This window comes from Flavobacterium sp. CG_23.5, assembly GCF_017875765.1.
Taxonomy (GTDB): domain Bacteria; phylum Bacteroidota; class Bacteroidia; order Flavobacteriales; family Flavobacteriaceae; genus Flavobacterium.
The window spans coordinates 625,686-683,356 of record NZ_JAGGNA010000001.1 but is presented as its reverse complement, the minus strand read 5'-3'; the positions used below and the strand labels follow the sequence as shown (position 1 = coordinate 683,356).

General features: G+C 33.2%; 49 protein-coding genes, 1 tRNA gene and 1 pseudogene (2 of these 51 cut by a window edge). 26 read left to right on the top strand and 25 right to left on the bottom strand.

Annotated features, from left to right (window positions below):
• On the bottom strand, window positions 1-307 hold the start of the coding sequence (locus tag H4V97_RS02840; RefSeq protein WP_209548842.1) for a protein adenylyltransferase SelO. It extends 1,259 nt beyond the left edge of the window; the window shows 307 of its 1,566 coding nt (coding positions 1-307); its start codon is at window positions 305-307; its stop codon lies beyond the left edge, outside the window.
• 164 nt (window positions 308-471) lie between these two features.
• Window positions 472-1,341 (bottom strand): lysophospholipid acyltransferase family protein, encoded by an 870-nt coding sequence (locus H4V97_RS02835; protein WP_196851056.1) that lies wholly within the window; start codon window positions 1,339-1,341, stop codon window positions 472-474.
• 116 nt (window positions 1,342-1,457) lie between these two features.
• On the opposite strand from H4V97_RS02835, the gene H4V97_RS02830 reads away from it, so the two are divergent.
• The gene (locus H4V97_RS02830) at window positions 1,458-2,096 is read left to right on the top strand and encodes a rhomboid family intramembrane serine protease (RefSeq protein ID WP_196851057.1); all 639 of its coding nucleotides are present in this window, start codon (window positions 1,458-1,460) and stop codon (window positions 2,094-2,096) included.
• A 51-nt stretch (window positions 2,097-2,147) separates the two neighbouring features.
• On the top strand, window positions 2,148-2,837 hold the full coding sequence (locus H4V97_RS02825) for an SIMPL domain-containing protein (RefSeq protein WP_196851058.1): 690 nt from the start codon (window positions 2,148-2,150) through the stop codon (window positions 2,835-2,837).
• Between the two features lie 239 nt (window positions 2,838-3,076).
• Here H4V97_RS02825 and H4V97_RS02820 read toward each other — a convergent pair.
• The 6 genes and pseudogenes from H4V97_RS02820 to H4V97_RS02795 form a co-directional block, all read right to left on the bottom strand.
• Window positions 3,077-3,157: transfer RNA gene (locus tag H4V97_RS02820), tRNA-Tyr, on the bottom strand.
• Window positions 3,158-3,330: 173 nt separating this feature from the next.
• Window positions 3,331-3,717, bottom strand: a pseudogene (locus H4V97_RS02815) (peroxiredoxin family protein); the annotation flags it as partial.
• Window positions 3,718-3,735: 18 nt separating this feature from the next.
• Window positions 3,736-4,512, bottom strand: coding sequence for a DUF4369 domain-containing protein (locus H4V97_RS02810; RefSeq protein ID WP_196851059.1), 777 nt, complete (start codon window positions 4,510-4,512; stop codon window positions 3,736-3,738).
• A gap of 339 nt (window positions 4,513-4,851) precedes the next feature.
• The gene (locus tag H4V97_RS02805) at window positions 4,852-5,088 is read right to left on the bottom strand and encodes a hypothetical protein (protein WP_196851060.1); all 237 of its coding nucleotides are present in this window, start codon (window positions 5,086-5,088) and stop codon (window positions 4,852-4,854) included.
• A gap of 170 nt (window positions 5,089-5,258) precedes the next feature.
• Window positions 5,259-5,699: a KTSC domain-containing protein gene (locus H4V97_RS02800; protein WP_196851061.1), complete on the bottom strand. Its 441-nt coding sequence runs from the start codon at window positions 5,697-5,699 to the stop codon at window positions 5,259-5,261.
• Between the two features lie 176 nt (window positions 5,700-5,875).
• Entirely contained in the window at window positions 5,876-6,124 is a 249-nt protein-coding gene (locus H4V97_RS02795) for a hypothetical protein (protein ID WP_196851062.1), read from the bottom strand.
• Between the two features lie 91 nt (window positions 6,125-6,215).
• Between H4V97_RS02795 and H4V97_RS02790 the strand changes: the two genes are divergently transcribed.
• Window positions 6,216-6,761: a hypothetical protein gene (locus tag H4V97_RS02790; protein ID WP_209548841.1), complete on the top strand. Its 546-nt coding sequence runs from the start codon at window positions 6,216-6,218 to the stop codon at window positions 6,759-6,761.
• A gap of 9 nt (window positions 6,762-6,770) precedes the next feature.
• On the opposite strand, the gene H4V97_RS02785 is transcribed toward H4V97_RS02790, so the two are convergent.
• Window positions 6,771-7,166 carry a response regulator gene (locus tag H4V97_RS02785; RefSeq protein ID WP_209548840.1) on the bottom strand — a complete coding sequence of 132 codons (396 nt, stop codon included), beginning with the start codon at window positions 7,164-7,166 and terminating at the stop codon, window positions 6,771-6,773.
• Window positions 7,163-10,006, bottom strand: coding sequence for a PAS domain S-box protein (locus tag H4V97_RS02780; RefSeq protein WP_209548839.1), 2,844 nt, complete (start codon window positions 10,004-10,006; stop codon window positions 7,163-7,165). The genes H4V97_RS02785 and H4V97_RS02780 overlap by 4 nt, the downstream gene beginning before the upstream one ends.
• 401 nt (window positions 10,007-10,407) lie before the next feature.
• Here H4V97_RS02780 and H4V97_RS02775 point away from each other — a divergent pair, with 401 nt between their 5' ends.
• Genes H4V97_RS02775 through H4V97_RS02765 form a run of 3 tightly spaced genes read left to right on the top strand, consistent with a single transcriptional unit; the run spans window position 10,408 to window position 11,203 of the window.
• On the top strand, window positions 10,408-10,560 hold the full coding sequence (locus H4V97_RS02775; RefSeq protein ID WP_196851066.1) for a hypothetical protein: 153 nt from the start codon (window positions 10,408-10,410) through the stop codon (window positions 10,558-10,560).
• 11 nt (window positions 10,561-10,571) lie between these two features.
• Complete coding sequence (locus H4V97_RS02770) at window positions 10,572-10,802, top strand: hypothetical protein (RefSeq protein ID WP_196851067.1); 231 nt, start codon at window positions 10,572-10,574, stop codon at window positions 10,800-10,802.
• A gap of 20 nt (window positions 10,803-10,822) precedes the next feature.
• Window positions 10,823-11,203 (top strand): YchJ family protein, encoded by a 381-nt coding sequence (locus tag H4V97_RS02765; RefSeq protein WP_209548838.1) that lies wholly within the window; start codon window positions 10,823-10,825, stop codon window positions 11,201-11,203.
• Window positions 11,204-11,407: 204 nt separating this feature from the next.
• On the opposite strand, the gene H4V97_RS02760 is transcribed toward H4V97_RS02765, so the two are convergent.
• Window positions 11,408-11,887, bottom strand: coding sequence for a hypothetical protein (locus H4V97_RS02760; RefSeq protein ID WP_209548837.1), 480 nt, complete (start codon window positions 11,885-11,887; stop codon window positions 11,408-11,410).
• Window positions 11,888-12,301: 414 nt separating this feature from the next.
• On the opposite strand from H4V97_RS02760, the gene H4V97_RS02755 reads away from it, so the two are divergent.
• The 3 genes from H4V97_RS02755 to H4V97_RS02745 all read left to right on the top strand — a co-directional run bounded on the left by H4V97_RS02755 (window position 12,302) and on the right by H4V97_RS02745 (window position 15,674).
• Entirely contained in the window at window positions 12,302-13,420 is a 1,119-nt protein-coding gene (locus H4V97_RS02755; protein ID WP_209548836.1) for a vWA domain-containing protein, read from the top strand.
• A 33-nt stretch (window positions 13,421-13,453) separates the two neighbouring features.
• Window positions 13,454-14,917, top strand: a complete 1,464-nt coding sequence (locus H4V97_RS02750) for an AAA family ATPase (RefSeq protein WP_209548835.1) — start codon at window positions 13,454-13,456, stop codon at window positions 14,915-14,917.
• 163 nt (window positions 14,918-15,080) lie between these two features.
• On the top strand, window positions 15,081-15,674 hold the full coding sequence (locus H4V97_RS02745; RefSeq protein WP_209548834.1) for a 2OG-Fe(II) oxygenase: 594 nt from the start codon (window positions 15,081-15,083) through the stop codon (window positions 15,672-15,674).
• A gap of 89 nt (window positions 15,675-15,763) precedes the next feature.
• On the opposite strand, the gene H4V97_RS02740 is transcribed toward H4V97_RS02745, so the two are convergent.
• A complete protein-coding gene (locus H4V97_RS02740) occupies window positions 15,764-16,474 on the bottom strand; it encodes a DUF4339 domain-containing protein (protein ID WP_209548833.1) in 711 nt (236 codons plus the stop codon).
• A 143-nt stretch (window positions 16,475-16,617) separates the two neighbouring features.
• On the bottom strand, window positions 16,618-17,760 hold the full coding sequence (locus H4V97_RS02735; RefSeq protein ID WP_209548832.1) for a saccharopine dehydrogenase family protein: 1,143 nt from the start codon (window positions 17,758-17,760) through the stop codon (window positions 16,618-16,620).
• Window positions 17,761-18,431: 671 nt separating this feature from the next.
• On the opposite strand from H4V97_RS02735, the gene H4V97_RS02730 reads away from it, so the two are divergent.
• Window positions 18,432-18,992: a DUF6642 family protein gene (locus H4V97_RS02730; protein WP_209548831.1), complete on the top strand. Its 561-nt coding sequence runs from the start codon at window positions 18,432-18,434 to the stop codon at window positions 18,990-18,992.
• 98 nt (window positions 18,993-19,090) lie between these two features.
• Here H4V97_RS02730 and mnmE read toward each other — a convergent pair whose 3' ends face one another.
• A complete protein-coding gene (gene mnmE, locus H4V97_RS02725) occupies window positions 19,091-20,491 on the bottom strand; it encodes a tRNA uridine-5-carboxymethylaminomethyl(34) synthesis GTPase MnmE (RefSeq protein WP_209548830.1) in 1,401 nt (466 codons plus the stop codon).
• 165 nt (window positions 20,492-20,656) lie between these two features.
• On the opposite strand from mnmE, the gene H4V97_RS02720 reads away from it, so the two are divergent.
• From H4V97_RS02720 to H4V97_RS02710, 3 genes are all read left to right on the top strand, one after another.
• The gene (locus H4V97_RS02720) at window positions 20,657-21,487 is read left to right on the top strand and encodes a universal stress protein (protein ID WP_209548829.1); all 831 of its coding nucleotides are present in this window, start codon (window positions 20,657-20,659) and stop codon (window positions 21,485-21,487) included.
• 172 nt (window positions 21,488-21,659) lie between these two features.
• Complete coding sequence (locus H4V97_RS02715; protein ID WP_209548828.1) at window positions 21,660-22,493, top strand: universal stress protein; 834 nt, start codon at window positions 21,660-21,662, stop codon at window positions 22,491-22,493.
• A 127-nt stretch (window positions 22,494-22,620) separates the two neighbouring features.
• Complete coding sequence (locus tag H4V97_RS02710) at window positions 22,621-24,393, top strand: MutS-related protein (protein ID WP_209548827.1); 1,773 nt, start codon at window positions 22,621-22,623, stop codon at window positions 24,391-24,393.
• Between the two features lie 287 nt (window positions 24,394-24,680).
• Here H4V97_RS02710 and dnaN read toward each other — a convergent pair whose 3' ends face one another.
• The 5 genes from dnaN to H4V97_RS02685 form a co-directional block, all read right to left on the bottom strand.
• The gene (gene dnaN, locus H4V97_RS02705; RefSeq protein ID WP_209548826.1) at window positions 24,681-25,799 is read right to left on the bottom strand and encodes a DNA polymerase III subunit beta; all 1,119 of its coding nucleotides are present in this window, start codon (window positions 25,797-25,799) and stop codon (window positions 24,681-24,683) included.
• A gap of 106 nt (window positions 25,800-25,905) precedes the next feature.
• Window positions 25,906-27,591 (bottom strand): gliding motility-associated ABC transporter substrate-binding protein GldG, encoded by a 1,686-nt coding sequence (gene gldG, locus H4V97_RS02700; RefSeq protein ID WP_209548825.1) that lies wholly within the window; start codon window positions 27,589-27,591, stop codon window positions 25,906-25,908.
• Window positions 27,591-28,316: a gliding motility-associated ABC transporter permease subunit GldF gene (gene gldF, locus H4V97_RS02695; protein ID WP_209548824.1), complete on the bottom strand. Its 726-nt coding sequence runs from the start codon at window positions 28,314-28,316 to the stop codon at window positions 27,591-27,593. Before gldF ends, gldG begins: the two co-directional genes overlap by 1 nt.
• A 60-nt stretch (window positions 28,317-28,376) precedes the next feature.
• Window positions 28,377-28,673 (bottom strand): putative quinol monooxygenase, encoded by a 297-nt coding sequence (locus H4V97_RS02690; protein ID WP_209548823.1) that lies wholly within the window; start codon window positions 28,671-28,673, stop codon window positions 28,377-28,379.
• Window positions 28,674-28,731: 58 nt separating this feature from the next.
• Window positions 28,732-29,559: an S-adenosyl-l-methionine hydroxide adenosyltransferase family protein gene (locus H4V97_RS02685; RefSeq protein WP_196851100.1), complete on the bottom strand. Its 828-nt coding sequence runs from the start codon at window positions 29,557-29,559 to the stop codon at window positions 28,732-28,734.
• A gap of 121 nt (window positions 29,560-29,680) precedes the next feature.
• Between H4V97_RS02685 and H4V97_RS02680 the strand changes: the two genes are divergently transcribed.
• The 5 genes from H4V97_RS02680 (at window position 29,681) to H4V97_RS02660 (ending at window position 35,646) form a co-directional block, all read left to right on the top strand.
• Window positions 29,681-30,226, top strand: coding sequence for a hypothetical protein (locus H4V97_RS02680; RefSeq protein ID WP_196851101.1), 546 nt, complete (start codon window positions 29,681-29,683; stop codon window positions 30,224-30,226).
• Between the two features lie 17 nt (window positions 30,227-30,243).
• A complete protein-coding gene (locus tag H4V97_RS02675; RefSeq protein WP_196851102.1) occupies window positions 30,244-31,194 on the top strand; it encodes a PhoH family protein in 951 nt (316 codons plus the stop codon).
• 190 nt (window positions 31,195-31,384) lie between these two features.
• Window positions 31,385-32,209 carry a Cof-type HAD-IIB family hydrolase gene (locus H4V97_RS02670; protein ID WP_209548822.1) on the top strand — a complete coding sequence of 275 codons (825 nt, stop codon included), beginning with the start codon at window positions 31,385-31,387 and terminating at the stop codon, window positions 32,207-32,209.
• 46 nt (window positions 32,210-32,255) lie between these two features.
• Window positions 32,256-34,613 (top strand): S9 family peptidase, encoded by a 2,358-nt coding sequence (locus H4V97_RS02665; RefSeq protein WP_209548821.1) that lies wholly within the window; start codon window positions 32,256-32,258, stop codon window positions 34,611-34,613.
• Window positions 34,614-34,692: 79 nt separating this feature from the next.
• The gene (locus H4V97_RS02660) at window positions 34,693-35,646 is read left to right on the top strand and encodes a phosphoribosylaminoimidazolesuccinocarboxamide synthase (protein ID WP_196851105.1); all 954 of its coding nucleotides are present in this window, start codon (window positions 34,693-34,695) and stop codon (window positions 35,644-35,646) included.
• A gap of 113 nt (window positions 35,647-35,759) precedes the next feature.
• Here H4V97_RS02660 and H4V97_RS02655 read toward each other — a convergent pair whose 3' ends face one another.
• On the bottom strand, window positions 35,760-35,933 hold the full coding sequence (locus H4V97_RS02655; RefSeq protein WP_196851106.1) for a hypothetical protein: 174 nt from the start codon (window positions 35,931-35,933) through the stop codon (window positions 35,760-35,762).
• 360 nt (window positions 35,934-36,293) lie between these two features.
• Here H4V97_RS02655 and pyrR point away from each other — a divergent pair, with 360 nt between their 5' ends.
• From pyrR to H4V97_RS02615, 8 genes are all read left to right on the top strand, one after another.
• Window positions 36,294-36,833, top strand: coding sequence for a bifunctional pyr operon transcriptional regulator/uracil phosphoribosyltransferase PyrR (gene pyrR / locus H4V97_RS02650; RefSeq protein ID WP_196851107.1), 540 nt, complete (start codon window positions 36,294-36,296; stop codon window positions 36,831-36,833).
• Window positions 36,834-36,887: 54 nt separating this feature from the next.
• Window positions 36,888-37,814, top strand: a complete 927-nt coding sequence (locus tag H4V97_RS02645; protein WP_196851108.1) for an aspartate carbamoyltransferase catalytic subunit — start codon at window positions 36,888-36,890, stop codon at window positions 37,812-37,814.
• Between the two features lie 72 nt (window positions 37,815-37,886).
• Complete coding sequence (locus H4V97_RS02640) at window positions 37,887-38,219, top strand: ribonuclease Z (RefSeq protein WP_196851109.1); 333 nt, start codon at window positions 37,887-37,889, stop codon at window positions 38,217-38,219.
• Between the two features lie 73 nt (window positions 38,220-38,292).
• Window positions 38,293-39,198, top strand: a complete 906-nt coding sequence (locus tag H4V97_RS02635) for a ribonuclease Z (protein ID WP_196851110.1) — start codon at window positions 38,293-38,295, stop codon at window positions 39,196-39,198.
• 72 nt (window positions 39,199-39,270) lie between these two features.
• Window positions 39,271-39,915 carry a pyridoxamine 5'-phosphate oxidase gene (gene pdxH, locus H4V97_RS02630; RefSeq protein WP_196851114.1) on the top strand — a complete coding sequence of 215 codons (645 nt, stop codon included), beginning with the start codon at window positions 39,271-39,273 and terminating at the stop codon, window positions 39,913-39,915.
• Between the two features lie 170 nt (window positions 39,916-40,085).
• The gene (locus H4V97_RS02625) at window positions 40,086-40,589 is read left to right on the top strand and encodes a CAP domain-containing protein (protein WP_196851111.1); all 504 of its coding nucleotides are present in this window, start codon (window positions 40,086-40,088) and stop codon (window positions 40,587-40,589) included.
• Between the two features lie 604 nt (window positions 40,590-41,193).
• Complete coding sequence (locus H4V97_RS02620) at window positions 41,194-41,784, top strand: CAP domain-containing protein (RefSeq protein ID WP_245345177.1); 591 nt, start codon at window positions 41,194-41,196, stop codon at window positions 41,782-41,784.
• 356 nt (window positions 41,785-42,140) lie between these two features.
• On the top strand, window positions 42,141-42,644 hold the full coding sequence (locus H4V97_RS02615) for a CAP domain-containing protein (protein ID WP_209548820.1): 504 nt from the start codon (window positions 42,141-42,143) through the stop codon (window positions 42,642-42,644).
• Between the two features lie 62 nt (window positions 42,645-42,706).
• Here H4V97_RS02615 and H4V97_RS02610 read toward each other — a convergent pair whose 3' ends face one another.
• The 5 genes from H4V97_RS02610 to H4V97_RS02590 all read right to left on the bottom strand — a co-directional run.
• Window positions 42,707-44,650 carry an OmpA family protein gene (locus H4V97_RS02610; RefSeq protein WP_209548819.1) on the bottom strand — a complete coding sequence of 648 codons (1,944 nt, stop codon included), beginning with the start codon at window positions 44,648-44,650 and terminating at the stop codon, window positions 42,707-42,709.
• Window positions 44,651-44,678: 28 nt separating this feature from the next.
• Window positions 44,679-45,089 (bottom strand): flagellar motor protein MotB, encoded by a 411-nt coding sequence (locus H4V97_RS02605; protein ID WP_209548818.1) that lies wholly within the window; start codon window positions 45,087-45,089, stop codon window positions 44,679-44,681.
• Between the two features lie 11 nt (window positions 45,090-45,100).
• The gene (locus H4V97_RS02600; protein WP_209548817.1) at window positions 45,101-46,009 is read right to left on the bottom strand and encodes a type IX secretion system membrane protein PorP/SprF; all 909 of its coding nucleotides are present in this window, start codon (window positions 46,007-46,009) and stop codon (window positions 45,101-45,103) included.
• Between the two features lie 163 nt (window positions 46,010-46,172).
• Window positions 46,173-55,088 (bottom strand): gliding motility-associated C-terminal domain-containing protein, encoded by an 8,916-nt coding sequence (locus tag H4V97_RS02595; protein ID WP_209548816.1) that lies wholly within the window; start codon window positions 55,086-55,088, stop codon window positions 46,173-46,175.
• A gap of 1,952 nt (window positions 55,089-57,040) precedes the next feature.
• Window positions 57,041-57,671 carry the end of an OmpA family protein gene (locus H4V97_RS02590; RefSeq protein ID WP_196851555.1) on the bottom strand. 1,313 nt of this gene lie beyond the right edge of the window, so only the last 631 of its 1,944 coding nucleotides appear in the window; the start codon falls outside the window, past its right edge; it ends in the stop codon at window positions 57,041-57,043.

Genomic DNA, 57,671 nt, shown 5'->3' with positions numbered 1-57,671 from the left:
TGCCGTCACCTAATTGTCCGGCCCAATTTCCAAATTGATGTCCCGCATAACTCATTGCGTACGGACGAGAATTTGGTATGATTTCCTTTCCGGAAAAGAAAGCTGTAAATTCAGGTAATTGTGTATCTTTCTCTGTGATTCCAAGCATTTCAGAAACTTCTTCAGAAAAATGAATTAGTTTAGGATTAGAAGGAACTCTAGGCATTACATAGGAGAAACAAGAATTATGAACCTGACGCGTAACATTGGTCTCGTCAATATCAGCAGGCAATTCCGCACTAAACCTATTATTGATTTTTAATTTCATTTTTCTTTAAGTAGATTTATCAAAATTAGCATACTATTTCTAAAGCTTAAGTTAAATTAATAAAAAAAGCGGTTTTAGTAAAAAGAACGAACCTAATTTTTATTTCACGTTAGTATTATAACAGAAATTGTGCTTAAATCGGACAAGATTTAATCTCCGATTTTTTAGCGACGGTGTTTCCATCTTTTATGAGTCCAAAAATAATATTCGGGAGCTTCATTTATTTGTTTTTCCACCTCTTGAATAAAAGTATGTGTAATTCCAAAATCTGGAACCGATTTAGGATTATCGGTAATAGGAATTAATGTCGCTTGATAATATCCCCTTTTTACTTTTTTTACTTTTAAAAAAACGACATTCAAATCGTATTTTCTGGCTAACATTTCAGCTCCCGTATGCACTGGAACTTCGATTCCCATAAAGGTATCCCAATGAAATATTCTGTCGGCTTTTGGGGATTGATCACTGATTAATGCATATAGAGAAAGGATTCCATGTTTTTGATTATTGACAATCAACGGGATCGATTTGTTTGTAACGACTAATTCAGTATTGTATTTTGATCGAATATCTCTAATAAGTTTATCGAAATATTTATTGCTTATTTTTTTATAAACCCCTACGCCTTTGTACGTTATTTTTTGATTAAGTGTAATCATCCACTCCCAACTTGCATAGTGGGAAGCCAAAAGTATGATGCTCTTACCTTTTTTTTCATAGTCCTTCATAACCTCCAGATTAGTTATGACGAATCTTTTGTTCATTTCCTCAGAGGATATAGTCATGGTTTTTGACATTTCCATAAACATATCACATAAATGGTGGTATGACTTTTTCTCGATGACAAGTCGTTCCGCAGCACTTAGATAAGGTAATGCCAAAGCTAAATTTTCTCTGACCACCTTTTTTCTGTAACCAATGATATAATAGACGATAAAATACACCACATCAGATAACCAATAAAAAATGCGAAAAGGAAGAATTGAAATAATCCAAAGAAACGGATAGGCTATTATAAATATAAGAAATTGCATTCAGTAATTTTTTCTTGCAAATATAACGCAAAAATGAATATCCATTTATATTTTGAACACTTACTGCTGAGGTCTAAGAGAATCACTACATTTACAATTCACAATAAATAGACTTTATGGATGTTATTTTAATAGGAATAATTGTTGCCAATGTTTTAATAAGTTACAAAGGTTTTAATGACCTTTCTTTTTTTAGAAAGTATGAATTTCATGTTGGTAGCATTCGTGCTGGCGAACAAATTAGAATGGTTTCCTCTGGTTTTTTGCATGTGGATATGACCCATTTAATTTTTAACATGATGACTCTTTATTTTTTTGCTCCTGTAGTGATTGGATATTTAGGTGGTTTATCATTTGTTTTGGTCTATGCCGCAAGTTTGGTTTTCGGAAGTCTGTTAACCATGCTTTTGCATAAAAACGATTATAGTTATAGAGCCGTAGGAGCATCGGGTGCGGTTACTGGTGTTTTATATTCGGCAATTTTATTGCAACCGGATATGATGCTGGGTTTGTTTTTTGTAATTCCTATTCCAGCTTATCTTTTTGGAATCCTTTATTTATTGTATTCTATTTACGGCATGAGGGCCAAGAATGACAATATTGGTCACACGGCCCATTTTGGAGGTGCTATTGGAGGTTATGTGATCACACTGATAAAAGAACCGCAATTATTCGTAGATCATACCTTAATGGTAGTTTTATTAGCTATTCCTATTGTTATTCTTTTTGTAATGGAAAAAATGGGAAAATTATAATGGCATAACTTTTGAAAGAATATTACAACAAAACAATCAAATATTATTTAGATGAAAAAAGCAGCACTAATTCTATCGATTCTATTTCTGACGATGTCTTATGGTCAAGAAATTAAACAAATTCCACAAATCACTGTAAACGGAGAAGGAAAAGTTAAAGTAGTGCCAGATCAGGCTACGATTTTAGCTACCATTGAAACTAAGGGAAATAATGCCAAAGATGTTAAAAGGGATAATGACCAAAAAATGGAGGCGGTTTTAAAGTTTATAAAAAGTATGAATTTAAATCCCGCTGATTATAGAACCCAACGCGTGTCTTTGAATCCGCAATACGATTATGAAAAAAAGAAACACAGCTATAATGCAACGCAAACTGTTGAAATTTTATTAAAAGATTTATCAAAATATGATGGGTTGATGGACGGTTTAGTAGAGCAAGGAATAAACAGAATAGACAATGTGACTTTTCAATCTTCAAAATTAGCGCAGTACCAATCAGAAGCCAGAAAGTTAGCCATGAAAGAGGCCAAAATGAAAGCGGAGGACTATGTTTCTGTTTTAGGACAAAAAGTAGGTCGTGCTATGACTATATCGGATAATTCACAACCGTATTACCCACAGCCTGTTTATATGGCCATGAAATCAGCTGAAATGAGCGATATGAAAGCTCCAAGAGAAACTCTTGCACTAGGAGAAATCAACATTACTTCAAATGTTAGTGTGAGTTTTATTTTAGAATAGAAAAATAAAAAAATCAGTAGAAAAGTCCCGTCTCATTTTTTAGAATGAGAAGGGACTTTTTCTTTTTTATTAAACCAGAAGACTGGCTTAATAAAATAGTTGTTTTTATATAAAAAAAACGTTTCAATTTCTTGAAACGTTCTAGTGGGGAGAGCAGTCCCGATACTTCGGGATAACCTGCGATTTTTGCGGATTATTTTTATATAAAAAAAACGTTTCAATTTCTTGAAACGTTTTAGTGGGGAGAGCAGGATTCGAACCTGCGAAGTTTACACAGCAGATTTACAGTCTGCCCTCGTTGGCCGCTTGAGTATCTCCCCAAGACTCAACAAGCATTGCTTATTGTGCTAACCGGGTGCAAATATAAAAACTGTTTTGAAGTTTCCAAACTAAATTTAAACTTAATTTTAGTATTATTTTTAAAGCATTGGTAGTGAATAAAATAAAAAAATCTCCACTAGGGAGATTTTTTAGTTTATTCGAATAATTCAGCTTATTTAGCTAAAAGCTCCATGATTTTCGCTCTTAGTTCATCGCCTCTTAAATCTTTTGCAACCACATTTCCTGACGCATCAAGAATGAAAGTGGCAGGAATTGATTCCACTTTATATTGCTTTGCAATTGGTTCATCCCAAAATTTTAAATTTGAAATATGATTCCAAGTCAATTTATCTTTTGCAATAGCTTCTTTCCAAGCTTTAGCATCTTTATCTAATGACACACCAACAATATTCAGACCTTTGGCATGCAAATCTTTATAGATTGCCACAACATTAGGGTTTTCTTGACGACAAGGACCACACCAAGATGCCCAAAAATCAACAATGGTAACTTTTCCTAAACATTCTTTCAAGGAAATTATTTTCCCTTCAGGATTTGGTCCAGAAAAATCTGCTCTTCATTTAGCTTCAGCTGCAGGAGCAGCAGGCGCCATTGGTGGAGTCGCTCCCATTGCAGGAGATTTCAATTCAGCAAGTCTTGTTTTAATTGCTTTACCTGGTTTAGTACTTTTTAAAGACTCATCTAAACTATTGAATATTTTTTCTGATTTTTTAACATCGGCAGTAGGATCGTTTAACATTCCTTGGATGATTAAAGCAGAAATAAATGATTTTGGGTGAGTTTCAGCATAAGCTACATATTTAGCTTTTGAAGCTTCTCCAACTTCAAGTTGAATCTTAGAAAACTCTTTCATTAATCCATTGATTACAACAGTATCTTTGGATTGTTGAGCAGCGTTCATTGCTTGCATGTTTTTGCTTTGGAAATCCACTAATTTCTTTTGAACTTTAGTAATGTCCTTATTGAAAGTCACATATTCATCATTGTTATATGTTCCTGAAACTTTAGAATTTTGGACACTATCCTTATTTATTGCGATAGTAACTTCTCCATTTTCTAAAATGAATGGCAATGGAGCTTGTGCACCTTCTAATTGAATAGTATAAAAGGATGGTTCTGTAATTTTTCCTTTCATTTCAAATTTGCCATTTTCAACTTTTACAGTATCTTTTGCAATCATTCCTTGACCATTTTCATTTTGAGTTTGTAGAATGATAGTTTTACCATTTTCAATTCCTGTTGCAGTCCCTGAAATTAGGTATTCACCTTTGCCAACTTTGCTACAAGAAATTAAAACAACAGTAGCCGAAAGTAATAAAATTATTTTTTTCATTATTAATTAGTTAATTAAGTTAAGTCAGCAAAAGTATTTAAAAAAATAAATTATAAATAATTTTAGTACATAAATTTTTGTTATAGTTTTTTATTCTTAATAAGGATCTGAAACCTATAAAAAAGGAATAATTTGAGTTTTTATTACGAAGTGATTTTAAAAAAAACTACAGATTTGCAACGTATTGATTATTAAAATTTTAGAATGAAACATAAGTGTTTTTTACTTATGATTATGCAAAATATAGCTACACGAGATGTCCTAAAATAATAAAAACCTTTAGAGAAATTAAAATTAAAGAGTAATTAAAAATTTAAACAACCAACGTTGTTGGGCTTCTTATATCAAGTTAGATTGATTAATTTCACATTTTTCAATACTGTAATTAGCATGTTCTAATTCATTTACAGTAATCTTAATGTCTAAATTAATTTCCCTTAATTGTTTGTTTAAATCAGCAGATATAGGATTCGATTCAAGATTATATTCTATTTCAGATTTCTGTTTTTGCAGAATATCCAGCATTTCTTTTGCTTTTTTATATTGGGATTTAAATAATTGGCAAGGGTCATTCATAATTGTTATTTGTAGGTTTATAATTATTTGGGGAAGCTAAAATATTACAAATAAGTGTATTATGCAAGTTTGTTTTTTTTAAATGGTTGTAAAGAACAGTTTTCAAAACAGTTTTGAAATAAAAAAGCACCCTTTTTGGAGGGTGCTCAGAATATTTTTTCTTAAAAAAATTAATCTTGGTTAATTGTTTTTCTCCAAGTAAAAGAATTAAGAATATGTCTTTTTGCAAATCTTCCAGGAGAATCTGCATTAACCATTTTCACATAAGTTGCTTTTGGAACACTAATATATTCGTATACACTACCATTAGAAAAGTTTATAATTAATCTACCTTCAACAAACTTATAATCTGAAATTGTTGCGGTAGCAATTGTTTCTGTATATTCTGGTAAGTTTTGTTTTAGCGTTTCTGGATTGATGCTTACCAAGAAATGATACGCTTCAATAATTTTTTTACTATTTTCTTCCGCCGCTTTTAATCCAGCTTCGTCGCCCTGAAATTTGTCAGGATGCGCCTCTTTCATAGCGTTACGGTAAATTGTTTTCAAATCTTTAAGCTCTGCAGTTTTGTCTACATTTAGCAGTTTGCGGTATTCAACTATTTTTTTCATAAATATTGTAACTACTTGTCTTTTAATATAAAATCAATATAATTTGATTTCAAAATCGACAAATTTTTTGCAAAGGTACACTTTTTTTTAACTTTTTAGTTTATGACGAAAAAATATTCAAAAAAAAGTGGGTGTTATTTATGGTTATTGAAAGAAAAAAGAGGGCTGCAAACTTTTTATTGTTGTGGTTTATTATTTGCTTTATCAAAGTTTTTTGACTTTTTCTGATATTTATTATAGCTAATATCACTTGGATTCTCTATTATGGATTTGATTGTAATCATATCGCCAACAGCGTGTTTAGCCATAACCATTTTGTAATCTAAAAGATATTCACCACAAAAAAAATTGTTGTTTTCATCTTTTTCAATTATTCCGGTATATATTCCTTTTTGTAACATTTTTTCTTCTGAAGCTTTGGTCATAATCTATTTTTTTATTGAAATTCAAGTTGGCAAAGTTAATCAAATATTTTTTGTCTTGTTCTATTTTAGACTTTCTGATTACCTTTGTTTTATGGAAAAAATTTTTCGTCCCAATCCTAATTCATTTAAAAACACCTTTTGTGTGTTCCATGAAGTGTCGTCAAGCAGTTTAAAAGGATTGGTAGTGCAATACCAAAGTAAATCGGGGAGTAGTTATTATTATTCTAAATCTGGAATGTATCGTTTGTCAAATCATTGGGGTCGATTGGCCAATAGTAAATGGCGTTTAGAACCTTTAGAACCGGAATCCGAATCAAAAATTAAATTGGGTTTTGCATCTTGGTCGAATTTCTATTCTGATAATGACGTGGATGAATTATATTATTTGGAAGCGGATTATATCAAAAAAACGGTCAACTATCAACATAAAAACAATCCTAATTATGATAAGAAGGCCATTCTTAGAACAAGTTTTGAAACGGCCAAAAAAATTAAACAAATCAGGAATCTTTTTACTTTGACTTCTTGGGCTAAATATTTTGAATACGATGATTTGGATGTTTTACGAAAACAAATTATTGACGAATTAATCTTTACCAATAGAACTTTGGAGGAAATAAAAAGAGAAATGGTTTAACTCCTCTCATTAATCATTTGAGGCAATTAATACTAAATCATTTATGTTTATAGGTTTTGATAAATATCCCAATATATCGGGGTACGTTTTTGATTTGTTTTTATCTTCTATTGCAATTGAGGAGCTTACAATATAAACAATAATTTGTTTAGTAATTGATGATTTTAAAGTCTCTAATTCTTCCATAAATTCCCACCCATCCATAATAGGCATGTTAATATCGAGCAATATTATATCAGGAAGTGATTCACAGTTATTTAATGAATTTGTTACAACATCTATTGCTTCTTTGCCATTTTTGAAAGATGAAATAGCGGAGAACATCTCAGATTTTTGTATAATTTTATTGACGATGATTTGGTAAATAGCATCATCATCTATAACCCAGATAGTTTTTTTTCTCATTGTATGTAGATTTTGAATGTAGTCCCGATATTTGGCTCACTTTCTACGGTTATATTTCCTCCCATTGCGTCAATTTGGTTTTTGGTAATAAAGAGCCCAATTCCTTTTGAATCTGCGTTATTGCTAAAAGTTTTATACATCCCGAAAATTTTATCAGCATTCTTTACAAGGTCAATTCCCACACCATTATCTGAAATTTGAAGTACATTCATATCATTTTCCTTAATCCATTTTATTAAAATAACGGGTTTGCGCTCCGGATGTCTATACCGAATGGAATTAGAAATGATATTGTACAAAATACTTTCGAGATAGGCTGGATTGTAATTTACCATTACATCATTTGGCACAACCGTGTTAATCGAAACATTGTTTAGGGCTATTTGTTCGGTAAGGACATTTTGCGCTGTATCAATATATTGTTTTAGATTTAGTGATTCAGATACTAAACCAATATTTGTTCTGATATTTATCACTTCGTTTAAATGAAGCATAGTTTCATTCAATGAATTAGAGATAGATTTCAATAATTGTATCATCTCGTTTCTTTCTTCCTCTGATTCTGACATTTCGATTAATGCCATAATTGACGAAATATTACTGGTATGCGATCGTAGATTATGGGACACAATATAAGAGAAATTTAGTAGTCTTTTATTTTGCTCCGTGACCATATTGAAGGAATTATTCAAATCTTCATCTGCTTTTTTAGTCTTAGTAATATCAATCATAATACCACGTAAACCTATGGCAATACCATTTTCAAAAACAACAGTCACAATATCTCTCAGCCACACAACTGCTCCGTTTTTGGCAATCATTCGATACTCAAAATCATGATTTAAATTTTCATTGGTTTTTAAAACACAGTAATTAATGGTCCATTCTCTATCTTCCGAATAGATGTGGTCTGCCCAAAAAGTTTTACTCGCTAACCATTCCTCGGAGGTGTAGCCCAATATTTCTTCTACTTTTTTACTGATGAATGTAAATGAAAAGGTTGCAATTTTGCATTCCCAAACAATCCCATCAATAGTATTGATTAGCGATTCAGTCCTTTGTTGTGAATCGAGAATAATTTTTTCTGAAGTTTTTCGTTCTGTAATATCTTCGGTAGAAACAATTATTCGTCCTAATGTTTTTTCATATCCTCGAATTATATTCCATCTTAAATTTACGTCGATATTTTCACCTATTGAATTTTGTATCACAGAATCAATAAAAACCTGTTTTTGACCTTGCGTAATCGCTATTAATATTTTTACAAAAGCTTTTGAATAGTCGGTATTTATTAATGTAGGAAATCTTGTTGCTATTTCCTCTTTGGTTTCAACCTGATAAAGCGTAAGACATGCATCATTGACATCAATGATTTGAACTAAAGAAATACATTTTACTGTTACTTCAGGGTTCTTGTGGAAATACGTAGAAATTGTTTCTGGGTCATTATTGATGAAATTTAGTTCCTGTAAATACTTTTTTACCTCAGAGAAATCTTTTTCCCATAAAGGGATTGGTGAATCTTCAAATAGACTTTTGAATCGGGCTTCACTTTTTTTGATTGATTTCTCAGCTTCTTTTTTTAATGAAATATCTTCAACAATAGCGATATGGGTTGTCACTTTTTTGTCTTTTTTAAAGAGTGGTGATACTGTAAGATTTATCCAAACAACGGCACCCGCTTTTGTGCAATACCGTTTTTCCATAGAATACGCTGCGATTTTTCCATCCCGGAGTTTTTCAAAATTCATTAAATCTTCTTCTAAATCTTCAGGGTGGGTTACGGATTGAAAATTCCGCTCTTTCATTTCTTGCTCTGAGTATCCTAATAATTTACAATATTGATTATTTATCTCAATAAAATTGCCTGTAAATGAATCTATATGAGCTATTCCTACTGCTGCCTGATCAAAAATTGCCTCAAATTTTATTTCAGAATTAAGAAGTTTTGTTGCTTGAATAGTTACCAAAGACTGCAGTTCTTCGCGGATTTTTAATAAAGTGTAAATCAAAAATCCAAAAAGTGCGGCTACAATCAGACCTATAATTCCAGGAATTAAAATTTGAGAATACAAATAATTCTGATGTTTAGATATTAGGTATAATTTCCAGTTGCCATCAGGAATCGATACCGAAATATTATATTTTTTAGAAAAATCGCTTTTATTTGGTAAGTAATAAATTTCCTTTTGTGTCACCGGATTTTTCTTTGATAACTGAAAATAATATTTTGAATTATTAATATTATTACTACCTGAAAATTCCAATAAGTCTTTAAATTTCATAATTACGGCAGAAAATCCCCAAAATTTATTATTCTGAAATACGGGAAACCGACCAACAATTCCAACCCCACCTTGTTTTAATTTTAGGGGGCCTGCAAAATACATTTTTTGCGTTTTAATTGATTTTAAAGCTTCGTCCCTAAGATAAGGTGTAGTTAAAATATTTAAATTTAATGCGGATTCATTTTCCTTTTTGGGATAGGTGTACTTGATCACTCCATTAGGAACTAATTGAACTGCGCTGATGCTATGGTTTGATTCCAATAGTTTTTTACCAATGTTGTCAAAGTTTTCAGGGATACCCTTATTATTAATGGTTAGCGCCAAAGTCAAGGTAGTGGTATAACAGTTTTTGAGGGATTGTTCGATATTTTGATAAACAATTTGTAAGGTGTTATCCATCTCCCTACGCTCATCTTCTTTTATAATTCGGTATTGTTGATAAACGATATAACCAACAATACAGCTCATAAAAATAAATATTATTAGACCTGTAGTTTTGGGCTTATTTAAAAACCAAGTGATAAATTTTGACCGTTTAATTGCTGACTTCATTTATAAAATTTGAAACTCCCTTAGAAGCTGTTTTCTTTAAAACTTATAAATATATATATAAAAGTTAAAAAAGCAAAAGATTAATGTTGAGAAACTATATTATTTACGTGAAGATGTTACATAAATACTTTTTAAGATAAAATTTAAAAGTTAAATTTTCAATGAAGCGATTTGATTTATTTTTAAATTATAAATAACGCAGATACAATTATTAAAATAAAAGACAAGGAATATTCAATATCGATAACCAAACTAATAGTATAGAAAAATAAAATAATCTGAAATTCAATAATAAACCCGAACTTTGCAATCCTGTTTGGATTCAAAATAGAAGGCGATACGATTAAAATAAAAACGAATCTTATGAATTAATTATTTCATAAGAATAAAATAGAATGAATATGAGCAGAAATAACGAAGGAAATATTAAGAAACACAACGATAAACTGCATAAAGCGCAAGACAAAGCAAAGCAAGCTGAGAGAGATCGCAAAGAAAAATTAAAGCACATAGTAAAAAAATTCAACGATAGTAATTCTGCTGACAATAGTTAAATAACTGAAATATGGAAAAAGATAAATTCGATGCAATTAAAAATAACGTTCAGGAAATCATTGATTTAATCGCTAACAAAAACCGAATAGAAGCTAACAATAAATTAGTTGAAGTGAGTGATGAATTAGACGAATTACTAGATTTTTCTGACGATGATGAAGATCTTAAAGAAATCAGTCATTATCAAGTATTGTTGAATAAATTGCACAAAAGGATCGTTGCACTAGATGGACAACTTTAATCTAAATAGTAGAATATAAAATGACATTAACAAGATGCTTTTGTGGTTCTTTAAATACGTTTAAAGAATGTTGTGAACCGTATATTTACGGAACTCATAACGTTCCAACTGCTTTAGCCTTAATGCAATCCCGTTACTCAGCTTACGCCACACTTCAAGCGGCATATTTAATGGAAACTACCCATATTTCTGAAAGGAAACACTATTCCAAATCTGATATTCTTCAATGGGCCGCAAGTAATAAATGGCAAAAACTGGAAATTATTACTGCCACAGAAAATACAGTAGAGTTCAAAGCATACTTTTTGGACAGCAAACTACAAAACCAAATTCATCACGAACTTTCCACTTTCAAACTCGAAAATGGGAGTTGGTTTTATGTGGATGGAAAATTCTTTTGATTTTTAATTCAGTGAAAGAAATAATAGTTCGTTTTACTTTGTTCCGCTAGCGCAAATGTTACGCTTGCGCGTATAATCTATTTCATATAAATTATCTAAACAGCGTTTTGGTATAACTATTATGTCATGTGCCAAATTTTTAAAAAAAAAAAATTAGCACTTTACCTCTTTATTTCAGTGTATTTGCGGGCACAAGCGAAGATATTATATTTCGTTTTGTATTATACTTATCAATTTTTCAAGATTTTTTTTTGGTATTTTTACTGCCGATTCAATTTCTGATTTTCCATTTGAGATTACAAGAATACCATTATTCTCTTCTTCATATCCAACAGGTTTTATTGAATAAGTAACTCCATTTTTCTCAATAGTTTTTTTCCCATCTTTAAACCAACGGTAATCCGCAATGTAAATTATTTTATTCTCATTAATTTGAATTGTCTCTTCTCCATAACTATTCCATAAACTAATACGCAATAAATAAAATCCTAACAAATAAAATATTCCGAATGCTAAAATTCCACCAAACTTTATTCCGTTTCCTTCAACTATGTTAAATATTATTCCAAATAATGGGAATGCAAAACATAGAAATGTAATTATAAATAGAACTAAACGAACTAAGAATGGTGTTTTTGAAACTTTAAATTTCAATTGATTATTCTCGAATGAATATTGATTCATAATTTGTTTTTTGATGAATTTTCTGAAAATAGCATTTAAATTGTGTGTAGACGTATCAAACTTCTTATATTCATCCTAACATGAGTAGATTGGCGAAAGTCTGTTTTACTTTCAAATATATTAAAATTTTCTTACAAATCATTAATCGGTTTTTTATGCGTAGTTTGTTTTTTGGATTATGATGCGTAGTTATTTCTACGTTTTTGCGTGAGTGATGGCAGTGGAAATCCTTTTTTTGGCGTTTTTCAGCCAAAAAAGATTGAGAACGTACAGCACGACCGCGCTGCAACGCAAGTGGAAGCGGGGGCACGCCCAAATTATTTTGAAAATATATATCCTGAGTTTACTGTTTTAACTAAAAATTAATAGATGTTTGATTGAAGTACATTTTAAAATGATGTAATTTTAACAACTATGAAAAATGACAATAAAAAAGGTTTTTATTTCAAGCAATATGCAGCGCCAGATCAGTCTCCATTTGAAAAACTCTTTGGAATTTTCAAGGAATTAATCACACATACTTCGGGGGATTTTGATGAAGCAATCGATTGGTTGCGGGAATTAGACAAAGAATATAAATTGACCGATGAACATTATACAATTGATGATTTTATCGAAGATTTAAAGAAAAAGGGATACATCCGTGATGAACTTAAGGAAGACGGAAGTTCAGGAATTGGAATTACTTCAAAAACCGAGCGGGCCATTCGGCAGCAGGCATTAGATAATATTTTTGGAAATTTAAAGCGCAGCGGAAGCGGGAATCACAAGACCAAACACGCTGGAAATGGTGATGAACATACCGGTGAATTTCGAGAATTTCATTTTGGAGATGGACTGGAACGGATTTCATTGACTGAAAGTTTACGAAATGCCCAAATCAACAATGGAGTTGACAGTTTTATGTTGACCGAAAATGATTTGGTTGTCGAAGAAACCCAATTCAAATCGCAAATGAGTACCGTTTTGATGATTGATATTAGCCACAGTATGATTTTGTATGGTGAAGATCGAATTACCCCAGCCAAAAAAGTAGCAATGGCTCTAGCAGAGCTAATTACGACACGTTATCCAAAAGATACTTTAGATATATTAGTTTTTGGAAATGATGCTTGGACAATTGCAATCAAAGATTTACCTTATCTAAAAGTAGGACCTTTTCATACCAATACGGTTGCCGGTTTGCAGTTAGCTATGGATTTACTTCGCCGAAAACGCAACACCAACAAACAAATTTTCATGATTACGGATGGGAAACCAAGTTGTGTTCGTGAAAAAGATGGTACTTATTATATGAACAGCAACGGTCTGGACGAATACATTGTAGATAAATGCTACAGTCAGGCGCAGCAAGCCCGTAAATTGCACATTCCAATAACTACTTTTATGATTGCCAATGATCCTTATTTGCAACAGTTTGTGAATAAGTTTACGGAGGCCAATCAAGGGAAAGCATTTTATACCGGATTGAAAGGTTTAGGTGAAATGATTTTTGAAGATTATGAAACGAATAGGAAGAAGAGAATTAAATAAAGGTCAATTACAATGACAATAGCAATAAAAAAAATGAAAATAGAAAATATAAAAACATTAGGAGAATTAAAAAAATCAGGATACGAAACTAAAAGTATTAAAGATGAATTGCGCTCGAATCTAAGAGAAAAAATCAAATCAGGAAAGCCAACGTTTGAAGGCGTTCACGGATTTGAGAATACTGTTATTCCCGAATTGGAGCGAGCGATTTTATCTCGTCATAACATTAATTTATTGGGTCTTCGTGGTCAAGCCAAAACGAGATTGGCTCGCAAAATGATCGAATTGTTGGACGAATATATTCCGTTTGTGACTGGTTCAGAAATTAATGACGATCCATTAAAACCGATTTCGCGTTTTGCCAAAGACATAATTGCCGAAAAAGGAGATGAAACTCCCATTTCATGGTTGCACAGAAGCGATCGTTTTTTTGAAAAATTAGCCACGCCAGATGTTACCGTTGCGGATTTAATAGGTGATGTTGACCCTATTAAAGCAGCAAATTTGAAACTTTCTTATGCTGATGATCGGGTGATCCATTTTGGGATGATTCCACGAGCGAATCGTTGTATTTTTGTCATCAACGAATTGCCTGATTTACAAGCGAGAATTCAAGTGGCTTTATTCAATATTTTGCAGGAAGGAGATATACAAATTCGTGGTTTCAAGTTGAGAATGCCACTGGATATGCAATTTGTTTTCACTGCCAATCCAGAGGATTATACCAATCGCGGTAGTATTGTAACGCCATTGAAAGACAGAATTGGTTCCCAGATCTTAACGCATTATCCCGATACGATAAAAATTGCCAGAACAATTACAGAACAGGAAGCCAAATTAGACAGCGCACAAAGCGATATGGTTTATGTTCCTTCCTTGGCAAGAGATTTATTGGAACAAATAAGTTTTGAAGCTCGTGAGAGTGAGTATATTGACAATAAAAGTGGTGTAAGTGCCAGATTGAGTATTACGGCTTTAGAGAATTTATTAAGTACTGCGGAACGTCGTGCTTTACGATCTGGCCAAGATAAAACTACATTGCGTCTGTCTGATTTCATGGGAATTATTCCTGCGATTACTGGAAAAGTCGAATTAGTTTACGAAGGAGAGCAGGAGGGAGCCGCTGTTGTAGCTCAACATTTATTAGGTGATGCGATTCACACTTTCTTTCCGGCTTATTTTCCAAAGATTGAAAAACTGGAAAAACAAGGCGATAAAACAGCTTATTCAGATATTATTGATTGGTTTTTTGCCGAAAGTGGTTTCGAGTTATTAGATGATTGTTCCGATGAAGATTATGAAAGAATCTTGGGAAGTATTGTGCCTCTCGAAATATTAATCAAGAAATACCAACCACAACTCGAAAAAGAAGATAAATTCTTCATGAAAGAATTTATATTATGGGGATTGGTAGAATATAAAAAACTGAGTAAAGACCGTTTTTCCGAAGGGTATCAGTTCAAAGATATTTATGGAAGTTATATCAGTAAATTATAAAATAATAAAAAGGGTTTGGATTCATTTCTAAACCCTTTTTCATTTTTAGCAATTGTATTGAAAAGCTAAAGAAATAATTTTATTTATTTCATAATGAGGTATTACCGGTTTTATTTAGTTTACCTTGTCCCGTTGACCGTATTTGCAGTCGTCAAAAAATAAAATGGAAAATAATTTTGAGGATTTAATTGCCTCTTATATTGAAAATAAAGTTGGTATATCTGAACATTTTTTGAGTGATGCTTTGGCCAATAGCTTAAAGCAAAATTTACTTGATCTAAAACAACAAAGTTTGTTAGTAGATGCTGGAACCGGCAATTCAGAAGCTGTTTCTTATGATAGTGCGGTGAGAAGTGATTCTATATATTGGTTGGATAAAAAGCATAATAATGCCTTCGAGAACGAGTTCTTTGCTCAAATAGAAGACTTTATTGACTATTTAAATCTAAGTTGTTATACTGGAATTACAGGCTATGAGTTTCATTACTCTTTATACGAAAAAGGTGATTTTTATCTAAAACATTTAGACCAGTTCAAAAATAATCCGAGCCGAAAATACTCGATGATTAGTTATTTGAATAGCAATTGGCAAGAAAGTGACGGAGGTGAGTTGTTAATTCATCAGGAAAACAATAACCAGAAAATTTCACCAACTCAAGGCAAAACGATATTTTTCAAAAGTGACGAATTAGTTCATGAAGTTTTGGTAACTCAAAACACTAGAATGAGCATTACGGGATGGTTGAAGTGTGATTAATGACCTATTTTATTGACTAAATTTCACTAGCTTAATTGTAAAAATGGTAAAATTAAAGAATGAAGTGAAAAGCAAATATCAAATTTATCTTACTTTATTTTTTCCAGTTCTAAATATATCTGATCCATTTCTGTTTTTAGATTTCCTATATCAATTTTTAAATTTTCAATTTCAGTTTGAACGGAATTTATATCTTCATCCCTTTCATCAGTAGTTCTTAAGAACTGAAAGTCATTTGCCTCACTCATTTTATTTTTTGCTTGAGCCAAATTACTGAAATCAATAGCCAGTTTTCTTTTTATTTCCAATAATCTGTTGCTCAGATTTTCTTTTCTTTCTTTTGTAAGCCTATCGAATTCTATGCGCTCTTGTTCTGCTATGAGATTTTTTTGCTCCTCAATTTTTTTTTCTTGCAGTTGAAATTGTTGATTATTTTTTTCAGTTATACTATTTTTCTGTTCTAAATCGGAACTTCTGTTTTCATCAAAAATTTTAAAGCTAACAGTTCCAATAATTAACACTAAAAGCCCACAAAGGATAAAAAAAAGCATCTTATCCACCCCTAAAATTTTAGGATTATCGTCAGTTTCTTCTAATTCAGGTGCTGGTTGAAAAGATTTTATAGGCGGAGGAACTACTCTTAAAATAGATTGTAATTCCATGACTTCTCCAGCATTTTTCCAATTCTCCATGCCTTCACACCAAACAGGTGTCGTCTTTTTAATTGATTTGGCTTTCAGTTCGTTTAAATCAAAAGGACCACTACTTTCAACGCCGTTATGTAGGTAATAGGAATTCATTTATTATTGATGCTTAATTATTTATGAATTTACAATATTTTTAATTTTCAAAAGTACAAAACAAATCGCTTTTTTTTTAATTATTTTTTAGGGCTATGTTTTCTTTTGATGCTAGAAATAATTTTCGATCGCAGCTGGAAAGTTCACCTCTTTCCATAAACTCGTACCATATAATTTCCGTTTAAGAACTTGGCAGGCTCAATTTGGCTTTGTAAAATCACTCCAATGATATCGTTTTCCAGTAATAATTGAGCCGCTTGGGCTAATGGAGCTGCTGTTGTTGTTTGTATGGCTCGCAATTGGTGTTTACCCACTTTTTGCGAGAGTATGCATTTAGCAATTTCTCGTCTGCGTAAAATTCCTTCGGCGTCTTTTCCTTCTACCGCAGCGTACAAAATAATCTGGTCATCTTCTATATGAGGGACGGCAAGTTCCATTTTTTGTTGCAATTTAGTTATCGCATCCTCTGAATTATCCAAATTAGAAAGTTGCTCTTGTACCCAAGCGTAATGACCTGAATGTCGCAAAGTTTTGTAGTCAAGCGAATGCACTTTTCCTAGGAGTGCCTCAGGCAAATCGGCTGCTCCACCCGAAGTAAGAGCCTCTTCATAAGCAATGCCGTCAATTATTATGATAGCTCTTTCTGATAGCGATGGAAGACTTGTTTTTGTAAAGTTTCTAAGCGCAATAGTGTCTTTAATATATTCCGTGGCAACACCTACTGGACTCCAAGTAAAACCATAATAATGCGGGGCTACAGCATGTTTCGTGAGAGCGCCAACTTTTAATTCGAGCTTGTCTACCGTATCCACTTTATAGTCTATGCAAAACTGTTGAAAAAGTCCGTTTGCCAGTATATCAATATAACCGGGAGCAAGACCGGTTTGAAGAATAAAACCTGTTTTTACATCCTTTGCTAACGCCATTATTGTTGAAGTTTCGGCAACATATTCCGTAAGATTAGCGTAATGGAGATGGAAATCTTTAGCAAATTGAGCGATTCTTGGTGCTTGACTTCCGGGAAGACAGTCCAGAATGATATCCCCTTGACGCAAAATTGCAGCCATTTCATCAGTCAGGCCTTCTTCTGCTAGGTGAAAATCAGTAACTGAGCAGGATTTCGTCGTTCCCATTTTAATCCAATTCACAACTTTATTTGCTTTTGAATGGGTTCTGTCTCCAATGAAAAGGCTGGGCGTGACTTCACTCCATTCTAGTAATATCATAGCAACTGCTTCGGCGATGCCGCCAGCTCCGGCAATTATAATATTGAAATGCTTTTTCATATTATAAAGTTACCCTTTTTTCTTGCAATACTATTTATGATAATTTAAGAATTTGCACTTTTGGAATCGAATTTTCCTGTCAAGGATAGTAACGGAAAGCACGTAAAGGAAGTGGGCATAAAAAACAAGCCTTAAAACAGCGACCGGAGGAAGCTCGTTTTTGGGGCTATGTTTTATGAGCAACTTCCTGCGGACTTGTAGAGTATAGCCTGCTCGGACAGCCAAAAAAACACACTGTTAATTTGAGATTAAAGGCCTCATCCAAAGTAATAATAGTTTCCGGATTACTGTTTACTATAAATACCGATTTTGCATGGTGCTAAAATAGTTATAATTAATGAGCAAAAAATCAGGGAAATTTTTTTCGATATACTTATTTGAGATTAGGGTTTTACTGTTTTCCGAACTATTTTCTATCCGAACTATTTTTATTTTGAAATAAGAAATAGCAGGCTTTGTTTAATAATTATGGACTGTTAAATGTTGATAAATGAATTTCATTCTTAGTAGTTTTGTAATCGAGAAGGAATAACTTTGTCTAAGAGAGGGCAGGACCTCACAGCAAGTGATAATTGAGCGGACGATTTTTTCTACCTTTTCAAGTGTTGTTAATTCGGAGTCTTTGCCTCAATAAAAAAGTTGTTTGTAAAGCAATTACAAAATATAATTTTATGGATTACGATAAATTTATCTTCTGCCTCGAAGCCGTTCCCGATGTAGAAACGTACACCAATACTGAAGTGTTCAATAACTTGGGACAAATCGCCTTTGAACAGGATATTACAAGTATTTACAGAACTTGTGATACGATTGAAGGTTTAGAAGAGGGCTTAAATGCTTTACGCTACGATGACCATAATTTTAAGGATTATGAAATAATCTATCTAGTAATGCCCGGCGAAGGGAACAGTATTTGTGTAAATGATTATTACTACAGTCTAACAGAAATGGCCGAGCTTTTTGAAGGGAAACTAACAGGAAAAATTTTGCATTTTGCCAATAAAAAAGTACTGGACTTAGACCAAGAAGAAGCACAATATTTTTTAGATGTCACGGGAGCACGCGCGCTTTCGGGTTATGGAGCAGCAGCCCATAGTTTAAGCAGCATTCACTTGGATAAAGTTTTTTTTAGTTTATGCCAAGACCAAGATAACCTGGTTGAAATTGTAGAGGAATTACATGAAAAACAATATGGCCTATGTAAACTGCTCGATTTTAGATTGTATTATTAAAAATGGTGCGGATCGATGGAATAGTTTGAAATGGCAGCCTAATAAATTTGTCTAAAGTTTTACCGAATACTTAAGAAAGGATTTTCGCATACTAAAAATTACTTTCCGATACAGAAATTAGCAAAAATATTACCCAATAATTCATCATTAGTAACCTGTCCGGTAATCATCCCAAAATGATACAAAGCTTCTTTAATATCCAATGCCATTAAGTCGCTGGATAAGTTGGTTTCAAGTCCAAATTTCACTTTCGTTATTTCATCTAAAGCTTTTAGTAAAGAATCGTAATGCCTTGTATTGGTTATTATTGTCTCATTGTTGCGAAGAGCGCCAGTATTGACGAATGATAACAATTGATTTTTCAAATCCTCGATACCAATGTTTTGTTTAGCAGAAATCATTTCAAGAATCACATTCAGCGGCTGGAGCTTATTTTTGATTTCGGCAATCTCCAAATCAGATAATAATTCTATTTTATTGATAATCACTACCAATGGTTTTAGTGGAAATTGATTTTTAATCTTCTCAATTTCGACTATATATTCTGAACTTTGAACTTTAAACTTTAAACTTTCAAATAAATAAAGAACAACCTGAGCTTGTTCAATTTTTTCGAAAGTCTTACGGATACCAATACTTTCAACAATATCTTCGGTTTCGCGAATTCCTGCGGTATCTATGAATCGGAATCCAATACCGCCAATTACTAATTCGTCTTCAATTGTATCACGTGTTGTTCCAGCAATTTCAGAAACTATTGCTCGTTCTTCATTTAGTAAAGCATTCAAAAGCGTTGATTTCCCCACATTGGGTTCACCCACAATCGCAACTGGAATTCCGTTTTTGATGACATTTCCAACGGCAAATGAATCGATTAATCTTTTCAAGACAAATTCAATTCGGTTTAATAATTCATGAAATTGCGTTCTGTCGGCAAATTCCACATCTTCTTCAGCAAAGTCTAATTCGAGTTCAATAAGCGAAGCAAAATTCAATAGCTCTTCCCTCAATTTCGCTATTTCATTCGAGAAGCCACCACGCATTTGTTGCATCGCAATTTGGTGTGACGCTTCATTATCCGATGAAATTAAATCGGCAACAGCTTCGGCTTGTGATAAATCTAATTTTCCGTTTAGGAAGGCTCGGAGAGTAAACTCCCCTGGATCAGCCATTCGACAGCCTTTTCGTAGCAATAACTGAATAATTTGCTGCTGAATGTAAGTAGAACCGTGGCAAGAAATTTCGATTGTATTTTCGCCCGTATAAGAATTTGGTCCTTTAAATATAGAAACCAATACTTCATCTAAGGCTTTGGTATCATCGATAATGTGACCTAAATGTAAAGTATGTGTTTTTTGGGTAGTTAAATCTTTGTTTTTAATAGAACGAAAAACGGTATTACCAATGGTAATTGCATCTTCGCCTGAAATCCTAATTATAGCGATTGCTCCCGCTCCCGAAGGGGTGGCTAATGCTACTATGGAATCGTGAGGTATCATATTTTTAATCAATTTTATGCAAAAGTAAGTAAAACTTATAAGCCCGCAAGATACCACTATAAATCCTTGATTTTATTTTAGTTAAAAGTACGCCAAATTAAGATATGTCATTTTTGTTTTGTAAATTTATGTAAAATATTGATTAGCAATTAATTACTGTGTGTGATGAAAAAAATTCTATTTCCAATTGACTTTTCGGAGGCATCTATTAATGCATTCATTTATGCTTTAAAATTAGCGGATAGTATAAAGGGGGAGATCATTACTTTGCATATTTATGATTTACCCCAAGTAGATTATATTACTGTAACAGCCAGTTTGAATGAAATTTATGATATTGCGGAGCTAGGAAATTTCGAGAATTATAAAGATGAAATTCCTCTTTTACGTAACATTGCCGAGCAAAATAATCTCGGGCATGTTAAAATGAGCAATGTTTTAGATCATGGTAATTTGGTCGATAAAGTCCTTAAAATGATCAATTCAGAAAGGATTGATTATGTAGTTATGGGGACAAAAGGAGCAACGGGTTTAAAAGAAACTTTTTTAGGCACGGCAACAACCAAGGTGATGAATGACAGTAAAGCTATTGTGTTTGCCATTCCTGAACATTGTAAATACCATCCAATTGCAAAAATACTTTTTCTGACGAAATACAATTTTGAAGATATCAAAACAGTAAAAAAAGTAATTGAATTTGCCAAAGTATTTGGTGCGCATATTGATTGCCTGCATGTAAAACCATCTCATGCAACTGATAACGATGTTTTTATGGAAGAATGGAAAAAAATAACCCAAGATCACGATAGCAGTTTGCATACTATTAGAAAGGATGATGTTGAAGGTGTTATTTTAGATTTTATTGAATTGCATAAAATTAATATGATTACCATGCATGTGTATCATAAGAATTTCTTCGAAAAATTATTCCAAATCAGTCTTTCAAAAAAATTAGCTTTTCATGTCAACATACCTCTTCTCGCGATTCCTGAATGATATAAATGGCAATTCCATTACGCTCATACAGTTACGTCAACGGAAGTGTAAATGCGTAGAATAAAAATACTATTTTTCTTTAATTTAAGGTGTAGGTATCTGATAATTATCATGTTATATTTTGATTATTATGAGTATCTTTGATAGATAAACTAATTTAATACATGCAAAAATGAAAAGAATTCTTTTCCCAACCGACTTTTCTGAAGTGGCCAATAATGCTTTTGTGCATGCTTTAGAATTTGCAAAAATAGTTCAGGGCGAACTCATTTTATTACATTCATTTGAATTGCCTGTATTTGATAATCAGTTCTTTCCCGAAAACTATGCTGTCATTTATGATTCACTTGAATTATCCCAATTTGATATGTTTAAAGAGGAAATTCCAAAGCTTCGTGCAATTGCAGAAAAACGTCATCTAGACAAAATAAAAATATCTCATCGGCTTATGGATGGTGATTTGCTGTTTAATATTAAAAAAGCCATTAAAGAAGATAAAATTGATTTTGTAATAATGGGTACTTCCGGTGCCACTGGCTGGGAATCCTTTTTCTTGGGTACAAATACTGGTTCTGCAATAGCAAATATTGATGTTCCTATGTTGTGCGTGCCATTAGAAGCAAAATTCAAAAAAATTGAAACTATTGGATTTACGACTCGCTTTAGACCTAAAGATAAAAAAGCGCTAAAAACAGTTTTGGATATTGCTAAAAAAACCAACGCTAAAGTAAAATGTCTTTACGTGAAAACAAATGAATCTGATGTCTCTAAAGAAACAATTGAGAAATGGGAAACAGAATTCATTCAAGAACCCATTGAGTTCTTTGTTATTAACAGTGATGAAGTGAAGGAAACCATACTAGATTTTATCATGTACAAAGAGATCGATGTTTTGACAATGCTAACCTATAAACGAGGTTTTTTTGAAGGACTTTTCAAACCTAGTTTCACTAAAAAAATGGCGGCAAATTTTGATATTCCAATTTTGGCCATTCATATCGATTGATTTCTGATTGAAGATTAACGTCCCTATACTTAGGGATTGATTTAAGATTTAGTACTGAAATAAGATATTTTTAAATTTACTATTGATTTTTGAAATTCATTACATTTGTATTTCACTAAAAATAACAATGGAGATTTACAAAGCAAAAAAAGAAAATTATTTAGTTCAATTAAATACAATCAACAAAAAGTACAATAGCATTAGCTTCTTTAGGCTAATTTCTATTGTACTTTTTTTAATATCAACCTATTATTACCTAAAAACAAGCGAAATTGTTTTGATTGTTTTGTCAGTATTGCTTTTTGGATTATTTGTTTTTTTAATGCGTTTTCATTCAAAATTATCTTTTCAAAAACAAATGTTTAATTCACTGATTGAAATTAATGAAAATGAAATATCTTATTTAGAAAGGAAAAAAATCCCTTTTGGAAACGGACAGGAATTTAATGATTTCCATCATCCTTATGCTTATGATTTAGATATTTTTGGAGAACATTCTTTATTTCAAAATCTAAATAGAACAGCGACATTCATTGGAAAAAAGACATTGGCAAAACAACTTTTAACACTTTTGCCAAATGAAGATATCTTAAAAAATCATGATGCCATTAAAGAATTAAAGGAGAAATTAGATTGGCGTCAGCAGTTCTTGGCTTTCGCCAAAATAAGTCAGGATACACAATCGAGTTATGAAACTTTGTTGAAATGGAGCACCTTTGAAAGTACGCCTTTGTCTAAAGTAACTGTGTTGATTTCGTATCTTTCACCGCTTTTTTTTCTGGGTGTTTTTATTGGTTATTTAGTGACCTCAAATTCTGTTTTTATATCCTATTTGTCTTATTTATTTGTTTTTAATTTAGCCGTAATGGGTAAGTTTTATAAACGTATTGCAATTGAAATTGCGAATGCAGAGAACGTTGATAAAATCATCAATCAATATAGTTTACTGGTTGGGAAAATCGAAAATGAAACTTTTCATTCTAAAAAACTAGTTGATTTGCAACAAAAACTGACCTTTAAAAAAGAAAATGCCAGCGTTCATTTGAAACAATTGGCTGCTTTATTTTCAAAAATGGACAGTATTGGAAATTTTGTGACGGCATTATTATTCAATGGAACTTTTCTCTTTAACCTGCATGTCTTAAAAGCGTTAATACAATGGAAAAAAGATCATGCCGAAGCACTGGAAGATTGGCTGGAAGTGATTGGTGAATTCGAAATGCTGAATAGTTTGGCAAATCTATCTTATAATAACCCAGAATTTACTTTTCCAGTGATAAATAGCAACTTCGAAATTGATTTTTCTAATTTAAGTCATCCCTTGCTAAATGAAAAAACTAGAGTAGGGAATGAGGTCAGTTTTCACCCCGAATCCTTTATGATTTTGACAGGTTCAAATATGTCTGGTAAAAGCACTTTTCTTCGCAGTTTGGGAATTAATATGGTATTGACAGGAATGGGTTCGCCAGTTTGTGCCAGCAGCGCCAATGTGCATCCTTTGCCGGTTTTAGTTTCGATGCGATTATCTGATTCCTTATCGGATAGTGAATCGTATTTCTTTGCCGAGATAAAGCGTTTGAAACAAATTATGGACGAATTGGAAGTCAGACCTGCTTTTGTTTTATTGGACGAAATATTACGAGGAACCAATTCCGATGATAAACGAAATGGAACCATAGAAGTAGTCAAAAAAGTAATTGCTAAAAAAGCTATTGGAGCCATTGCAACGCATGATATAGAAGTTTGTCTGACCACAAATGATTATCCAAACATCTTGACCAATAAATGCTTTGAAGTCGAAATCCAAAATGATGAATTACATTTTGATTATAAACTTCGGGATGGAATTTGTAAAAATAGAAGCGCCACTTTCCTGATGAAAAAAATGGGGGTGATTTGATATGAGTATTAAGATAGAAGAATTAAGTATTAAGAAATCAGAATCCATATTTTATACCGAAATACATTTTAATTTACTGGAATAGAATTGGTATGATTAACATATATAAGCCAAGTTTGTCATTCCGACGAAGGAGGAATCTCGCACGATGAGATTCCTCCTTCGTCGGAATGACAAAAAGGGGTACTGTATAGAAAATAAAAAAAAACCGTCTCGTAATTAAACGAGACGGTTTATTAAATATAAAAATGGTTTGGTTAATAGCGTATTTTAAATCTAAATAGTGGTTAGCTATTTAGCATTACTGGCATCACAAGCATCGTTACCGTTTCACCTTCTTCTAATCCATCAACAGGAGTCAGAATTCCAGCTCTGTTTGGTAGAGACATTTCAAGCATAATCATATCAGATTGCAAATTAGTCAACATCTCCGTAAGAAAACGAGAGTTGTATCCTATTTGCATATCATCACCTTGATAATCACAAGTCAATCTTTCTTCCGCTTTATTTGAATAATCAATATCTTCAGCAGAAACATTCAATTCAGCACCAGCGATTTTCAAACGAATTTGGTGTGTAGTTTTGTTAGAGAAAATAGCAACACGACGAACAGAGCTCAAAAATTGAGAACGGTCAATCATCAATTTATTAGGGTTTTCTTTTGGGATTACCGCTTCATAATTTGGATATTTTCCATCAATCAAACGGCACATTAAAATGTAGTTGTCAAAAGAGAACGTAGCATTCGAATCGTTGTATTCAATTTTTACTTCAGCATCTGAAGTAGCAAGAATATTTTTTAAGATAGTCAAAGGTTTCTTTGGCATAATAAAGTCAGCCACTTGAGAAGCCACAACATCTGTACGTGCATATTTCACTAATTTGTGTGCATCAGTAGCAACAAAAGTCAATCCTTGTGGCGAAAACTGAAAGAATACACCTGACATCACCGGACGTAAATCATCGTTTCCGGCAGCAAATATTGTTTTGCTGATTGCTGTTGCTAAAACATCTGCAGGAACAAGCGTTACAGAAGGATCGTCTAAGTTTACTGATTTAGGAAATTCATCGCCAGGTGCGTAGGCCAAAGCATATTTTCCCGAATTAGAACTGATTTCAATCGTACTGTTTTCTTCAACTGTAAAAGTTAATGGCTGCTCAGGAAATGTTTTTAGGATTTCCAAAAGTAATTTTGCAGGAACAGCAACGCTTCCTTTGCTTGTAGAATCTATAGTTAATGCTGCTGACATCGTTGTTTCTAAATCGGATGCAGAAACTGTCAATACATTCTGATCTAAATCAAATAGAAAGTTATCTAAAATAGGTAAAGTATTACTACTGTTGATAACGTTACCTAAAACTTGTAATTGTTTCAATAAGTACGAACTCGATACTATAAATTTCATCTGTTATATTTTATTTTTTTTGGTATGCTTTATATTTTTTCTAAAAACCATACATTTTACAAATATATCGTAAAGTACTTTAGTATGGAAAATTTTTTATTAACATCTACTTGCTGTATTTTCTTTTTCTAAGGAAAGTAAATAGAAGTCCAAAAAGCACTAAAATAAGAATTGGTAGCCCGATAGTTATGAATTGTGTAACAGTATAGTTTTCATAAACTTTCTCTTTATCCAATAATGGCAAGTCAAGATCTTTGCTTCGAATGTTAATAAGTCCTTTATCATCCAGGAGATAATTGACACAATTTATTAGAAAATCTTTATTATCGTACAAATTTCCAGAGCGTTGATCGTATCCTAATTCTACCGGTTGGGAGTTTTTATCCAATTGGTTTTTTATCAAATCTCCATCTGAAATAACAATCATTTTGTTTGCTGCTCCTTTAACTTTAAATGTTTTTAGATCAAAGGGTAAAACTCGGTTTTCAAACATCGAATGAAACGATCCTTCCAACAAAACCGAAAGTGGGATATTTCCTTTATTTAAATAATCATTCGGCGAAGTTTCTTCGGTGACACTATTCAAATTAATTTCAGTTGGCGTACCTATTATTTTCGAATATTGAGAAGACTGCAACAAAATGGTTTTCTTAATTCCGTTTTTTAACGTATCGATAGGATTGGCAAAATCGAATTTGATTCCGCCTAAATTTTTCACAATTGGATGTGGACTGTTTGGATAAACCTGAGGTGCAAATTTCCAGTTAAATTCTTGGAATTGAGTAGCACTTCCCTGATCACCTGAAGCTAATTTTATCGGACTTCCTCGTTCGTCTTTTATCAAATCAGGATTAATTCGGATTCCATATTTAAAAAATAAATCATTCAAATTCAAATCTCTCGGATAGGCCAAAGTCGAACCGGAGGAATTATACAAACTATCCATTTCTATGGCAACTTGGTCCACAAGCCACAACGTTTTTCCACCGTTGATAATAAATTGGTCTAAAACCTGTTTTTCGGCATCCGAAAAAGTTTCTGTTGGTTTAGCAATAATAGCCAAATCATATTTTTCTAAAGCGTCTAAACTCCCAATAGGATTTTTGGCAACCGAATCCAATGTGAATGGTCCGATATGATAACTTTCGCGTACTTGCATTAGAAATTTAGCCATTAATACATCTTGAAGTTCACCGTTTCCTTTAATTACGGCCACCTTTTTTTGCTTGTCTTTCGTGATTTTATTTAAAGCATCAGCAATAGAATATTCCAGATGTTGTACGGAACCAATCACTTTTTGAGTAGTCGAAGCGCCCATTCTGTTTTTCAATAAAGGGATATTGACTTCTTTATTGTTATAGACTGCGATTGCCCAAGGAAAAACCATCGCTTGTGATTGTTTTCCTTTGTCATCAACGGTAATATTTATTGGAGTTAATCCTTTTCGATACAGCTCTTTAATGTTATCCATGCTTTCGTCTTTGTTCTCCAATGGATCTACGAATTCGAAAACAATATTTTTATTATAGGCCTGAAATTCTTCCAATAACTGTGTAGTTTCTTGCTGTAATCGTTTGAATTCAGCCGGTAAATCGCCTTGCAGATATATTTTTATATACAAAGGATTTTGTACTTGTTTAATAATGTTTAAAGAAGTGGCAGAAAGAGTATATCTTTTATCTTTTGTTAAATCAAAACGATGAAAAAAGAAACTTCCTATTACATTCAGAACCAATAAAACAGCAATCGTAATTAGAACTGATTTTATATTATTTTTCTTGGCTATTTTCATTACGATTTAAAAGATTTTAGATTAAAAACAGTCAAGGAAAGAAAGAAAAACGTGATACTTAAAAAATAGAGTATGTCCCGTGTGTCCAGAACTCCGCGGCTCATGCTTTTAAAATGATCTTGCATTCCTAAGGATGAAATAAAACTTGAAATAGTTGGGACAATAGCTGATAAACCTTCGAATCCAAAATAGAAAAAGAAACACAAAAACACCGCCACAATAAATGCAACGATTTGATTTTCGGACAGCGTAGAAGTAAAAATTCCGATGGCAGAATAGCCCGCAATTAAAAATAATAAACCAAAATAAGAGCCAATCGTACTTCCCATATCAATGTTGCCTTCAGGCATTCCTAAACGGGAAATTACTATTACATAAATAAATGTTGGAATAATCGCCATTACAATTAATAGTAGAGCCCCAAGAAATTTTCCGTTTACAATTTCCCAAATACTTAATGGTTTAGTCAATAATAATTCCAAAGTTCCCTGTTTCTTTTCATCAGAAAAACTGCGCATGGTTACCGCAGGAATCAAGAAAATTAAAATCCACGGTGCCAAAGTAAAAAAAGGTGCTAAATCAGCAAAACCAGTATTCAATATATTGTAATCGCCTTCAAAAACCCAAAGAAAAAGTCCGTTGCTTATTAAAAAAACAGCAATGACCAAGTAACCTATTGGCGAACCAAAAAATGATTTTATTTCTCGTAATAATATTGATTTCATATTGTCAATGCGAGGAACGAAGCAATCTCATCCTCTTTTTATTATTTATATATTTTTAAATTACTGCAAACTTACTAATTTGTCAACGCTCCAAGCTTCTGGTTTGTCGTTGAATAATTTCTTGGTAAAAGTCCAGACTTCATAAAAAAGTTCTGATTTTCGGTAATTTTCCAAATCTTCTTCGGATGCCCAATAACTGTAAGTAAAGAAAATACATTTATTGTCTTTGTCTTGATACAATTCCAGGAAAGTATTTCCCGGAGCGTTTCGTATCTTCTCTTTCATTAACTCGAAGTTTTCTAAAAAAGCAGGAATGTTCTCTAAGTGAAAACTCAATTTTACAATTCTAACTAACATAGTTATTTATGATTTATGATTAACGATTTATGATTTTTAAATTGATTTCTGACCACTGCTACCTGAATACTATATTTATAACATCTCTATAATTCAATCCTAACAAGCTGTTTGCGGAGCCAACATTTGAAGGATTGCTTCTAAAAATGGCAATCTCAAGAAAACCAGCTTCGTTGAAAATCGCCAATTTTTCGCCTTCGTAATACTTAATTGGGTATTTATCAGAACTCGCAATCGCGGAATAATTAGGCAAAATGGTTTTGATATTTTTGGTTTTCAATACAATTTCATAGGGTCTACCTTTGGCAACTTCAATAAAATATTTTTTAGAAATATTAGTAATTACATTGCCAAAATGGTCAATATAAATCACATGGCCTTTTAATGAATTCCCATCATCGGAGACAACTGCTTGTAAATCCGTTACTTGTTTAATGCTTTTTATTTCTTTGCCAATGACATTTAGTAGACCGCCTTTGGCAATATGACAGGCTACTTTTACGAAAACATCAAGATCAGTTGCTTCACTTGGTAAACGGTCATGGATATTAATAGCCACTATTTTTTGAGGAACAATTTTTTGCGAAAGCATACTTAAAATGCCATTATCAGCCGCAATAAAATAATGATCGTTCCATTGCATGACAATATGTTGGTTCTCTTTATTAAATTCCATATCAACCCCAATGAGGTGAACAGTACCTTTTGGAAAGCTCGAAAATGACGCTCCAATGATGTAACTTGCTTCAACAGTGTTGAATGGGTCTACCTCATGCGAAATATCAATGATTGTTGCTTCAGAATATTCAGATAATATCTTCCCTTTCAACGCACCTACAAAGTGGTCTTTCAAGCCGTAATCGGTAGTAAGGGTAATTATTGACATAAATTTGTTTATAACTATTGGTGTTATGTAAATCTAATTTTATTAAATTTGAGAAACGCAAAGCTAAAGTATTTTAAGCTTTAATTAAATAGAATTTTTTAATTGAATATAAAACTAACACATGATTAAACCTCTATTTTTTCTTTTTCTTTTCTTTTATAGTTTACAATCGTATTCTCAGAAACTAATTTATAAGTCAAATGGTACTATTAATGATTCTGAAAACAATAAAATTTCACCAGATGGAGTCAGAGCGCTATTAGCAAACAATGAAAAATTATTAGTGGATTATAACTCAGGAAGAAAAAAGAAAACGATTGGGAATATTATGTTGTATAGTGGATTGGGGATGGTCTTATTTGATTTAGGGAGAGTTGCATTTGATAATGCGTTCTCGGATGGATTTTCTACTATAATTTCAGCCGGAATACCTGGCAGTGAAAGTGGTACGAGTGGTAGAAGATCAAAACCCAGTTTAGCAACTTATATAGGACTTGCTTCGTTTGCAGCAGCAATTCCAATAAAAATTGGTTTTTCTAAAAAAATAGAAAATGTAGTCATTGAATATAACAATAAAAATACTATTACCGATAATCAACGCAATAATCAAAAATTGGATTTAATTACCAATTCAAACGGAATTGGATTACGATTGACATTAAATTAACCTAAAAACTACTTAATTTGAACGAAAGGATAATCGAGCTCATAGACATCGCTCCAAAAGAATTTTGGGGTGCTCAAGACACTCATCTTGAAACAATTAAAAAATATTATCCAAAATTAAAAATTGTTGCCAGAGGAACAACAATAAAAGCTTTTGGTGAAAAGGAAGTTTTGGACGAGTTCGAGAAACGATTTCAGCGGTTGATGTTACATTTTACCAGATACAATACAATTGATAATAATGTAATAGAGCGTGTCATTCTTGGTGATGTGCAAGAAGAAAGAAAATTTCAAGGACAAGACAAAATATTAGTACATGGAGTAGGGGGTAAAATCATAAAACCTATGACGGCTAATCAGCAATTGCTGGTAGATACCATGTTTAAAAATGATATGGTTTTTGCCGTTGGACCGGCTGGAACGGGAAAAACGTATACTGGTGTAGCCATGGCTATTAAAGCGCTCAAAGAAAAGCAGGTCAAGCGTATTATATTGACAAGACCAGCCGTGGAAGCGGGGGAAAATCTCGGTTTTTTACCTGGTGATATGAAGGAAAAACTGGATCCGTATATGCAACCTTTATACGATGCATTACGTGATATGTTACCCAACGAAAAACTGGAAGATTACATATTAAAAGGAATTATCCAGATTGCACCTTTGGCATTTATGCGAGGGAGAACATTGGATGATGCATTTGTTATTTTGGATGAAGCTCAAAACACGACGCATTCGCAAATGAAAATGTTTCTGACTCGTATGGGAAAAAGCGCCAAATTTATGATTACGGGAGATCCAGGACAAGTCGATTTGCCAAGAAGAACAATTTCCGGACTTAAAGAAGCATTATTGGTTTTGAAAGATGTGGAGGGAATTGGAATCATATATCTTGATGATAAAGACATCGTAAGACATCGATTAGTTAAGAAAGTTATTGATGCTTATAAAATGATTGAAAATAACGATTAGAAATAGTATTTAAATTTATTATAAAACGAAAGGCTCGAAGATTTTAGTAGATAAAATTTTTGCCTTTCGTTTCTTATTTTAACCAAAATTTAAAATCCATTCTGTCTCTTTCGTATCACTTTATTTTTTTGTGTATCTCTTTGAAATAGAATAAATTTGGAATTACTAAAATGACAGTGAAAAACGAAAGATGATAAAGAAAAAAATTAAAGTCGTTATTAGCGATTTAGACGGAACTTTACTTAATACCCACCATAAAATATCAGACTATACTAAGCGTGTTTTCCAAAAACTTCATGAAGAAAACTATTTGATAATTGTTGCCACCGGTCGTCATCATCTTGATGCACATCCAATTGTAGCCGAATTAGAATGTCCTGTTTATTTGGTAACTTCAAATGGTGCCAGAATTCATAACCCTAACAATGAACTTCTTTTTTCGAGAGATATTGAAAGTGATGCGATTAAATCTGTCTTAAATCTAAAAATTGATCCTGAGATTACTACGGTATTGTTTAAAGAAAACGTTTGGCAAACGAATAAAAATAATGAGAAATTAAACAGTTTTCAAACAAAATTGAACTATTTACCTGAACTTGTAGATTTTACTACTTTGGATGATTTGAGTGGAATAAAATTATTTTTCACCCATGAAAGCCACTCAAAATTGATTGATTTAAGAGATACTATTTTAGAAAATCATTCGGAGCTTTTTAGTCATGCCTTTAGTCTTCCTATTTGTTTGGAATTCATGGACAAAGCAGTCGATAAAAGTGTAGCTATTGCTAAAATTTTGGAAATCGAGAATTTTGTTTTTGAAGAATCTATTTCTTTTGGAGATGGATACAATGATGAGAAAATGTTGAAGTCAACAGGGAAAGGACTTTTAATGAATAATGCGCCTCATAGCTTAAAAAACAAACTTTCGCATTTAGAAGTAATTTCTTCAAATGATGAGGATGGTGTCGCTAAATACCTTTCGAAAACTGTTTTGAATTTGAAAATAGCACAATAATTTTTCTAACCAAACTTAATTAAACCCTAAAATAACCCAAACTAAAATGAATAAAAAAATAGCAGTTCTTATCTGTATTTTCTTTTCTGTAACAAGTCAATGTCAGAATCTAAAGTTGGAAGACATAATGAAAGGCGATGCTTTTATTGGCGTACAGCCGGTAAATGGTCGTTGGTCTTTGGATGGAAAAAAAGTATATTTCGAATGCAATCCAAATAATGAATTGGGATTATCTACTTATTCTTGGAAAAATGGTTTGTCAAAACCAGAACTTGTCCCTGCAAATGAAGCAGAATTTTCTAAAATGGATTTCAAAGGAAATAAAGCCTCAGATTTATTCTATTATATTGATAAAGGAAGATTATTTTCTTATTCGGTGAAAAATAAGATTTCCAAAAAACTCTACCAACAAAGTAGTCCAATTTCAAATTTACAATTGGGTTTTGAGGAAGGAATTGTATTTTTTGAACAAAATGAAAATGTCTTCAAGTACAATACCAAAGAAGGCACCATTATTCAAATTACCAATTTTAAGAAAGGGAAGGCAACCGATTCCGAAACTGAAAAGGATTCTTTTTTGAAAAATCAACAAACTGAATTGTTTCAATACGTGCGTGATCAAGAGGCGAAGAAAAAGTGGAATTTGGCAAAAAAGAATGCTGTAAAATCTGATTTTCCAAAAGGGTATTATTATGGAAAAAATAGATTTGAAAGTCTGAAAATAAATCCAAATGGCAATTATGCAACCTTTAGATTAACAGAAGAATCGGATGTTAGAAGTGAAAAAATGGAAGCTTTTATTACTGCTGATGGCTACAATAAAAGTATTGATACGAAAGAAAAAGTATCGGTAGATAATTTGGTAAACTCTAAATTTGGGATATACAATATTGCAAAAGATACTGTTTACATGATGAATTTTTCAGCGTTGAGTCATATTCAAGATGCGCCAAAATATCTTAGTTTATATGAAAAATCGAGCAATAAAGAAAAAATAGATAAATTAATTGCAGTTACGGAACCTATATACAATCAAGATGGTTCGCACGCAATTGCTGAAATAAGAAGTCAAGACAATAAAGACCGATGGTTGATAAGTCTAAATTTAGAAAAAGGAACTTTTGACGAAATTGAATACCAGCATGATGAAGCATGGATTGGCGGACCTGGTATTCCGTCTGATTCATTTGATTCGGGAACACTTGGATTTCTTGGTGATAATCAAACGATTTATTTTCAATCTGAAGTAACAGGATATTCTCATTTATACACGTATAATTTAAACTCAAAAAAGAAAACACAACTAACCAAAGGAGATTGGGAAGTTCGCAATGTCACTTTATCAAAAGACAAAAAGACTTTTTATTTAACGACCAATACAACACATCCGGGAAACAGGGATTTTTATAAATTGAATGTTTCCGATGGTCTTTTACAGCCCGTACTGACAAAAGATGGAGCTCACGAAGTAAGTTTGTCTCCCGATGAAAGCACTTTGTTGGTTCGTTATTCCTATAAAAATAAACCATGGGAATTGTTTATTGGTGAAAATAAGAATAATACAACGCTGCGCCAAATAACGAATTCTACAACCGAAGCATTCAAAGGGTACGAATGGCGTACTCCTGAAGTAATCACTTTTAAAGCACAAGACGGAACTTTGATATATGCCAGATTGTACAAACCACAATCGGACAAAGCCAATAAAGCAGCAATTCTCTTTGTTCATGGAGCAGGTTATTTGCAAAATGCTCATAATTATTGGAGCAATTATCATAGGGAATATATGTTCCATAATTTATTGACGGATTTGGGATATACGGTTTTAGATATTGATTATAGAGGAAGCGATGGATATGGACGTGAATTTAGAACTGGAATTTACCGATTTATGGGCGGTAAAGATTTATCGGATCAAATTGACGGTAAAAATTATATTGTTCAAAATTTGGGAATCGAAACTAATAAAGTTGGGATTTATGGTGGCTCATACGGCGGTTTTATAACTTTGATGGCTATGCTTACCGCTCCAAAAGAATTTGCATCAGGAGCTGCATTGCGCTCGGTGACGGACTGGGCACATTACAATCATGGCTACACCGGAAATATTCTTAATTTCCCGGAAACAGATCCAGATGCTTACAAAAAAAGTTCTCCAATTTATTTTGCAAATAATCTTGAAGGCAATTTATTAATGCTTCACGGAATGGTCGATGACAATGTAGAGTACAAAGATATCGTACGCTTATCACAACGATTTATAGAATTAGGAAAGAAAAAATGGAGCTTGTCAAGTTTCCCTGTAGAAGCTCATGGTTTTAAAGAAACCTATTCTTGGGTAGATGAATACAGCCGTATCCTGAATTTATTCAACAATACGCTTCTTGAAAAACAGAGTAAGTAAAAACTACTTTTTTTCATTGAATCTAGATGAAATAATTTTAAATTTGCATTTATTAAAATAACACAACACAACAACTATAATGAGCAATACAATTACAACGACTGACTTTAATTTTCCAAATCAAAAATCAGTTTATAGAGGAAAAGTTAGAGAAGTTTATAACATTAACGATGAACTTTTAGTAATGGTAGCGACCGATAGGCTTTCAGCTTTTGATGTGGTTTTGCCAAAAGGAATTCCGTACAAAGGGCAAATTCTAAATCAAATTGCCACTAAATTTATGGAATTGACTAAAGATATTGTTCCTAATTGGTTAATTGCTACACCAGATCCAAGTGTTGCAGTTGGTTATTTATGTTCCCCTTTCAAAGTAGAAATGGTGATACGTGGCTATCTTTCAGGTCATGCTGCTCGCGAATATGCGCTTGGAAAAAGAGAAATTTGTGGCGTGAAAATGCCAGAAGGATTAAAAGAGAACGACAAATTTCCGGAACCTATTATTACGCCAACAACAAAGGCAGATAATGGTGAACACGATGCCGATATTTCTAGAGAAGACATTCTGTCAAAAGGAATTGTTACTGAAGAAGACTATTTAGTTTTAGAAAAATACACCAAAGCTTTGTTTCAAAGAGGAACCGAAATTGCCGCCAGCCGTGGATTGATTTTGGTAGATACAAAATATGAATTTGGTAAAACCAAAGAAGGTGTAATTGTTCTAATAGATGAAATTCATACACCTGATTCTTCTCGTTATTTCTATTCAGAAGGCTATCAGGAAAGACAAGATAAAGGCGAGGAGCAAAAACAATTATCCAAAGAATTTGTTCGTCGTTGGTTAATAGAAAATGGTTTTCAAGGTCTGGAAGGACAACAAATTCCTGATATGACTGACGAATATATAGAAACCGTTTCAGAAAGATATATCGAATTATATGAAAACATTCTTGGTGAAAAATTCGTAAAAGCAGATATTTCTAATATTGATGAACGAATTGAAAAAAACGTTTTGGCTTATTTAGACAAGAGATAAGAAAATAAAATTAGATAAAAAAAACCCGCAATTCAAATTTTGAATTGCGGGTTTTCACTATTAGACAGAGTACTATTTTATAAATAAAAGTCAAACTGTAATTAATCTTTAAATTATTTTTTACCGAAAACTTTACTTATAATTAGTACAACTACGGCTATAATTGCTACTACGATAAATATACCAACGCCTATTCCCGCTTTAAATATTCCTTCAATTACTGAACATCCTGTAAATGATATTAATACTATAAAGAGCATTAATAATCTTGTAATTTTTTTTTGCATGATATTTTTTTTTAGTTAAATTATTTTGATTTATTATGTAAAATTATAAAACAGAAAAGTTATTATGTTATATAATTCATATGAATTATTGCAAAATTTTTTTATTAAAAGGATGACATAAGTTACAAATATTAAACTTTATAATTAAATGATTTAAAACTATTTTTTTATTTAAAACTATCTTTGTTTTAATGCTTTTTAGTTAGTTTGAAATAGAGAATTAAGGAAAGTTAGAGTATATTTGGCATAAGGCGATACAGATTCTATTGGTAAGTAATTGATTCCTTATTTTCTCGCTTTTTAAAATAAAATCATAAAGGGGAATTTGTATATTTGCAAAACCAAACACTACACTTTACTATGAGTCAAAAAGTATTACTTACTGCAAAAGAAGTTACTATCATATTGCATCGTTTGGCTTGTCAGTTGATTGAAAAACACTTAGATTTTTCGGATACCATATTGGTAGGAATACAACCGAGAGGTGTTTTTTTAGCAGAACGTTTAAAAGAAATTTTAGAAAAAGAATATGATACTCCCGAAATTCAATTAGGCTACTTGGATATTACTTTCTTTAGAGACGATTTTCGAAGAACGGATAAGCCATTAGAAGCAAATAAAACCAAAATTAATTTTATCGTTGAAAACAAAAAAGTCATTTTTATTGATGATGTTTTATTTACCGGTAGAAGTATCAGATCAGCTTTGACAGCTATTCAATCTTTTGGAAGACCCTCGGAAATAGAATTACTAGTTTTAATTGACAGACGTTTTAGTCGTAATTTACCCATTCAACCAGATTATAGAGGGAGGCAGGTAGATTCGATAAATAACGAAAAAGTAAAGGTGAGTTGGAAAGAAAATGATGGTGAAGATGCCGTTTATTTGATCACAAATTAGATTTAGAATCAGTTTAAAATCTAATTATTTAAAAAACTAATAATCGTAAAAAAAATGAAAGAATTAAGCGTAAATCATTTATTAGGTATAAAATACATCAACAAGAATGATATTGACTTAATTTTTGAAACAGCCGATCATTTTAAAGAAGTCATCAATAGACCAATAAAAAAAGTACCTTCCTTACGAGATATTACAATAGCTAACATTTTTTTCGAAAATAGTACAAGAACAAAACTTTCTTTTGAATTAGCACAAAAACGACTGTCAGCAGATGTTATTAGTTTTTCGGCAGCGCAATCTTCTGTCAAAAAAGGAGAAACACTAATTGATACCGTAAATAATATTCTTTCGATGAAAGTGGATATGGTAGTCATGCGACATGCCAATCCTGGAGCTGCCTATTTCTTGTCAAAAAATGTTAAAGCGAGCATAGTAAATGCAGGAGACGGAGCTCATGAACATCCAACACAAGCCTTGTTAGACAGTTATTCGATTAGAGAAAAACTGGGAGAAGTGGCTGGGAAAAAAGTAGTTATTGTTGGTGATGTTTTGCATTCCCGAGTTGCCTTATCAAATATATATGCTTTGAAAATGCAGGGAGCAGAAGTTAAAGTTTGCGGGCCCAAAACACTTATTCCAAGATATATTGAGTCTCTTGGTGTGACGGTCGAACCTAATTTGAGAAAAGCGTTGGAATGGTGTGACGTCGCTAATATGTTACGAGTCCAAAATGAGAGATTGGATGTGAATTATTTTCCTTCAACTAGAGAATATGCACAGCAATATGGAGTTGATAAGACTTTATTGGATTCCCTAAATAAGGAAATTGTAATCATGCATCCCGGTCCTATAAATCGTGGTGTAGAAATCACCAGTGAAGTTGCGGATTCACATCAATCTGTGATTTTAAACCAAGTCGAAAATGGGGTCGCAATTAGAATGGCGGTTATTTATCTTTTGGCTTCAAAAATTCAGTAAATTAATAGAAAACTTTGTAAATTAGCTTTTAATAAAAATTTTTCGATTCATCATCTCTGAAATTCAAAAAAAATGAAAGTAGACCAAAAAGCCCACACGATAACCATTAGAGATACACAAGGTGATTTTACCTCTTTTTTGATGAAAGTTACCCATCAATATAAAACATTTGAAAAACACAATATAATTATTGATCTTTTACAGTATAAAGATTTTTCTGCAAATGACATCAAATTATTTAAACCTTTATCAAAACAACATAAAAAAGCTAAAAAATCATTTGTTGTAGTTACCTCAGATTTTGATTTTAATGCGGTTTCCAGTAAACTAACTGTCGTACCTTCATTATTAGAAGCGCATGATATTATTGAAATGGAAGAAATTGAAAGAGATTTAGGTTTTTAAATCAGTGTATTCGGTTATTTGTTTAACCGTTTAATTGATTTAACCAATACACAATAACCGAATAAACAAGAACTTGAAACTAACAATACTTGGTTGCTATGCAGCTACACCTCGAACTTTTACCAATCCCACTTCACAGATTTTAGACATAAAAAACAGACTTTTTTTAATCGACTGTGGAGAAGGTACACAAGTGCAACTACGCAAGAATAAAATCAGGTTTTCAAAGATTAATCATATCTTCATTTCGCATTTACATGGAGATCATTTTTTTGGGTTAGTTGGTTTAGTTTCGACCTTCAGTTTGTTAAATAGAACTACCGATTTGCATATTTATGGTCCAAAAGGAATTAAAGAAATCATCAAATTACAATTGCGGTTATCAAATTCTTGGACAAATTATGGTTTGTTTTTTCATGAATTGGAATCAACAGAAAGCGAAATAATATTTGAAGACGAAAAGGTTTTGGTGAAAACCATACCGTTAAAACATCGTGTGTATACCAATGGTTTTTTTTTCCAAGAAAAAATAGGGGAGAGGAAACTTAATTTGGATGCAGTTCAAAATTATGAAATCGATACGTGTTATTATCAGAAGATAAAAAATGGTAAAGACATTACCTTGGAAGACGGGAGGATAATTGAAAACGACAAATTAACTTTTGATCCTGTTCCCGCTAAAAATTATGCTTTTTGTTCGGATACAGCTTATGATGAATCTATACTTTCAATCGTAGAAAATGTAGATGTTTTATACCATGAATCAACTTTTTTACAATCAGAAGAAAGTTTAGCTAAAAAAACCCTTCATTCTACTGCAAAGGAAGCTGCGATGATTGCTTTTAAATCTAATGCAAAGCAATTAATTTTAGGACATTACTCTACACGTTATGAAAGTATAGCTCTTTTTAAAGAAGAAGCTGAAACTATTTTTCCAGAAGTACTTCTAGCTGATGATGGAAAAATTTTTGAGTTTTAAACGTAAAAAAAATAATTTATTTGAATGAGTTTCAAAGATAATACGATAACAATAATAGAAAATATCAAAAATATGGAAGATTTAAGTCATTACAGAAAATCATATGAAAAGAGTGAGTTATTGGAATCAAATATCCCCGAAGATCCTATTAATTTATTTCACCGATGGTTTCATGAAATAGAAGAATTTGGAGGAAACGAGGAAGTAAATGCGATGACCGTTGCTACAATTGGTTTAGATGGATTTCCAAGATCAAGGGTTGTTTTGTTGAAAAAATTTAACGAGGAAGGATTCATTTTTTATACAAATTATAATTCAGAAAAGGGAAAAGCTATTGCTGATAATCCAAAAATATGTTTGTCTTTCTTTTGGCATTCTATGGAGCGACAAGTTATTATAAAAGGAATTGCTCACAAAACATCTGAAATTACTTCAGACAATTATTTCGAATCCAGACCAGACGGAAGCAAATTAGGAGCCATTGTGTCAAATCAAAGCGAGGTTGTTCCTTCTCGTGCTTTTTTGGAAGAAAATTTAAAACAATTAGAAAACGATTATGAAGGAATTGTAATTCCCAGACCAGATCACTGGGGAGGATTTTTAGTTACTCCTGTCGAAGTTGAGTTTTGGCAAGGAAGGCCAAATCGTTTACACGACAGAATTCGATACACAAGCCAAGAAAATTTCGCTTGGAAAATAGAACGACTCTCTCCTTGATGTAAGAAAAGAATGGTATAAGTTGTTAATATTGTGTAGTTTGTCGATTTTATTTGGTACTTAGACGATAAAAAAAGTAGTTTTGAATATTAATAAGCAATAATATTTATAATTTTTTTTAAAGAAGTTTGCCCCACAATCTACTTTAAATTTGAACTACTTAACGTTTTATGAAATTTAATTTACTTCGTACATTAGTACTTTTTTCAGCAATAAATACCATGTTTTCTTGTTCTTCGGATTCTTCAGTCGGGCAAGCGGCAAGTGTTTCTTCTCCAATTGTAGCTAATTATTCTTACAGTACTTCCGAAAATCAAACTTTGGATTTAATAAATAAATATAGAATTAGTATTGGATTAAATCCATTAGAAAAAATTAATTATATCTCTATAAAGTCAGAGGAGCATGACAATTATATGATCGCAAACAATGTCGTTAATCATAATGATTTTGTTGCTCGTTCCGAAGATATCATTAAAGTTTTAGGTGCAAAAACTGTAGGTGAAAATATTGCTTACAATTATAGTACTCCTCAAGCAGCTTTTGATGCATGGTTAGCTAGCCCAGGACATAAAGCAAATATTGAAGGCAATTTTACTAATTTCGGCATCGCAATTAGAACAAATCCAACAAACGGAACAAAATATTACACCAACATTTTTGTAAAAATATAAGTTAGTTTTTTTTTGGAATTTAGAGGTTGTCTCCCCCCAGAGATTGCCTCTTTTTTTTTATAAAATATTAGTGATTTTAAATTAAGAACTTTTTTAGATTCATATTTTTTTCAAAAATCACTTATTTTTTTTTTGATCCCTTTTAAAAATCACTGCGATTACAAACGTTAATTGCAATCATGGATTTTAAACTATTTTGAATGGCATGCAACCAAAGTAAAATTTTAATTACTATTTTTGAATTTTCAGAAACGAATTTAATTATGAAGATCGTGAAGAAATTTTAATGTGAATGATTTGTAGATTGCAAACGTATTTGACCAACGCACTAGTATTACTAATTACATTTTACTAAGTAACATTCAATTGTTTGTACAAAAAAATATGGTAGTCAATAATTTTTATAGTGAGGGTTTAAAAGACTTTATTCTAATGTAAGAAAAACACATAATCTCTAGTTAAACTTATGTAAATTAACGGTTTTCTTTAGTTGTTCACCGACAAAAAAAGGTAGTTTTGACTTTTAACAATGTGCAGCAAACTCAAAATTATTCAAATAATTTGGAATGCAAACTAATTGATAATTCAACGACTACAAATTTTTATGAAATTAAAATCACTTTTTACATTATTACTTATTTCAGTAATAAGTACGATGAATTCTTGTACCTCGGATCATTATGTAGCCCCTAATGCGCCAACAGCATCAGTATCCCCAGTTACAACACCAACACCAGTAGCGCCGACTACATCAACAACATCTTTACCCGTTGCAACAGCTAGTCCATTACCAATATCAGATACATATAGTTATACCTATACCACTGCTGAGATCCAACTTATGGATTTAATAAATGCTTATAGAGTAAATAATGGGCTAAAATCTTTGCAGAAAACGAATTACATTTCCTTAAAAGCTGAAGAACACAATAATTATATGATTACTACGAATATACTTAGTCATGATAATTTCAGTGTTCGTTCTCAAGACATAATGAAGGTTTTAGGAGCTAACGCAATAGGTGAAAATGTTGCGTATAATTATAGTAATGCACAAGCTGCTTTTGATGCTTGGTTGGCCAGTCCTGGACATAAAGCTAATATTGTAGGTAATTTTACCAATTTTGGAATTTCGATTAGAGTGAGTTCAACTGACGGCAGAAAATATTATACCAATATTTTTGCGAAAATATAAATTATTCTTTTGGAATATTGAGGCTGTATCATCAAGATGCAGTCTCTTTTTTTATACAAGTGGCTATGCAAATTAAATAGTGCACAAAATTAACTAATTGACTGTAAATCAAATACTGATTAATTTGGCATGTAATTTTATATATAACTTAACAAGAATGCACTTAAAAAATCGATGATTACAGTAAAATATGTAAGAAATATATATGTAAATTAATAATTACAACGTATTTCATCGATTTTATTTGGTAGTTTGCCGACAAAAAATGTAGTTTTAAATAATATTAAAAATCAAAATTTATTAATATCGTAAAGAAGTTTGCCCCACATTCTACTTTAAACTTAAACTACTATTTTATGAAACTAAACCTACTTAGTAAAATTTTGCTTGTTTCGGTGACCTACTTTATGGTTTCGTGTTCTGCTGATAATTCTACATCAGCAACTGCAGAAGCTTCGTCTCAAAAAGTGACTGAATATACATATAGCGCTACAGAATTACAAACTATGGATTTGATTAATGGTTACAGAGTTAGTGTAGGTTTAAATCCTTTAGCAAAAATTAATCATATTTCATACAAGTCAGAAGAGCACGTTAATTATATGATCACTAATAATGTGGTCAATCATAATGATTTTGTTGCTCGATCTGAAAACATTATGAAAGTTTTAGGTGCTAAAACAGTTAGTGAAAATATTGCATACAACTATAATAGTCCTCAAGCAGCTTTAAAGGCTTGGTTAGAAAGTCCAGGACACAAAGTTAACATTGAAGGTGACTTTACTAATTTTGGGATATCCATTAGAGAAAATCCGGCGAATGGAAGAAAATATTACACTAATATCTTTGTGAAAATATAAGTCGAGTTTTTTATTTTGGATTAAGAGGCTGTTTCCCCCAAGTCGCAGCCTCTTTTTAATTTTTACAAAGCAGTAATTATAAATTCACTTCGTCTGTTAAGTTGATGTTCATCTTCAGTACATTCCATATTATCAGAGCATTTGTTTACAAGTTGATTTTCACCATATCCTTTACCGGTCAATCTACTCGAATCTACTCCGTTTTTAACCAACCATTTTATAGTCGATTTAGCTCTTCTATCGGATAATGATTCGTTGTATTTGAATGTTCCTCGACTATCAGTATGGGAACGTATATCTAGTTTCATAGTTGGATTTTGATTTAAGACATCTAATATTTTTTCTAAATCAATTGCTGCTTCTTCTCTAATGTTAGATTTATCAAAATCAAAATAGATCATTTTTATTCCAAAACATTTACCTAAATCATCTCCAATAGTGACCTTGCATTTGGATTTTTCCAATGCGATTGGTAAATATGTTTTACCATTTTCTTCGGCAATAGTAATTTTTTGTTCTTTGGTTGTATATTCTGTTTTTTCGGCTCTTATATTATACATTTTACCACACTCTACTTTAAAAGTATAGTTACCTTTTTCATCAGATACAGTTGAACTAATAAGGCTAAAAAGACTATCGTATATACTAATTTTGGCATCTGGAAGAAGTTCCTTTGTTACCAAATCTGTAACTTCGCCATACAATGACTGCTCGCAAGTAAGTCTTTTAGTTTCCAAGAATTTATAAATATCATCGAAGCCTTGACCACCATCTCTATTGGAACTAAAATAACCTCTTCTTGATTTCGTATCAATTATATAAGCAAAATCATCTTTAGGAGAGTTAACATCAGCTCCAACATTCTGTACTTTACTGAATGTACCATCTGTATTTATTTTGGATACAAAAACATCTAATCCGCCTAGACCTGGGTGACCATCTGAGGCAAAATAGATCTCGTTTTCATCATTGACGAAAGGAAAAGTTTCTTTACCTTCAGTATTGATTACGTTACCTAAATTTTCTGGAGTGCCAAAACTGCCATCGTCATTAATTTTGACTTTAAATATATCGGACTGACCTAACGTTCCCGGCATATCAGAAGCAAAATATAAAGTCTTGCCATCGGGACTTAAGGCGGGATGCGCTGTACTATAATTATTGCTGTCAAACGGTAATTCTGTTATTTTAGTCCACGTATTATTTTCTAAACTAGCTTTGTAAATTTTTATTAAAGTAATGTCATTTCCGTCTTTTCCTTTTTTACCATTGAGAAAGTTATTTCTGGTAAAATACATTGTCTTTCCATCAGCTGTAAAAACAGGCGTTGCTTCATGAAATTTTGAGTTGATAGTTTTATCAAATTTCTTTGGCGCCCCCGTTATCATGTTATCACCTAAATCAGCAGTATATAAGTTTGTAAAGGGTTGACCCGTCCATGAATTAGTTCTATGTCCTAAACTTCCTGTGTCTCGAGCTGACGTAAATACGATTTTATTTGAATAAATAGTTGTACCATAATCTGAATATTTAGAATTTACTCCCGCATCTTCTAATTGATATCTTCCAGAGTTAGCTTTTATTGCTTCTAAATAGTTTGGATTTTCTTTAAAAAGTTTTCCTCTACTATCGTTTCCTGATTTTTGGATGAATTTTTCTAACATTTCATTTGCCTTATCATTTTGACCGATTGATCGTAAAGATTGGGCATAACGGTAATAATATTCGGCTTCCAAATCAGTTTCAGTACTCATGGCAAACAATTCGCTATACCATTTAGCAGCTTTATCAAGTTCACCATTGAAATAATAGGCATTTCCTAATTTTTTAAACATATCCACGGATTTATATCCTTTTTCAGCCACCCTTTCATAGGTTTTTATAGCATCAACGTAGGCATAGTTGTCATATTTTTTGTCCGCTGCGGTTACTCGCGCTTTTTGGGAATAAATGTTACATGAAAAAACACTTACTATTGTTATGTAAAGGAGTATATAATTTTTCATAATAATTGTTTTAAGGAGAATCTTGGAGTTATTTTTTAATTTTGTTTTTATAATTTTTTTTAGAATCAATAGCTTCTAATTTTTGCTTTAATTTTTCTAATATTTCGTCGGCTTTACCCTTTTGACCAATAAAAATTAAAGACTGAGCATATTGATTATAATATTTGGGTTCCAAATCACTAGTCATCGCAAATAATTCACCATACCATTTAGCGGCTTTGTCCAGTTCACCATATGAGTAGTATGAATTACCTAATTTTTGAAACAGATCTGCGGATTTATACCCTTTTTCAGCTACCCTTTCATATGTTTTTAACACATCGATGTAGGCATATTTATCATTTATTTTATTGGTTACATAAAATTTTTCGTTTTGGGAATAAATTTTAAATGAAATAAGACTTAATGATGTTGTTATATAAATAATAGTGTTTCTCATAGAGATTGATTTTAAAAGAATCTCGGAGTAATAATTTTATTGGTGTTATTGAATAATTCATAGCGCAAGAAAATCTCGTGCGAACCAGAATTATAACGGTTTAAATTAGTAGTTTCATGATCATAGCCGTATCCTATATACAAACCATCTGAAACTTGAAAACCAACCATAGCACTTAATGCAGCGCTCCATCTGTAAGCTACTCCCACAACAAACTTTTCACTGAACATGAAATTTGCGGAAACATCTACCTGAAGAGGAGCCCCAACAACCATTTTAGTTAGCATTGCAGGTTTGAATTTAATGTCATTAGTTAAATCAAATACATAACCGGCAATTAAATAATAGTTGATTTTTTCTTTAAAAATAGCCACTTCATTATCATCGTATCTTTTTGATTCAATAAAGTTAGGCACTGAAAAACCCACATAAGCTTTAGAAGAATGCAGATAAATACCCGCACCAATATTGGGCGTAAATTTATTACTGTAATCATGTAAGCTAGGATCATCATCAGCTGGATTTAATCTTGAGACATCTAAGTCAAACAGATTAGCGGTCGCTTTAATACCAAAAGAAAGTTTAAAAGTCTCTGAGGTAGGTATGGTATAGGACAAATCAGCGGAAAGTGTATTCTCGTGAGTTGGTCCTATTTTATCATTGACAATAGAAACTCCCAATCCCAAATTACTTCCGTTTAGTGGCGTATTTACGGACACCGCATTAGTAACTGGTGCACCGTCTAGCCCGACCCATTGCGTGCGATGCAAGGCAAAAATACTTAGAACTCCTCTTGATCCTGCATAAGCGGGATTAATATTGATTGTGTTGTACATGTATTGCGTAAATTGAGCATCTTGTTGCGCAAAACTTACCATGGCTGTAAACATCAAAACGAATGAAAATAGTTTTGTTTTCATAGTAGATATTTATAATTTTTAATTAGCTATCGAACAGATTATTAAAGAGTTCAACAGGTCAAATGGATTAAATTAATTAACGTTTATCATTAGAAGATAGGAGCACTTGATTCTATTTTTGTAAGACCTGAGAATCCTTTTATCCTCAGGTCTTAGATTTAAATTATCTAGTTAGGTATAAATACCCGTCTTTTTTATTCGTCTGAAGGTTACCATTATTGTCTTTAGAGGTATAATTCAGAATATAGAAGTAAACGCCACTAGGTAAGCCAGAAGACTGACTAATGGTTGTTCTTCCTCTTGAAATTCCATTGAAATTATTAGTTTCGTTGTTATAGTTTCGAGTTTCAAAAACCAATACTCCCCAACGATTGTAAATTTCGACCGTATTATCCGGATAACAATCGGCGGTAGGATTAATATTGTCGATTATGAAATTTTCATTAATTCCATCTCCATTTGGAGAGAAGGCATTATGAACCAATACCGTAGCACAAGGCAAAACTATACCTTTGCAGGATTCATCTATCGTCATATTTATCTTAATGCTTCTAGGACAATTTGCATCTTCAATTTTGTATTCGAAAACATAATCATCTTTAGCAAGACCAAAAACAGTAAGTATACTTCCTTGTAGGGTTACTGAATTATTTGTCGCTGTCCAGCTTCCGTTTGCAGGAGTTCCTACAGGTAAAAGACTAGATAGATCAATCGTTGTCACTTCCCCATTATTACAAGCAGAAGCGGGAATTGTTACTAGACTATTTGAAATCGAAACATTAACAATTTGGGTAATTGTGGATGTGTTTCCACAAGAATCTGATACAGTCCATTTTCTCACAATTGAATAGGAATCTTGAGTTCTATTTATAATGTTTTCTATAAATGTAGCAGGTGAAACAGATGAACAATTGTCAACGAACACGACTTCAGGTCTTGCAGGAATCGCATCACAACTCACGTCTATAGTTGAGCTAAATGGAGTTACAGTTGTCGGACCAGTTACATCTTGAACATTAATAGTTTGTGAGGCAGTAGAAGTATTTCCACAGGCATCTTGAGCGGTCCAAGTTCTTGTTACAGAATAGGAACCGGCGCAAGCACTATTAGTAGTTACATCTATGAATTTCAATTCGAAAACTGAGCCACATTCATCAATTGCCGTTGCTTGAACAAATTCAGGTGTTGCTGGGCAAGAGATTGTTGACGCAGCCGGTAATTGAGCAATCACAGGACCAGAAAGATCTTGAACGTTAATGGTTTGTGAAGCTGTTGAAGTATTTCCACAAGCATCTTTAGCCGTCCAAGTTCTTGTTACAGAATAAGTACCTGCGCAAGCCCCTGGAGTTTTTGCATCCGTTGACGTCAACGTAAAATCAGAGCCACATTCATCAGTTGCAGTTGCTTGAGCAAACTCAGGTGTTGCAGGGCATGAAATCGTTGAATCTGTTGGTAAAGCGGCAATCACAGGACCAGAAAGATCTTGAACGTTAATGGTTTGTGAAGCTGTTGAAGTATTTCCACAAGCATCTTTAGCGGTCCAAGTTCTAGTTATAGAATAGGAACCAACACAAGCACCTGAAGTTTTAGCATCCGTTGAAGTCAATAAAAATTCAGAGCCACATTCATCAATTGCCGTTGCTTGAACAAATTCAGGAGTTGCAGAACAAGAAATGGTTGAAGCAGCTGGTAAAGCAGCAATAACTGGAGCAACTGTATCTTGAACATTGATGGTTTGAGACGAAGTAGATGAATTTCCACAAGCATCTTTAGCGGTCCAAGTTCTGGTAACAGAATAGGAACCGGCACAAGCACCATTGACAGTCGTATCGACATGAGTCAATTCGAAAGCAGAACCACATTCGTCAGTTGCAATTGCTTGAGTAAACTCAGGCGTTGCAGAACAAGAGATTGTTGTAGCTGACGGTAAATTAGCAATTACTGGAGCAGTTACATCTTGAACATTGATGGTTTGAGACGAAGTAGATGAATTTCCACAAGCATCTTTAGCGGTCCAGGTTCTGGTAACAGAATAGGAACCGGCACAAGCACCATTAGTACTTACGTCTATGAAGTTCAATTCAAAAGCAGAACCACATTCATCTGTTGCAGTTGCTTGAGCAAACTCAGGTGTTGCAGGGCAAGAGATTGTTGAGGCTGTTGGTAATTGAACAATCACAGGACCAGTTACATCTTGAACGTTAATGGTTTGTGAAGCTGTTGAAGTATTTCCACAAGCATCTTTAGCCGTCCAAGTTCTGGTAACAGAATAGGAACCGGCACAAGCACCATTATTACTTACGTCTATGAAGTTCAATTCAAAAGCAGAACCACATTCATCTGTTGCAGTTGCTTGAGCAAACTCAGGTGTTGCAGGGCAAGAGATTGTTGAGGCTGTTGGTAATTGAGCAATCACAGGACCAGTTACATCTTGAACGTTAATGGTTTGTGAAGCCGTAGAAGTATTTCCACAGTCATCTTTAGCGGTCCAAGTTCTGGTTACAGAATAAGTTCCGGCGCAAGCACCATTAGTACTTACGTCTATGAAGTTCAATTCGAAAGCAGAACCACATTCGTCAGTTGCCGTTGCTTGAGTAAACTCAGGCGATGCAGGACAAGAAATCGTTGAAGCAGTTGGTAAAGCGGCAATTACTGGAGCAGTTACATCTTGAACATTGATGGTTTGAGACGAAGTAGATGAATTTCCACAAGCATCTTTAGCGGTCCAGGTTCTGGTAACAGAATAGGAACCGGTACAAGCACCATCGACTGTCGTATCGATATGAGTTAATTCGAAAGCAGAACCACATTCGTCAGTTGCCGTTGCTTGAGTAAACTCAGGCGCTGCAGGACAAGAAATCGTTGAAGCAGTTGGTAAAGCGGCAATTACTGGAGCAGTTACATCTTGAACATTGATGGTTTGAGACGAAGTAGATGAATTTCCACAAGCATCTTTAGCGGTCCAGGTTCTGGTAACAGAATAGGAACCAGTACAAGCGCCATTAGTACTTACGTCTATGAAGTTCAATTCGAAAGCAGAACCACATTCGTCAGATGCCGTTGCTTGAGTAAACTCAGGCGTTGCAGGACAAGAGATTGTTGTAGCTGCTGGCAGTTCAGTAATTACTGGAGCATTTATATCTTGAACGGTAATAGTTTGCACCGAAGAAGAAGAATTGCTGCAAGCATCAGTAAATGTCCAAGTTCGAGTGATAACGTACGAGTTAGCACACAGACGTTCTGATATAACATCTATTCCTGCAGTCGTAATTTGACCGGCACAATTATCAATCGCTGTAAGCGAAGGCATGACAGGTACATTCGTACTACAAGATACAGTCACATCAGCAGGAGCTTGAGGAGCTACAGGTTTAGTTTTATCTACTACAGTAAATGTAGCTGAACTTGATGCAGTATTTCCACATCCATCTTTTGCAGTAAATATAACTGTCACTGCAGCCGAACAATCATTTGAAAGGGCATTAAAGTTATTAGACCAAGTTACGTTTGAACAAGTGTCGGAAGCAGTTGCGCCTCCATTATTAGCTAACCAATCACCTATTAAATTTTGATTCCCATCTCCATTACACTCGACAGTCGTGTTTGAAGCGGCTGTGTTAATTGTAGGAGGAGTTGTATCTTGAATAGTAATTATCTGAGTAAATATTGAAGAAGTGTTACCACATTCATCTACTACAATCCAAGTATTGGTATACGTTCCTGCATTAGTACATCCTTCGGATGGTTTAAATATACCGCACACTTTTTGGATATCTTTAACATCTGAATCGCAATTGTCAGTAGCTATCGGAAATAAAGCTTGAGCCGTTGCTAATCCATTAACATCACTACATTCGACAGTAACGTTTAATGAGTTTTCTGCTGTAATCCAAGTAGGTTTAATTGTATCAATTACTTGAATTATCTGATCAAATTTAACAGCATTGCTGCAAGCGTCGCTTACAGACCAATGTCTTACGATTATCTTATTATTTGTGCACAAAACAGCAGGTCTTAAGCAGACACTTTTGAAATCTATACTACCATTGACACTAGCTTGCTTTCTTGAATAAATAAACCAATTACCATTCATAGGGCCAGTAAGATTTTCAAAACTAGAGACATATGATGTTATTCCAGAAATAGTATTTGGAGAAGTAGTTCCTCCATTTGGAATAAAGTTTTGGCTTACACCATCTTGAACAAAATTGTTGTTATTCCATTGTGGATATCCAGAACTGTTTGGGTAAAATACAGGTAAATATAATTCCTTAGTATTGGATGTTGCGTCGTCACAAGCGCCTCCTGTACAATATGGACCAACTAAAATAACTGCCTGACCGTTAGGCGAAACTAGAGTAAATTCGGCTCTTCCTTTTCCTTGGTTCGTTTCAAAAGCTAAAGCTACTTTTTCAATGGCACTTGCTAAAACACCATCAAATCCAGAAACAGTAAAGGGAAAATAATTACCCACTCCTGCGTTAATTGATTGATTGTCTGACTCGCCAAAGCAATCACCATCTGTAAAAGTTGCAGTAGGATTAGAATCACAATTATCTTTAATATTTGTAACTGTGCCTGTAGATGCAGTACTTAAATCAGCAAAACAATTTTTATCACTGCTGAGAGTGATATTAGCTGGAGCTGTAAACGTTGGCGGAGTTTTATCTTCTATTGTAAAAACAGCAGTAGTTTGGCTAGCGTTTCCACATTGGTCAGTGGCAATAAAAGTTACCGAAGCATTTCCTGTAGCCCCGCAACCGTTGCTTAATGCTGAAAAGTTGTTGGACCAAGTTATAGTTGAGCAAGCATCATTTGCAGCAGCGCCTCCGTGATTATTTAGCCAAGTCTGCAATGCTGCGTCATTTCCAAGACCGTCACATTCTACTGTTTTGTTAGATGCATTTGTAGATATAACAGGTTTAGTATTATCTGTTACGGTGAACACTTGGTTTACGCTGGTAGCATTACCACAAGAATCTGTAATAGTATACGTTCTTGTGATTGAGCCACTGCAGGTAGTACCTACCAACGAACCTGTTGAAGAGGTAACAACTAGATTTGCTGTAGTCGAACAATTATCACTCGCTGCTGCACCCCCAAGTGCGTTGAAGTTCGTGATGGTTGTTACAGCCGCAGGCAAGTCACTTGCACATTCAAGATCTGTTGTTGATGGTGCAGTTACAGTTGGTTTAGTGTTATCGGTTACAGTGAACACTTGGCTCACGCTGGTAGCATTACCACAAGAATCTTTAATAGTATAGGTTCTAGTGATTGAGCCACTGCAAGTAGTACCTACCAACGAACCTGTTGAAGCGGTAACAACTAGATTTGCTGCAGTGGAACAATTATCACTCGCTGTTGCACCCCCAAGTGCGTTGAAGTTCGTGATGGTTGTTACAGCCGCTGGTAAATCACTTGCACATTCAAGATCTGTTGTTGATGGAGCAGTTACAGTTGGTTTAGTGTTATCAGTTATGGTAAACACTTGGCTTACGCTGGTAGCATTACCACAAGAATCTGTAATAGTATAGGTTCTGGTAATTGACCCGCTGCAAGTAGTACCTACCAACGAACCTGTTGAAGAGGTAACAACTAGATTTGCTGTAGACGAACAATTATCACTCGCTGCTGCACCCCCAAGTGCATTGAAGTTCGCAATAGTTGTTACAGCCGCAGGCAAGTCACTTGCACATTCAAGATCTGTTGTTGATGGTGCAGTTACAGTTGGTTTAGTGTTATCAGTTACTGTGAACACTTGGCTTACACTGGTAGCATTACCACAAGAATCTGTAATAGTATAGGTTCTGGTGATTGACCCACTGCAGGTAGTACCTACCAACGAACCTGTTGAAGAGGTAACAACTAGATTTGCTGTATTCGAACAATTATCACTCGCTGCTGCACCCCCAAGTGCATTGAAGTTCGCAATAGTTGTTACAGCCGCAGGCAAGTCACTTGCACATTCAAGATCTGTTGTTGATGGTGCAGTTACAGTTGGTTTAGTGTTATCAGTTACTGTGAACACTTGGCTTACACTGGTAGCATTACCACAAGAATCTGTAATGGTATAGGTTCTGGTGATTGACCCACTGCAGGTCGTACCTACCAAGGATCCTGTTGAAGAGGTAACAACTAGATTTGCTGTAGTGGAACAATTATCACTCGCTGCCGCACCCCCAAGTGCATTGAAGTTCGTGATGGTTGTTACAGCTTCAGGTAAGTCACTTGCACATTCAAGATCTGTAGTTGATGGTGCAGTTACAGTTGGTTTAGTGTTATCAGTTATAGTGAACACTTGACTTACGCTGGTAGCATTACCACAAGAATCTGTAATAGTATAGGTTCTGGTGATTGACCCACTGCAGGTAGTACCTACCAACGAACCTGTTGAAGAGGTAACAACTAGATTTGCTGTAGTGGAACAATTATCACTCGCCGCTGCACCCCCAAGTGCGTTGAAGTTCGCAATAGTTGTTACAGCGGCAGGTAAGTCACTTGCACATTCAAGATCTGTTGTTGATGGTGCAGTCACAGTTGGTTTAATGTTATCGGTTACTGTAAACACTTGGCTTACGCTGGTAGCATTACCACAAGAATCTGTAATAGTATAGGTTCTGGTGATTGAGCCACTGCAGGTAGTACCTACCAACGAACCTGTTGAAGAGGTAACAACTAGATTTGCTGTATTCGAACAATTATCACTCGCCGCTGCACCCCCAAGTGCGTTGAAGTTCGCAATAATTGTTACAGCCGCAGGCAAGTCACTTGCACATTCAAGATCTGTTGTTGATGGTGCAGTTACAGTTGGTTTAGTGTTATCAGTTACTGTGAACACTTGGCTTACGCTGGTAGCATTACCACAAGAATCTGTAATAGTATAGGTTCTGGTGATTGACCCACTGCAAGTAGTACCTACCAACGAACCTGTTGAAGAGGTAACAACTAGATTTGCTGTAGTGGAACAATTATCACTCGCCGCCGCACCCCCAAGTGCGTTGAAGTTCGTGATGGTTGTTACAGCCGCAGGCAAGTCACTTGCACATTCAAGATCTGTTGTTGATGGTGCAGTTACAGTTAGTTTAGTGTTATCAGTTACAGTGAACACTTGGCTCACGCTGGTAGCATTACCACAAGAATCTGTAATAGTATAGGTTCTTGTGATTGACCCGCTGCAGGTAGTACCTACCAACGAACCTGTTGAAGAGGTAACAACTAGATTTGCTATAGTGGAACAATTATCACTCGCCGCTGCACCCCCAAGTGCGTTGAAGTTCGCAATAGTTGTTACAGCTGCAGGTAAGTCACTTGCACATTCAAGATCTGTTGTTGATGGTGCAGTTACAGTTGGTTTAGTGTTATCAGTTACTGTAAACACTTGGCTTACGCTGGTAGCATTACCACAAGGATCTGTAATAGTATAGGTTCTTGTGATTGACCCGCTGCAAGTAGTACCTATTAACAAACCTGTTGAAGCGGTAACAACTAGATTTGCTGTATTGGAACAATTATCACTCGCTGCTGCACCCCCAAGTGCGTTAAAGTTCGCAATAGTTGTTACAGCCGCAGGTAAATCGGTTGCACATTCAAGATCTGTTGTTGATGGTGCAGTTACAGTTGGTTTTGTATCATCCAAAACATTTACTGTTTTTGTACAGATAGAAGTACAACCATTTGTTCCAGTAATTGTTAATGATAAAGTAAATGTTTCATTGCAGTTCGCGCCTGCAGTTACAGTTACGCTTTGAGAATTTGTACTTCCAACTATTGTTCCGTTTCCTGAAATACTCCATGCGTATGTAGCACTGACAGGCGCAGAATAACTATTAGAAGAAGATGATGGACATAAAGGACCATTAGGACCATTGATAGAACAAGTTAAAGGTTGATTTACTGTAATAACCACGTCGTCAGATACCGTACATTGTGCTCCTGAACCTACTATAGGTCCCGTTACTACAGTAAGTCGAAATGTAGCTGAACTTCCGGTTATGTTTACAAGTGAATGCAGATCATTTGAATCTGTAATAGTAGCGGATCCACTTATTAGAGTCCATGTTTTAGATATAATGGTGTAACCATCACTAGGAATAGCCACTCCTTGAAGCATGTATGAAGACCCTGCACATGTAGTATCGTCATCTCCAGCATCAGCACTTCCAAGGGTGAGGTTATCAATAGGAAGCGGCTCAAAAAAGTCTTTAATAGCTGCGGATGATGATATTGAGGTTTTAGATTTAACAAAAACTGTTTTTATTATAAGACTACTACATGGGTCAATTTTACCTAATACCGCTGATAAATTTACCGCAGATTCAATAAATGTATTTTCTAAGTAGTTATTAACTCCAAATGCTTGAAACGGTACAGGAACATTAGTGGAATTTCCTGCAGCATAAACGGAGTCGGGTAGAAGTGAGGCAAAATAGGTTTTGTATCCCCATACACTTCCATTAAATTCCCATCTTTGAATGTCAAATTTGGCAACACCGCTTTCAAAATATACTGTCAACAAGAAATCACCTTCAGTTCTTCCACCAGTTGAGGCGGGCGCCAAAGTTTGAAAACCAGTAGCAGTTTTAGTCATAGCAGTTTGAAGAAACTCAAAATCAACATAGGCATTACCGCTATTGCTTAAACGATCAGCGGCAAAAATGACCCATACATTTCCCTTAACATCAGTTGTTAGATGAATTAAAGCATTGTTCATGTCTGTTTTGTCATTCGCAGTCCCAGTAACCCATGACCAACTATTTGGATTGTCACCTACTTTATCGCCACCTCCAAAAATGTTGTCACCTGAAGTGTTATAGGGATCAAAGAGATGATAAGTAGTTCCTGAAATTAAAGGGGCTCCTGAATTTGCAAGCACGAATCCGCCTGTTCCGGTTCCATCGACCCAATCTCCAGTATTTGTGTCGGCTTTAAGTGTTCCGTCGATAGAAAAACCTCCACTTGGTGTATTAACTGGTGCAATACCAGGGCCAATGGTTTGGGCAAGTATACCTGACGAGAAACTTAAAAAAGTTACTAAAAAGTAATAAAACAGCTTTGTTGAAATAGTAAAAGTTGATTTCATGTTGATTTGTTTTAAATCGTTAGAAAGGGAAGTAATTTTGATAGCAGAGATTAGGGTTGAGAATGCTTATGTATATTGACGAATTTTTAATTTTCATCAACTCCTTAAACTTCATAGGGATCAGATCTATTTTTTTAGAAATAGTATTTAAATAATTAAATAAGGGATCAACTGATATTTTCTTTTGAAAAAGGGATATCATAGTTTGAACGAAATAAGCCCAATATTTTGGAACTTCAAATTCAGAATATTTATTCGTAGCTAGTAGGTGGAAAACTAGGGTATGAAAAGTAATTTTTTCTTTCATAATAATTATATTTTAATTTTTTAGATAATAAAATGTTGTTATTTTATGGAATAATCTTCGATGAGAATTAATTAAATTTTAAGTAAAATCGTTGCTGTAACTCTATTATTTAGTTAAAGAGTTGAGTTCTCAATAAAATTTATTTAATTTATTTTTTAAACCTAACTATATGTATTACAAGTGTTTGAATTTATATTTAAGAATTGAAAACTTTCTTTTTTTTTGGGGTTAAAGAATTTTTTCAGTCGTAGGTGACTTTCCTTATTTAATAATATTCAATCATTACAAATTTCAATCTTGACTTCACGCTTAATTTTAGCTTTTTCAGGAATGAAAACTTTCTTTTTTTGGGGTTAAAGAATTTTTTCAGTCGTAGGTGACTTTCCTTATTTAATAATATTCAATCATTGTAAATTTCAATCTTGACTTCACGCTTAATTTTCACTTTTTCAGGAATGAAAACTTTCTTTTTTTTGGGGTTAAAGAATTTTTTCAGTCGTAGGTGACTTTCCTTATTTAATAATATTCAATCATTACAAATTTCAATCTTGACTTCACGCTTAAATTTCACTTTTTCAGGAATGAAAACTTTCTTTTTTTGGGGTTAAAGAACTTTTTCAGTCGTAGGTGACTTTCCTTTTTTAATAATATTCAATCATTGCAAATTTCAATCTTGACTTCACGCTTAATTTTAGCTATATTAGGAATGAAAACTTTCTTTTTTTGGGGTTAAAGAACTTTTCCAGTCGTAGGTGACTTTCCTTTTTTTCTAATTTTAAAAAACATTGAATCAATACAATTTCACAACCTTGAATCAGAGTTCAATTTTAGCTTTTTCAGGAATGAAAACTTTCTTTTTTTGGGGTTAAAGAACTTTTCCAGTCGTAGGTGACTTTCCTTTTTTTCTAATTTTAAAAACATTCAATTACTACAGCCTTACAATCTTGAGATCAAGTTTATTTCTACATTTTTTAGGATTGAAAATATTCTTTTTTTGGGGTTAAAGAACTTTTTCGGTCGTAGGTGACCTTCCTTTTTTTGTATTTTTAAAACATTAAAATAATGCAATTTTTCAATCTTGAGTTCAGGCTTAATTCTAGTTTTAGATAATTTTTTATTTACGTTATAATTATTTTATTCCTGTTAGATTCTATTTTTTTTGTCTCAAACTATTTACAAACAGTTTGTTAATATCTATAAGTAAAGTTAAGTATAATTAACAATATTGATTATTTTTTTCTGTCAATAACCTATATACTCGTTGAAATGTATGTTTTTATCATAAAATTTTTAATTTTTCACTTCAAAATTTTCACTTTTGTTTCGTACATAAATAAGTACAAATGTCTTTATTTCTTTTAATACTAATTTTTAAGAAAAAACTTAAAAAATAATGTGATATAGAAATAATTTTTAAAAATAAAAATTTTAATATTGCTGCCTGGAAAGGATATCTCTTGTCACCAATCATTAAAAAAAAATATTTTTTAGCAAAATTAAAGGTCATTTAAACCTAAATCGTGTACCGAATATCATTCACAATATTAAAAAACATCTAATTTAAGAACCTCGAAAATGGTACTTTCGAGGTTTATTTATTTTACAATTGATTTACAAATACTTTGGCAATAATTATATATTTTATTTACAAAGCAGTAATTATAAATTCACTTCTTCTATTAAGTTGATGCTCTTCTTCAGTACATTCTACACCATCGGCACATTTATTTACGAGCTGGTTTTCACCATATCCTTTTCCCGTCAATCGAGTTGCATCAACTCCATTTTTAACTAACCACTCCACAGTTGATTTAGCTCTTCTATCGGATAGTGCTTCATTGTATTTGAATGTGGCTCGACTATCGGTATGAGAACGAATATCCAATTTCATAGTTGGATTTTGATTTAAAACATCTAATATTTTTTCTAGATCCAAAGCTGCTTCTTGTCGAATATTAGATTTATCCAGATCGAAGTAAATCATTTTTATTCCAAAACATTTACCTAAATCATCTCCAATAGTCACTTTACATTTCGATTTTTCCAAAGCTATAGGTAAATAAGTTTTCCCATTTTCTTCGGCAATTGTGATTTTTTGTTCTTTGGTTGTGTATTCTGTTTTTTCAGCTCTTACATAATAAGTTTTTCCACACTCAACGGTAAAAGTATAGTTCCCTTTCTCATCTGAAACTGCGGCAGTCTTTAGATTAAATTGTTCGTCATACAGACTGATTTTTGTATCTGCAAGAAACTCTTTCGTTGATACATCTGTAATT

Coding starts and splice junctions, on each gene's coding strand:
- H4V97_RS02625 (WP_196851111.1), top strand. CDS start 40,086: ATGAAATTTAATTTACTTCGTACATTAGTACTTTTTTCAGCAATAAAT.
- H4V97_RS02680 (WP_196851101.1), top strand. CDS start 29,681: ATGATTAAACCTCTATTTTTTCTTTTTCTTTTCTTTTATAGTTTACAA.
- H4V97_RS02810 (WP_196851059.1), bottom strand. CDS start 4,512: ATGAAAAAAATAATTTTATTACTTTCGGCTACTGTTGTTTTAATTTCT.
- H4V97_RS02685 (WP_196851100.1), bottom strand. CDS start 29,559: ATGTCAATAATTACCCTTACTACCGATTACGGCTTGAAAGACCACTTT.
- H4V97_RS02610 (WP_209548819.1), bottom strand. CDS start 44,650: ATGAAAAATTATATACTCCTTTACATAACAATAGTAAGTGTTTTTTCA.
- H4V97_RS02835 (WP_196851056.1), bottom strand. CDS start 1,341: ATGCAATTTCTTATATTTATAATAGCCTATCCGTTTCTTTGGATTATT.
- H4V97_RS02750 (WP_209548835.1), top strand. CDS start 13,454: ATGAAAATAGAAAATATAAAAACATTAGGAGAATTAAAAAAATCAGGA.
- H4V97_RS02730 (WP_209548831.1), top strand. CDS start 18,432: ATGGATTACGATAAATTTATCTTCTGCCTCGAAGCCGTTCCCGATGTA.
- H4V97_RS02620 (WP_245345177.1), top strand. CDS start 41,194: ATGAAATTAAAATCACTTTTTACATTATTACTTATTTCAGTAATAAGT.
- gldF (WP_209548824.1), bottom strand. CDS start 28,316: ATGAAATCAATATTATTACGAGAAATAAAATCATTTTTTGGTTCGCCA.
- H4V97_RS02690 (WP_209548823.1), bottom strand. CDS start 28,673: ATGTTAGTTAGAATTGTAAAATTGAGTTTTCACTTAGAGAACATTCCT.
- H4V97_RS02740 (WP_209548833.1), bottom strand. CDS start 16,474: ATGAATTCCTATTACCTACATAACGGCGTTGAAAGTAGTGGTCCTTTT.
- H4V97_RS02595 (WP_209548816.1), bottom strand. CDS start 55,088: ATGAAATCAACTTTTACTATTTCAACAAAGCTGTTTTATTACTTTTTA.
- H4V97_RS02785 (WP_209548840.1), bottom strand. CDS start 7,166: ATGAGAAAAAAAACTATCTGGGTTATAGATGATGATGCTATTTACCAA.
- mnmE (WP_209548830.1), bottom strand. CDS start 20,491: ATGATACCTCACGATTCCATAGTAGCATTAGCCACCCCTTCGGGAGCG.
- H4V97_RS02645 (WP_196851108.1), top strand. CDS start 36,888: ATGAAAGAATTAAGCGTAAATCATTTATTAGGTATAAAATACATCAAC.
- H4V97_RS02775 (WP_196851066.1), top strand. CDS start 10,408: ATGAGCAGAAATAACGAAGGAAATATTAAGAAACACAACGATAAACTG.
- H4V97_RS02720 (WP_209548829.1), top strand. CDS start 20,657: ATGAAAAAAATTCTATTTCCAATTGACTTTTCGGAGGCATCTATTAAT.
- H4V97_RS02745 (WP_209548834.1), top strand. CDS start 15,081: ATGGAAAATAATTTTGAGGATTTAATTGCCTCTTATATTGAAAATAAA.
- H4V97_RS02615 (WP_209548820.1), top strand. CDS start 42,141: ATGAAACTAAACCTACTTAGTAAAATTTTGCTTGTTTCGGTGACCTAC.
- H4V97_RS02655 (WP_196851106.1), bottom strand. CDS start 35,933: ATGCAAAAAAAAATTACAAGATTATTAATGCTCTTTATAGTATTAATA.
- H4V97_RS02760 (WP_209548837.1), bottom strand. CDS start 11,887: ATGAATCAATATTCATTCGAGAATAATCAATTGAAATTTAAAGTTTCA.
- H4V97_RS02755 (WP_209548836.1), top strand. CDS start 12,302: ATGAAAAATGACAATAAAAAAGGTTTTTATTTCAAGCAATATGCAGCG.
- H4V97_RS02735 (WP_209548832.1), bottom strand. CDS start 17,760: ATGAAAAAGCATTTCAATATTATAATTGCCGGAGCTGGCGGCATCGCC.
- H4V97_RS02795 (WP_196851062.1), bottom strand. CDS start 6,124: ATGACCAAAGCTTCAGAAGAAAAAATGTTACAAAAAGGAATATATACC.
- H4V97_RS02805 (WP_196851060.1), bottom strand. CDS start 5,088: ATGAATGACCCTTGCCAATTATTTAAATCCCAATATAAAAAAGCAAAA.
- H4V97_RS02605 (WP_209548818.1), bottom strand. CDS start 45,089: ATGAGAAACACTATTATTTATATAACAACATCATTAAGTCTTATTTCA.
- gldG (WP_209548825.1), bottom strand. CDS start 27,591: ATGAAAATAGCCAAGAAAAATAATATAAAATCAGTTCTAATTACGATT.
- H4V97_RS02710 (WP_209548827.1), top strand. CDS start 22,621: ATGGAGATTTACAAAGCAAAAAAAGAAAATTATTTAGTTCAATTAAAT.
- H4V97_RS02600 (WP_209548817.1), bottom strand. CDS start 46,009: ATGAAAACAAAACTATTTTCATTCGTTTTGATGTTTACAGCCATGGTA.
- H4V97_RS02665 (WP_209548821.1), top strand. CDS start 32,256: ATGAATAAAAAAATAGCAGTTCTTATCTGTATTTTCTTTTCTGTAACA.
- H4V97_RS02765 (WP_209548838.1), top strand. CDS start 10,823: ATGACATTAACAAGATGCTTTTGTGGTTCTTTAAATACGTTTAAAGAA.
- H4V97_RS02790 (WP_209548841.1), top strand. CDS start 6,216: ATGGAAAAAATTTTTCGTCCCAATCCTAATTCATTTAAAAACACCTTT.
- H4V97_RS02800 (WP_196851061.1), bottom strand. CDS start 5,699: ATGAAAAAAATAGTTGAATACCGCAAACTGCTAAATGTAGACAAAACT.
- H4V97_RS02830 (WP_196851057.1), top strand. CDS start 1,458: ATGGATGTTATTTTAATAGGAATAATTGTTGCCAATGTTTTAATAAGT.
- pyrR (WP_196851107.1), top strand. CDS start 36,294: ATGAGTCAAAAAGTATTACTTACTGCAAAAGAAGTTACTATCATATTG.
- H4V97_RS02825 (WP_196851058.1), top strand. CDS start 2,148: ATGAAAAAAGCAGCACTAATTCTATCGATTCTATTTCTGACGATGTCT.
- H4V97_RS02640 (WP_196851109.1), top strand. CDS start 37,887: ATGAAAGTAGACCAAAAAGCCCACACGATAACCATTAGAGATACACAA.
- dnaN (WP_209548826.1), bottom strand. CDS start 25,799: ATGAAATTTATAGTATCGAGTTCGTACTTATTGAAACAATTACAAGTT.
- H4V97_RS02660 (WP_196851105.1), top strand. CDS start 34,693: ATGAGCAATACAATTACAACGACTGACTTTAATTTTCCAAATCAAAAA.
- H4V97_RS02715 (WP_209548828.1), top strand. CDS start 21,660: ATGAAAAGAATTCTTTTCCCAACCGACTTTTCTGAAGTGGCCAATAAT.
- H4V97_RS02670 (WP_209548822.1), top strand. CDS start 31,385: ATGATAAAGAAAAAAATTAAAGTCGTTATTAGCGATTTAGACGGAACT.
- H4V97_RS02770 (WP_196851067.1), top strand. CDS start 10,572: ATGGAAAAAGATAAATTCGATGCAATTAAAAATAACGTTCAGGAAATC.
- pdxH (WP_196851114.1), top strand. CDS start 39,271: ATGGAAGATTTAAGTCATTACAGAAAATCATATGAAAAGAGTGAGTTA.
- H4V97_RS02780 (WP_209548839.1), bottom strand. CDS start 10,006: ATGAAGTCAGCAATTAAACGGTCAAAATTTATCACTTGGTTTTTAAAT.